This window comes from Isoptericola luteus, from assembly GCF_020297055.1.
Lineage (GTDB): Bacteria > Actinomycetota > Actinomycetes > Actinomycetales > Cellulomonadaceae > Isoptericola > Isoptericola luteus.
Map to the genome: position 1 here is coordinate 1 of NZ_JAIXCQ010000007.1, position 57,079 is coordinate 57,079.

Here is a 57,079-nt window from a genome sequence, read left to right on the forward strand (position 1 = left end):
CGGCCAGCTTGTCCAGGGCGGTGTTCGCGCCCGTGACGTAGGCGGCGTGGTGCTTGTCGTGGTGCAGCTCCATGATCTTGCCGCTGATGTGCGGCTCGAGCGCGGAGTAGTCGTACGGCAGGTCAGGGAGCGTGTAGACAGCCATGCTGCGGGTACCTCCTGGATCAGGCCGCGCGCCGGGTGTGGTGCGCAGCAGTGACGACGGCGGGTCGGGACCAGTCGCTGGCACCGGCCTCAGACGACGATGACCCGCGTACCGCGCCCCTCGAACTGGGGGCGAGGTGCGCGGGTCACCGTCCTAGCCTGCAGGAGACTCAGTGCTCCTGCTCGACGCTTCGGGATCCCGAGACCAGCTCGGGGGAGCCGTGGCTGGGCTCCAGCTCGTCGTGCTCGCCGTGCGAGTGCGCGGCCTCGAGCTCCGACGGGGTCACCGGCTCGACGCGGTCCTCGAAGAAGAACCGGGACAGCCGCTGCCAGCGACGGTCGGCCTTGTAACCCCGGCGGCGCACACCGCGGGCGTCCGTCGCGGGCTCGATCTCCAGCGGGGCGTGAGCCTCGTAGTTGACCCGCAGCCACCGCTCGTGCTCGTCCAGCGGGCGGTGGACCTCGATGTACTCGCCGTTGGCGAACCGCACGATGCGGCCCGTCTCGTGCCCGTGCAGCACCAGCTCGCGGTCCTTGCGCTGCAGGCCGAGGCAGATGCGCTTGGTGATCCAGAACGCGAACCACGGCCCGACGAAGAACAGGATCCGGAACGCCCACGTGATCGCGTTGATCGACATGTCGAAGTGCGTCGCGATGAGGTCGTTCGACCCGGCGAGCGCCAGGATGATGAACGCCGTGAGGAACGCGACGCCCAGCCCGGTCCGCGTCGGCACGTTGCGCGGGCGGTCGAGCACGTGGTGCTCGCGCTTGTCGCCCGTCACCTTGGCCTCGATGAACGGGTACACGAACAGGAACGTGAACAGCAGCCCCGGGATGATCACGGCCGGGACGAGGACGTTCAGCGACAGGGTGTACCCGGCGATGACGATCTCCGTCTGCCCTGGCATCAGTCGCAGCGAGCCCTCGAGGAACAGCATGTACCAGTCGGGCTGGGCGCCCGCACCGACGGGGGAGGGGTCGTACGGCCCGTAGTTCCAGACGTTGTTGATCGCCATCGTGCCGCCCATGAGGGCCAGCACACCGAAGATGATGAAGAAGTTGCCGGCCATCTTGGTGGCGAACACCGGAACCGCCGGGTAGCCGACGACGTTCTTGTCCGTGCGGCCCGAGCCGGGGTATTGCGTGTGCTTGTTGAGCACCATGAGGAACAGGTGCACGCCGATGAGGGCGAGCAGCAGCGCCGGGATGAGCAGGATGTGCACCGTGAACAGGCGCGGGATGATGTGCTCGCCCGGGAACTCGCCGCCGAAGACGAAGTACGAGGTGTACGACCCGATGATCGGGATCGACTTGATCACGCCGTCGGCGATGCGCAGGCCGTTGCCGGAGAGCACGTCGTCGGGGAGCGAGTAGCCGGAGAACCCGGCCAGCAGGCCGAGGATCATCAGCATGGTGCCGACGAGCCAGTTCAGCTCACGAGGCTTGCGGAAGGCGCCGGTGAAGAAGACGCGCATCATGTGCACGACGATGCCGGCCATGAAGACGAGCGCCGACCAGTGGTGGATCTGGCGCATCAGCAGGCCGCCGCGCACCTCGAACGACATGTCGAGGGTCGAGGCGAACGCCACGGACATCAGCTGACCCTGCATGCTCGCGGGGTGCTCGTTCTCGTAGTGCACGAGCGCCATCGAGGGCTCGAAGAACATCGTGAGGAAGACGCCCGAGATGAGCAGCACGACGAACGAGAAGAGGGCGATCTCGCCCAGCATGAAGGACCAGTGGTCCGGGAAGACCTTGCGGACGAGCTGCTTGGTCAGCACGCCGACCTTGGTCCGCTGGTCGAGGTAGTCGGCAGCCTTGCCGACCGGCGTGGTCGGCTCGGCGGCGGTAGGGGTCGTGGTGCTCACTTGAGACGCTCCCAGTAGCTCGGGCCGATGGGCTCGTTGAAGTCGTCCTCCGCCACGAGGTAGCCCTCGTCGTCAACGGTGATCGGCAGCTGCGGCAGCGGGCGCTTGGCCGGGCCGAAGACCACCTTGGCGCCGTCGGCGATGTCGAACGTCGACTGGTGGCACGGGCACAGCAGGTGGTGCGTCTGCTGCTCGTAGAGGGCGACCGGGCAGCCCACGTGGGTGCAGATCTTGGAGTAGGCGACGATGCCGTCGTGCGACGCGCCCTCGCGGTGGTCCCGCTTGAGGTCGCGCGGGTCCAGGCGGACGAGGAGCACGACCGCCTTGGCCTTCTCCGTGATCCAGTGGTGCGACTCGCGCTCCTCGGCGGGGACGTCGGGGATGACGTGCGCGACGGAGCCGATCGTGAGGTCGGCGGCCCTGATCAGGCGACCCGAGGGGTCGTACGCGAGGCGGACGCCCTTGCCCCAGATCGTGTGACGGAACTTGCTGACGTTCCAGTCGCCGCCGACGCTCGACACGAGCGGCACGGCGATCGTCAGGGGGAAGAGGGCCAGGGCGAGGCCGACCGATCCGAGCAGCACGGGACGGCGAGCGATGCCCGCGTCCTCGGCGCCTTCCTTGAACTGGACCGCGACTGCCTCGCGGACCTCGGCGGAGCTGGCGCTGGAGTGCCGTTCCTCGGTGTACTCGCGGTTCGACATGAGCGTCTTGGCCCACTGCACGGCGGCGATGCCGATCCCGAAGAGCGAGATCGCCATGGTGACGCCGAGCGCGATGGTGGACAGGCGCACGCCCTCGGTGGTGCCGTCGGGCCGCACGGCGAAGTACGCCCAGAGGGAGGCGATCGTGCCGAGGGCGGAGATCACGAACAGCAGCGCGATCAGCCGCTCGTTGCGCTTCGCCGACCGGGGGTCGGTGTCGGTCAGGCGGGGCTTGTGCTCGTGGACGCCCGGGTCGGGGAACCGGTCGGCCTGCACGAGCGCGCCGTGCTCGCTGTCGTGCGGCGTCAGGTCGCCGGACGGTCCCTGGGGGTTCTGGTTCGCGCTCACGACGACTTCGCTCCGATCCACACTGCGGCACCGATGATCAGGCCGAGGCCCACGATCCAGGCCCACAGGCCCTCGCTGACGGGGCCGAGGTTGCCGAGGGACAGACCGCCCGCGGAACCGTCACGCTGCTCGGCGACGTACGCGATGATGTGGCGCTTCTCTTTCGGCGTGAGGGTGGCGTCGTTGAACACCGGCATGGACTGCGGGCCGGTGAGCATCGCCTGGTAGATGTTGCGGTCGGACGTCTCGAGCAGCGCCGGGGCGTACTTGCCCTCGGACAGTGCGCCACCGGCACCGACGGCGTTGTGGCACATCGCGCAGTTCGTGCGGAACAGGGCCATGCCCTCGGCGGCGTCGCCCTCGGCGGCGTCGACCTGCTCGTCGGTGGGGATGGCCGGGCCGGGGCCCAGGGAGGCGACGTAGGCGGCGAGCGCGGCGGTCTGCTCCTCGTCCATCTGCGGCGGCTTGGCCGCGGCCTGCGGTCCGCTCATCTGCATCGGCATGCGGCCGGTGGACACCTGGAAGTCCACCGCCGCCGCGCCGACGCCCACGAGGGACGGAGCCTCGGTGGTGCCCTCGGCGTTCGGGCCGTGGCAGGTGGCGCAGTTGGCCTGGAAGAGCTTCTTCCCGGTCTCGATGTCCTCGGTGCTGGCGGTGTCGGCCTGAGCCGGGCTCGGAGCCAGCGCGGCGTAGACACCGCCGGTGACCAGCAGCGCCAGCAACAGCAGCACGACCGGCGCGAACCGGTGGTGCCTGCGGGCGGCGAGTGCCTTCACGAAATGATCCTCGTCTCGCAGATGGAAGGTGCAGGGTCGGTGAGCCGGCATCGGTGCCGGCCGGGGTCAAGGGTCAGCGCAGGATGTAGATGACCATGAACAGCGCGATCCACACCACGTCGACGAAGTGCCAGTAGTACGACGTGACGATGGCCGTGGTGGCCTCGTGGTGGCCGAAGCGCCGCGCGGCGAACGAGCGGCCGAGCAGGAACAGGAAGGCGATGAGGCCACCGACCACGTGGAGGCCGTGGAAGCCGGTGGTCAGGTAGAAGACCGAGCCGTAGGCGGTGGACGAGATCGTCACGCCCTCGTGGACGAGCTCGGCGTACTCGAAGATCTGACCGCCGATGAAGAACGCACCCATGAGGTACGTCAGCGTCATCCACTCGTTCATGCCCCAGCGGTGCACGGCCAGGAGGGAGCCGGTGCGCACCGGCTGGAACCGCTCGGCGGCCCACACGCCCATCTGGCACGTCACGGAGGACAGCACCAGGACGGTCGTGTTGATCGCGGCGAAGGTGAGGTTGAGCTTGCCCGCCTCGGCGGCCCACTCGGCCTCGGGCATCACCGAGCGAACGGTGAAGTACATCGCGAACAGTCCCGCGAAGAACATGAGTTCGCTCGCGAGCCACACGATCGTCCCGACCGACACGGGGTTCGGACGGTTGACGCTCACGTGCTGGTGGGCATGGGGGGCAGCAGCCGTTGCGGTCGACACGTCAGCCATTATGGCCGACATACGCCTGGTTCGAGCCACCGGAGGAGGGGTGAGCCGGGGATCGGATGCACAGGATCTGCGAGATCTCGCCACTTGACGGCCACGATCTGACGGTTCCCTGTGGAGTGCCACGAAAACGCCACGTTCGGCGGCTGACCGAGGTGACGCAGGTGTGCCACGATGCCAGCAAACACGGGCACGAGGGTGTGCCCCACCGGGAAGGGAAGGCTCGATGACGCAGCAGTCGACGGACCCGCGGCAGGGCCCGCGCATCCTCGTGTACAGCGACGACCACACGGTGCGGGAGCAGGTGCGCCTGGCGGTGGGGCCACGCCTGCGCGCGCACGCCCCCGAGATCGGCTGGACGGAGGTCGCGACGGCGGCGACGCTCCTGGCCGCCGCCGACAAGGGTGGGTGGGACCTGCTGGTCCTGGACGGCGAGGCTGACAAGTCCGGTGGCATGGGCCTGTGCCGCCAGCTCAAGAACGAGATCTACCGCTGCCCGCCGGTCCTGGTACTCACCGGCAGGCGGGACGACGGATGGCTAGCATCATGGTCGCTCGCCGATGCCGTGGTCGCGCGGCCGCTCGACCCCTTCGAGCTGCAGCGTGCGGTGGCGGGCTTCCTGACCGCAGCCGCCTGAACCCGCCCGCCGGCCCCGTGCCGGCCGGCCGGCGCCGGGCACCGTACCGAAGGGACCCACCGTGGCCACCATCGACCCGGCCGCCGGCCGCACCGCCGAGCTGACCGCCGAGCTGACCTGGCCCGGCCTCCTCTCCGACCTGGTCGCCGGGCGCGACCTCACCGCCGAGGCGACCGCGTGGGCCATGGACCAGGTCATGGCGGGCGAGGTACCCCCCACGCGGCTCGCGGGCTTCCTGGTGGGCCTGCGGTCCAAGGGCGAGACGGCCGCGGAGCTGACGGGGCTCGCGACCGCGATGCTCGACCACGCCACCCGGATCGAGGTCCCCGGCCCCACGGTCGACATCGTCGGCACGGGCGGGGACCGCCACCACACCGTGAACGTCTCGACGATGGCCGCCGTCGTCCTCGCGGGCGCCGGCCTGCGGGTGGTCAAGCACGGCAACCGCGCCGCGTCGTCGTCGTCCGGCTCGGCCGACGTGCTCGAGGCCCTGGGCGTCCGCCTGGACCAGGCGCCGGAGCAGGTGCAGCGCCTGGCCGCCGAGGTGGGCATCACCTTCTGCTTCGCGGGGCTCTTCCACCCGTCCATGCGGCACGCGGGCGTGGTGCGGCGCGATCTCGGCATCGCGACGGCGTTCAACTTCCTGGGCCCCCTGACGAACCCCGCCCAGCCCGGGGCGACGGCGGTCGGGTGCGCCGACGCGCGGATGGCGCCCCTCATGGCGGGGGTGTTCGCGGCGCGGGGTACCGACGCGCTGGTGTTCCGTGGCGACGACGGTCTCGACGAGCTCGCTGCGACCGGAGCCTCGACGGTGTGGGAGGTGCGCGCGGGTCAGGTGACCGAGCAGCGGCTCGACGCGGCGGCCGACCTCGGTCTCCAGCGGATCTCGGTCGCCGACCTGCGCGGGGCGGACGCCGTGCACAACGCCGGGGTGGCCCGGGCCGTGTTCGACGGCACGGACCGCGGCCCCGTGCGCGAGACGGTGCTCCTCAACGCGGCCGCGGCGATCGTGGCCGACGGGAGCCTGCCCGGCACCGCGACCGGGACCCTCGTCGAACGGCTCGCCGCGGCGACGGAGCACGCCGCGCGCAGCGTGGACGACGGAGCGGCCGCCGCGGCGCTCGAGCGCTGGGTCGCCGCGACCCGGGCGTGACGGGGGAGCCGCTGCTCAGTCGTCGAGACCGAGGGCGAACGCCTGCTCCAGGTCGAGGTTCGAGTACGTGCGGAACGCGATGAGCGTCTCCGTGCGCACGACCCCGGGGACCTTGCTGATCCCGTCGGCGATGGCGTCGGCCAGCTCGGTGTGCTCGCGGACGCGGACCATGGCGACCAGGTCCGCCTTGCCGGTCACGGAGTAGACCTCGCTGACGCCCTTGAGGGCGGTGACCTTGGTGGCGACCTCGGGGATCTGGTCGGCCTCGGTGTCGATGAGCACGATCGCGGTCAGCATGCCGTCATCGTAGCCACGGCGTCGTCCTCCCGGGCACCGGGCGCGACCGCCGCCGCGACCCGGGCCAGGTCGGTGTGGGCGGCGGCGGAGCGCACCGGCCACGACCAGGGGTCGCTGACGTGGACCAGGCGCACGCCGGGCTGCTCGAGCCAGGCCAGGACGAGCGCCGCCTCCTCCGGGTGGCAGGCGGGTGCGGGGGCCACGGGCGGCTCCACCACCTCGGCGGTGGCCCGCAGCGCGTCCACCACGGGCAACGGGTCCTCGTCCGGCCCCGTGACCGCCGTCGCCGCGAGGCGTGCGTGCTTGACGACGACCAGCTCCCAGCCGCCCGCCATCGACCCCGGACCCACGGAGACGGGCCGGGCGGCGACGAGCTCGGCGCACCGGGCCAGCGGCCCCAGCCGCTGTGCCCGCGCCGCGCCCTGCACGAACGACCGCAGCCGCTGGGTGACGTGGCCGGCCTCCTCGTACCGCTCCTGGGCGGCGAGCCGGCCGACCCGCGCCGCGAGGGCGTCGACGACGAGGGCCGGGTCGGCCGTGAGCGCCGTCCGGGCCGCCGCCGCCACGCCGTCGTACGAGGCGTCCGCCGCGCCGACCGCGGTGCAGGGCGCCGAGCAGCGTCCCATGCCCGCCAGCGCGCACGGGCTCCCCGCCACGCGGGCCACGCGGGGCAGGCGCGCCGTGCACTGCCGCAGGGGGAGGGCGTCGTGCAGGGCGTCGACGGCGGCCAGGGCGGCCTGGCGCGACGGGTACGGTCCGATGTGCGGGGTGCCGGGGCGCACGTCCCGCACGACGGACAGGCGGGGATAGGGCTCGTCGGTGAGGCGCACCCAGGACTGCCGCTCGGGGTGCTTCGAACGTCGGTTGTACCGCGGGGCGTGCTCGGCGATGAGGCGCAGCTCGCGCACCTGCGCCTCCAGCGGCGTCGCGCACACGATCGGCGTGACGGCGTGGGCGATGCGCACCATCTCGGTGATGCGGCCGCGCTTCTCCGCCGCGGTGAAGTACGACCGCACCCGCTTGCGCAGGTTCGTCGACGTCCCGACGTACAGGACCTCGTCGCCGGGTCCGCGGAACAGGTAGACGCCGGGCGCCTCGGGCAGCGGGTCGGCCAGCGTGCGCTTGCGGCGGACGTCGGGCGGCACGGGGTCGGCCGCGGTGGCGAGGTCCTCGAGGTGGGTGATGCCCAGGGGGGCGAGCCGGTCGAGCAGGGCGTGCAGGACGTCGACGGTGGCGCGGGCGTCCGCCAGGGCGCGGTGCTCGGGGGTGACCGTGGCGCGGAACAGGGCGGCCAGCGTGGACAGCTTGTGGTTCGGCGCCTCGTCGCGGGTCACGACCCGCCGCGCGAGCGGCACGGTGTCCACGACCCGGAAGCCCGGCCAGTCGTAGCCCAGGCGCTGGCACGCCGCCCGCAGGAAGCCGACGTCGAACGGGGCGTTGTGCGCCACCAGGACGGCGTCGCGGGCGAACTCGAGGAAGCTCGGCAGCACCAGGTCGATCGGCGGTGCGGTGGCCACCATCGCCGTCGTGATGCCCGTGAGGCGGGCGACGAAGGCGGGCACGGGGTGACCCGGGTCGACCAGGGACTGCAGCTCGCCGAGGACCTCGCCGCCGCGGACCTTCACCGCGCCGATCTCGGTGATCCCGCTGTCCGCGGCCCGGCCGCCCGTGGTCTCGAGGTCGACGACGACGAACGTGACGTCGCTCAACGGGGTGCCGAGGTCCTCGAAGGACGGTTGGACGGCGGCGCTCGGCATGGTGGGGACCGTAGCGGCGGCCACCGACACGACGAAGCCCCGCCGGTCGGGCGTGACGAGACCAGGTCTCGCCATGCCCGACCGGCGGGGCTGCGGGGTCAGCTCGCGGAGCGCTCGCGGGTGTCCTCGTAGAGGGCGTCGATCTCCGCCGCGAAGTCCTTGACGAAGACGTGCCGGCGCACGCTCTGCTTCGGCGTGAGGTAGCCGTTCTCCACCGTGAGGTCGCCCGGCAGCACGGCGAACTTGCGGATGGACTCCGCCTTCGACACGGCCTGGTTCGCGCGGGTGACGGCATGGTCGAGCGCGGCGAGGACGTCGGGGTCGGTGGCCGCCTGTGCCGGCGTCATCTCGGGCTTGTCGTGCATCTTCAGCCAGCCCGGGAGGCCCTCGGCGTCCAGCGTGACGAGCGCGCCGATGAAGGGCCGGCTGTCGCCGACGACGACGCACTGGCTGACCAGGGCGTGCGCGCGGATGCGGTCCTCGAGCAGCGCGGGGACGACGTTCTTGCCCCCGGCCGTCACGATGATCTCCTTCTTGCGGCCGGTGATCGTGAGGAACCCATCGTCGTCGAGCGCGCCGAGGTCGCCGGTGCGGAACCAGCCGTCCTCGAAGGCCTCGGCCGTCGCCTCCGGGTTGTTGTGGTACCCGCGGAACACCTGGAGCCCGCGCAGCAGGATCTCGCCGTCGGCGGCGATCTTCACGCCGCAGCCGGGCAGCTGCGGCCCGACCGAGCCGATCTTGGTCGCGTCCGGGCGGTTCACGCTGGTGGGCGCCGTGGTCTCCGTGAGGCCGTAGCCCTCGAGGATGTGCAGGCCCAGGCCGCGGAAGAAGTGCCCGAGCCGTTCGCCCAGCGGACCGCCGCCTGAGACTGCGTATCGCGCCTGGCCGCCGAGCACCGCACGGAGCTTGCCGTAGACCAGGACGTCGGCGACCTTGTGCTGTGCCCGCAGCCAGAGCGAGGGGCCCTTCGGGTCGTCGAGGGCGCGGGAGTACTCGATCGCCGTGGCCGACGCCCAGTGGAAGATCTTCAGCTTGCCGCCGGCCGCGGCCTTCTGCTCCGCGGAGTTGTAGACCTTCTCGAACACCCGCGGCACCGCGAGGATGTAGGTGGGCCGGAACGTGCCCAGCCCCTCCGTGACGGTCTTGAGGTTCGACCAGTGCCCGAGCACCGTCCCGCTGGCGACCGCCAGCAGCTCGATGTAGCGCGCGAACACGTGGGCGAGGGGAAGGAACAGCAGGGTGCGCCCGCCGTCCCGGAAGACCTCGGGCACGGCCGCGACGGCGTTGACCGAGAGCAGGGCGAGGTTGCCGTGCGTGATCTCCGCGCCCTTGGGACGGCCGGTCGTCCCGGACGTGTAGATGATGGTCGCGACGTCCTCGAGGTCGGCGATCGCGCGACGCCGGGCGATCTCCTCGTCGGGGACGTCGGCGCCGGCGGCGACCAGCTCGGCGATCGCGCCGTCGTCGATCGACAGGACGCCCTGGAGCGCGGGGGCGCGGTCGGCGACCTCGGCGACCGTCGCGGCGAGCTCGGCGTCCTCGACGACGAGGAGCTTGACGCTCGCGTCGGTGAGGATCCATTCCACCTGCTCCGCGGAGGAGGTCTCGTAGACGGGCGTGGGCACTGCGCCCGCCGCCCAGGCGGCGAAGTCGAGCAGCGTCCACTCGTAGCGTGTGCGTGCCATGATCCCGACCGGGTCGCCGGGCTGGACGCCACGGGCGACCATGCCCTTGGCGACGGCGACGACCTCGGCGTCGAAGTCGGCTGCGGAGACGGCCTTCCAGCCGTCGCCGTCGGGCCGTTCGGCGAGCGGAGCGGCCGGGTCCTTCGCGACGCGCGTCGCGAGGATGTCGTTGAGGTTCGACGTCGCAGGCAGCTCCACCGCCTGCGGAATGGTGATCTCATCCATGCTGACTCCAGTGGCAGGGCTCTTGGGTGGCGGTCACGATACCGGGTCTCAGGCGTTTTCCGGGACGCCCTGTCAGCAACGGACGCCTTCGCACCCTTGGTCGTCTCCTCGCTAGTCTGGACCCTGCGCTCCTGGAGCGTCTCCTTCCCCGCCGCGACGTCGTGGCGGTCCCGACGTATGAATCGTGAGGTCAACGCATGCACGCCATCGGAGTCGACATCGGCGGCACCAAGATCGCGGTCGGCGTCGTGGACGAGGCGGGGACCGTCCTGGCCAAGATCCGGCGCGACACCGTGGCGGACGACGTCGCCGACATCGACCGCGCCATCGCCGACGCGTGCAGCGAGCTGGCCAAGGAGCACGAGGTCGGAGCCATCGGCCTCGCGGCCGCGGGCTTCGTGAGCCCGGACCGCCGCTCGGTGCTGTTCGCCCCCAACATCGCGTGGCGCGAGTACCCGCTCGCGGAGCGGATCGAGCAGCTCGTCGACCTCGACGTGCCCGTCGTCGTCGAGAACGACGCCAACGCCGCGGGGTGGGCGGAGTTCACCTTCGGTGCCGGCCGGGACGCCACCGACATGCTGATGCTGACGGTCGGCACGGGCCTGGGCGGTGCGGTCGTCGTCGACCGCGAGCTCGTGCGGGGACGCTGGGGCGTCGCCGCGGAGGTGGGGCACATGCGGGTCGTGCCCGGCGGGCACTACTGCGGCTGCGGCCACGAGGGCTGCTGGGAGCAGTACGCCTCGGGCAGCGCCCTGGAACGGGACGCACGGCAGTCGGCGATCGCGCGGCCCGCCCTGGCCGCCCGTCTCCTCGAGCTCGCGGGCGGCGACCCGAGGTCGATCGAGGGCCCGCACGTGACGAAGGCCGCCCAGGAGGGCGACGAGCTCGCGGTGGAGCTGCTCGCGAACCTCGGGCGCTGGATCGGCGAGGGCTCCGCGTCCGTCGCCGCCCTGCTGGACCCGGAGCTCATCGTCATCGGCGGCGGCGTGGGCGCGGCCGGGGAGCTGCTGCTGTCCCCGGTGCGCAAGGGCTACGAGGCGCAGCTGTCCGCGCTCGGGCACCGGCCCGTCGCCCAGATCGAGCTGGCCCAGCACGGGAACGAGGCCGGGATCATCGGCGCGGCGGACCTCGCCCGCTGCTGAGCCCGGGCCGGACGGCCGCGGGTCAGACGACGGCGCCGGTGCCGTCGTCGTCCGGGTCGCGGTGGTGCGGCATCCGCCACAGCAGGGTCGCCACGGCCCCGAGGAAGAGCACCCCGCCGGCAGGACCGATCCAGGACGGGAGGGCCCACGTGGGGACGGCGGCGCGCACCACCACGAGCACGAGCGTGAGCACCGGGATGCCTGCCACGAGCGCCCACGCGAGGGTGAGCAGGGGCTCCCGGGAGAGCAGCGGCTCGGGCTCCGGCGGGGTGAAGTGCGACTCCGCCTCCTCCAGCGCCTCGACCTCGGGGGAGGCGGGCCAGTCCCGCGGCCCCGACCCGGCGCCACGGTCCTCCGGTGATGCCACGGGCAGTGGCTCGGGCAGTGGCTCGGGCAGTGGCTCGGGCGCCGCGGGCCGCGGGCCGGTGGCGGCGCCCGGGCCCTCGAGCTGCGCGACCAGGTCCGCCCAGCGCGCCTCGACTGCGGCGTCGGGAAGCTCGTCCGGCGTGTCGTTCTCGGCGTCCGGGTTCGGTGCGGCCATGGGTTCACTCTATTGTCGGACCCGACGCCTCGCGGACCGCAGGGGTGCACGAGCAGGACGGGCTGCGACGATGGATCACGAGGCGGCCTGCGAGGAGGATCGTTGTTCTACTGGGTGATGAAGAACGTGGTGGTCGGGCCGTGGCTCAAGCTGGCCTTCCGCCCGTGGACGAAGGGCGTGGAGAACGTGCCCTCGTCCGGCCCGGCGATCCTGGCCTCGAACCACCTCGCGGTGATCGACTCGTTCGTGCTCCCGCTCGTGCTCGACCGCCAGGTGCAGTTCCTCGGCAAGTCCGACTACTTCACCGGTACCGGCCTGCGCGGACGGGTCGTCGCCGGGTTCATGCGCGGCGTCGGCACGATCCCCGTGGACCGGTCGGGAGGCAAGGCCAGCGAGGCCGCGCTCAGCACCGGGCTGCGGGTGCTCGACGAGGGCGAGCTCTTCGGGATCTACCCCGAGGGCACGCGCAGCCCCGACGGGCGGCTGTACCGCGGCAAGACGGGCGTCGCGCGGCTCGCGCTCGAGTCCGGCGCCCCGGTGATCCCCGTCGCGATGGTCGGCACGGACGTGGCGCAGCCGCTGGGCAAGGCCGTGCCCAAGCCGATGCCCGTCGGCATGGTCTTCGGCGAGCCGCTGGACTTCAGCCGGTACCACGGCATGGAGAACGACCGCTTCGTGCTGCGCTCGGTGACGGACGAGATCACCTACGCCATCCTGCAGCTGAGCGGGCAGGAGTACGTCGACGTCTACGCCGCGACGATGAAGGCGCGCCTCGCCGCCGAGCAACGGGCCGAGGCCGAGGCGCAGCGCGCGCAGGAGAAGCCGGCCGACGAACAGGCCGACGAGCAGGCCGACGAGCAGGCCAACGAGCAGATCGACGGGCAGGGCTGACCGGCAGGCCGCGCGCGGCGTCAGAAGGTCTCCAGGGCGAGCCAGACGTCCGGCGGGACGTCCGGACGGCCGGGCACCGCACGGCGGGCGACGGACCACCGGTCGCCCGCGACGTCGGTCGCGACGCGCGGCCAGAACGCGGCCGCACCCTCGTTGACGTCCTGGAACGGCACCTCCCACCTGCCGGGCACGTCGGCGAGCACCGCGCCCGCGACGCGCCGTCCGACGCCGTACCGGCGGGCCGCTCGCACCACGAAGAACGCGGACAGCACGCGTACGGGCCCGTCGAGGCCGCGCACCAGCGCGAACGCGACGGGATGCGCACCAGCCACCGCGAGGTAGGTGCATATCCCGGCGGCCGCGACGCCCGGACCGTTCACCTCGACCGGGCCAGGCCCGTCGTGAGGCGTGCCGCCGAGCCCGGGGCGGCCGAGCGCGGCGCGCAGACGCTCGTCGCGGAAGCGACCGTCGGACCCGGGCAGCTCGCCGGTGACCTCGGACAGGTCGTGGCGGAACAGGAGCCAGAGCCGCTCGAGGGTCGCGCGGTCGCCGGGGCCGGCGCGGCGGACGTCGGGGGCGGACAGGTCGGGCCGGGGCTGGGGCCGGGTCGGGTCGGAGCCGGGTCGGGTCGTCGTCATACGCAAGAGCCTCCCGGCGCCGGTCGGCGGGGGAGGCTCGTCCTTCCATTCTCGTACGGACGGGCGGCGCCGGACCGGCACCGGCGGTCCGGTGGACGGCGCCGACCCACCCGCCCGGGTGCTCTTAGGATGAGGGTTGCTGTACGTCCCCCACCGAGAGGTAGCACCTGTCATGTCGGTTCGTCGCGTGGCTCTCCTGACCGCTGGCGGCTTCGCCCCGTGCCTGTCGTCCGCGGTCGGTGGCCTCATCGAGCGCTACACCGAGCTCGACCCGTCGATCGAGATCATCGCCTACCAGTACGGCTACCACGGCCTGCTCACCGGCACGAAGATCGTCGTCGACGACGAGGGCCGCAAGCAGGCCGGCATCCTGCACCGCTTCGGCGGCTCGCCCATCGGCAACTCGCGCGTCAAGCTCACCAACGCGGCCGACTGCGTCAAGCGCGGCCTGGTGAAGGAGGGTGAGAACCCGCTCGAGGTCGCCGCGGAGCAGCTCAAGGCGGACGGCGTCGACGTCCTGCACACCATCGGCGGCGACGACACCAACACCACGGCAGCCGACCTGGCGGCCTACCTGCACGACAACGGCTACGAGCTGACGGTCGTCGGGCTGCCCAAGACGATCGACAACGACGTGGTGCCCATCCGCCAGTCGCTCGGCGCCTGGACGGCGGCCGAGGAGGCCGCCGGGTTCGCGGCGAACGTCATCGGGGAGCACCGCTCGGGCCCGCGCATGCTCATCGTGCACGAGGTCATGGGCCGCCACTGCGGCTGGCTCACCGCGGCGGCCGCGAAGGAGTACCGCAGGTGGCTCGACGCGCAGGAGTGGGCGCCCGCCCTCGGCCTGACGCGCGAGCGCTGGGACGTGCACGCCGTCTTCCTGCCGGAGCTGAAGCTCGACATCGACGCCGAGGCAGCTCGCCTGCGCGCCACGATGGACGAGATCGGCAACGTCAACATCTTCCTGTCCGAGGGCGCGGGCATGCACGAGATCGTGGCGCAGCTCGAGGCCGCCGGCGAGGAGGTCCCGCGCGACCCGTTCGGTCACGTCAAGCTGGACACCATCAACCCGGGCCAGTGGTTCGCGAAGCAGTTCGCCGAGAAGCTGGGCGCCGAGAAGGTCATGGTCCAGAAGTCGGGCTACTACTCGCGCGCCGCGGCCGCGAACGCCGAGGACCTGCGCCTCATCAAGTCGATGACCGACCTCGCCGTCGAGTGCGCCCTGCGGGGCGAGGCCGGCGTGATCGGCCACGACGAGGAGGACGGCGACCGGCTCAAGGCGATCGCGTTCCCGCGCATCGCCGGCGGCAAGGCGTTCGACGTGACCACCGAGTGGTTCGGCGAGATCCTCGAGGCGATCGGCCAGCCGCTCGTCGCCGCTCCGGCCGCGGACCACTGATCCGCGACCTCTCGACCAGGTAGGAGCGCACACCGCATGACCACCGCCGTCGACACCGTCGTGCCCGGGACCGACCCCCAGGGCCTCGACCGGTTCCGGGAGCTCGAGGCACGCCAGCAGCCCCGCTGGCCGGATGCCGGCGAGCTCGAGGCGGTGGCTCGGCGGCTCGCGGGCGCCGCGCCCCTCGTGGCGCCCGCGGAGGCGCAGCTGCTCACGGAACGTCTCGCCGCGGCGGGCCGCGGCGAGGCGTTCCTCCTGCAGGGCGGCGACTGCGCCGAGACGTTCGCCGACGCGAACGCGACGCGGATCCGCAACAAGGTGCGGACCATCCTGCAGATGGCCGTGATCCTCACCCACGGCGCCAGCACGCCCGTGGTCAAGATGGGCCGCCTGGCCGGGCAGTACGCCAAGCCGCGCTCGAGCGACTCCGAGACGCGCGACGGCGTGACGCTGCCCGCCTACCGCGGGGACATGGTCAACGGCCACGCCTTCACGACCCAGTCGCGCGTGCCGGACCCGCGCCGGCTGGAACAGGCGTACCGGGTCTCCGCCGCGACGGCGAACGTGGTGCGCGGCTTCACCCAGGGCGGGTTCGCCGACCTGCGCCAGGTGCACGAGTGGAACCGCGGGTTCATGCGCAACCCCGCGTACGCGCGGTACGAGCGCACGGCGTCCGAGATCGACCGCGCCATCCGGTTCATGGCGGCGTGCGGCGCCGACTTCGACGCGCTGCGGACCGTCGAGTTCTACCTCAGCCACGAGGCGCTGATCCTCGACTACGAGCGCGCGCTCACGCGCGTCGACACCCGGACCGGCCGCGCGTACGACACGTCGGCGCACTTCCTGTGGATCGGGGAGCGCACGCGCCAGCTCGACGGCGCGCACGTGGAGTTCCTCTCCCGCGTCGCGAACCCGATCGGCGTCAAGCTCGGCCCCACGACGTCGCCGGACGACGCGATCGCCCTGGCCGAGCGGCTCAACCCCGACAACGAACCCGGCCGTCTCACCTTCGTCACCCGCATGGGTACCGGCAAGGTCCGTGAGGTGCTGCCCGAGGTGGTCCGGAAGGTCACCGACGCGGGCGTCGTCGTCACCTGGGTCACGGACCCGATGCACGGCAACACGATCAGGTCCGCCAGCGGGTACAAGACGCGCCGCTTCGCCGACGTGCTCGACGAGGTCACGGGGTTCTTCGAGGTGCACCGCAGCCTCGGCACGGTGCCCGGCGGCCTGCACATGGAGCTCACGGGCGACGACGTCACCGAGGTGCTCGGCGGGAGCGAGGAGATCTCCGACGACGGCCTGGCGCTGCGCTACGAGACGCTCGTCGACCCGCGCCTGAACCACCAGCAGTCCCTGGAGACGGCCTTCCAGGTGGCCCAGATGCTCACGGACCGGTGACGGTCACCAGATCGTCACGGTGACGGTGCTGCCCTTCGGGGCCTCGCCCGTCACGTCCTGGAACCGGACCTTGTCCAGGATCCCGCCGAGGTAGACGTTCTCGTCGACCTCGAACCCGGCCTTCTCCAGCGCCTTGCGCGCCTTGGCGGTGCTCATCCCGACGACGTCGGGCACCTCGACCAGCGGCGGGCCCTGCGAGACGGTCAGGGTCAGGGTGTCCGTGCGGTGCGCGGTGGTGCCGTGCTCGGGCTCCTGCTTCATGACGTGGCCCTCGGGGACGTCCTCGGAGTACTCCGGGTCGGCCGTGGTCACCTCGAGCCCGAGGGCCTCGAGGTCGTCGACCGCCTCGCTCTCCTTCTTGCCGACGACCTGCGGCACCTGGACGGGCGCAGGCCCGTCGGAGACGGTGAGGACGACCTCGGTGTCGTGCCGCTGGACGGAGCCCTCCGGCACGGAGACCTCCACGACGGTGCCGGGCTTCGCCTCGTCGTCGTACGCCTTCTCGGCCGGCCCGACCGTCAGCCCGGCCTCCTGGAGCGCCGCTCGCGCGTCGCCGCCCTCGGCGCCCACGAGGTCGCGGGGGACGGCGACCATCTCGACGCCGCGCGAGACGACGACGTCGACCGTTCCGTCCGTGCGCACCGGCTCGCCGGGGGCAGGGTCCGTGGTGACGACGGAGCCCGCGGGGACGTGGTCGTCGTAGGCCTTGCTGCTCGTGGTCCGCAGCCCGGCGGCCTCCAGGGTCGTCACGGCGTCGTCCAGGGGAACGCCGGCGACCCCGGCGGGCACGTCGATCCAGGCGCCCGGACCGTCGGCGAACCACCACCAGGTACCGAGCCCGCCCCCGCCGAGCAGCAGGACCGCCGCCAGGGCCCATGCCACGACATGGCGCCGCCGGCCCGGCCGTGGCCCGGCGGCCGCGTCCCAGGCCTGCGTCGGGTGGTCGACCAGCAGGTCGGTCTCCTGCTGCGCCGGGGCGGAGACCTCCTGGAAGAACGCCGTCGGGATGGCGTCGAAGGGGTCCGGGTCGGAGACGAGCTCGTCCGGGTCGGCACCGGCTCCGGGCTCGTCGCCACGGCCCTCGACCGCGGTGCCCTGGGTCGTGGACGGCTCCGCGCGGCGGTCCAGGACGTCGTCGGGCAGGGACTCGCGCAGCCGCTCCACGAGAGTGAGCGCCGCTCCGGCGTCCGCGGGACGCGCGGTGCGGTCCCGGGCGGTGCAGGACGCCACCAGGGCGTCGAGCCCCGCGGGGAGCCAGTCGACCCGCGCGGACGGCACCGGGTAGTCCTCGTGCACGTGGTGGAACGCCACCTGGATGGGGGGTTCGCCGGCGTGCGGCAGCTCGCCGGTGAGCATCTCGTAGGCGAGGACGCCCACGGCGTAGATGTCCGTGCGGGCGTCGCACTCGCCGCTCGTGATGACCTCCGGGGCGAGGTAGGCCACGGTGCCCAGGATCGTCCCGGTCGCGGTCGAGGTGACCTCCGTGACGGCCCGGGCGAGGCCGAAGTCCGCCACCTTGACGCGGCCGCGGGGACGGTCGTCGGGACCGTGCTCGCCGTCGCCGTCGTGCGTGACCAGGACGTTCTCAGGCTTGATGTCACGGTGCACGAGCTGCTTGCGGTGGGCCGCCGCCAGGGCGGCGAGGACCTGGGCCAGCACGTCGAGGGCGCGGCGCACGGTGAGCGCCCCGTCCTCGTGCAGCTCGCGGCGCAGGTTCGTGCCGGGCACGTACTCCATCACCAGGTAGCTGGTCTCGCCGTCCAGGCCCTGGTCGTAGACGGCGACGACGCCCGGGTGGGTCAGCCGTGCCGCGGCACGCGCCTCGCGGCGGAACCGGGAGACGAACGCCGCGCCGTCCACGCCGTCGGCCAGGTGCGGGTGCATGACCTTGATCGCGACCTCACGGTCCAGGCGCCGGTCCTGGGCGCGGTAGACGGTGGCCATGCCGCCGCGCGCCACGCGCGCGGCGATCTCGTACCGCCCGTCGACCAGGCGGCCGAGGAGCGGATCGGTCGTCGTCATGGCCACGCGACGAGTGTAGGCGCGGCCGCCCCCCGGGGGCCGTAGGCTGGCCCGGTGAGTGATGCCGTGCCCCAGTCCGATTCCCCCGACGCCCAGCATGCCCTCGATGCCCTCGTCGGCGCGTGGATGAACCTTCCCGACGTCGCCGAGGCGCTCGGCATCGACGTCAAGCGGGTCCGCGGCCTCGTGGCCGACCGCCGGATCATCGGTGTCCGGCGCGGTGAGCGCGGTGTGTTCCAGGTCCCGGCGGCGTTCCTCGTCGACGGCGAGGACGGCACCGAGGTGCTGCCGTCGCTGCGCGGCACCCTCATGGTGCTGGGCGACGTGGGCATGTCCGACGCCGAGGTGTTGCGCTGGCTCTTCGAGCCGGAGGAGTCGATCGGCACGGCGCCCGTGGAGGCGCTGCGGTCCGGGCGCACCCACGAGGTGCGACGGGTGGCGCAGGCGCTGGCCTGACGGCGCCTCAGGCCGCCCGGTCGACGGCGGCGTGCGCGAGCCCGACGAGCACCTGACGCGGGTCGTCGTCGAGCTCCGCGGCGACGAGGGTGTCGAACGCGACGGCGGACAGCGTGCCGATGAGCTCCTCGACCCCGTCGAGGGCTCCGCTGGAGCGGATGACGTCGCGCAGCCGCGCGACGGTCGCCTCGTCGAGGTCGGGGTCCCCCAGGTGCGCGGTCAGCAGCTCCCGCCCCTGCTCATCGGCCTCGGCCATGGTGCGCGCGGCCAGCACGGTGCGCTTGCCCTCCCGCAGGTCGTCGCCCGCCGGCTTGCCGGTCACGTCGGGGTCGCCGAAGACGCCGAGGACGTCGTCGCGGAGCTGGAACGCCTCGCCGAGCGGGATACCGGCGGTGGTCATCGTGGCGACCCGCTCGGGGCCGGCGCCCGCGAGGATCGCGCCGAGGGCGAGGGGCCGCTCCACCGAGTAGCGCGACGTCTTCGCGCGGATGACCTCGCGCGCCCGGCGCTCGTCGGCGGCGGGGTCCTGGCCCCACGGCTCCGCCTGCACCAGGACGTCGAGGTACTGGCCGACCACGACCTCCGTCTGCATCGCGTCGAAGAGCTCGCGCGCCGCGCGCGCCGTCCCCGCGGGCAGGTCCGCGACGGCCGCGGCCATCTCACGCTGGCACGCGACGAGGCACAGGTCGCCGAGGAGGATGGCGGCCGACTCGCCGAAGCGCCCGGGGTCACCGGCCCACCCGGCGTCGCGGTGGCGCGCCTCGAACGCACGGTGGGCGGTCGGCAGGCCGCGCCTGGTGTCGGAGGCGTCCATGACGTCGTCGTGCAGCAGCGCGGCGGCCTGGAAGAGCTCGAGCGCGGCACCGGCACGCACCGCCGCGGTGCGCTCCGGCCCGTCGGCGGCGCCGCCGTGGGCGCGGAACGACCAGTAGCAGAACGCGGCACGCAGCCGCTTGCCCCCGCTCAGGAGGGTGCCCACCTGGGCGGCCAGGACCTTGGCCGGCTCCCCGACGGCGCGGACCTCCGTGGTCAGGTCCGCGAGGTGGCGCTCGACCGCCTCGTCCACGTCGTGGCGGAGGTTCTCGAGGTCGACCAGGGCGGGAGCGGTGGGCATGCCGACACCCTATGTCGGACCGCGCGGGGGCCCTTCCTGGCGCGCGGGGCCTCAGTCGGACGGGACGAGGACGGAGCCGCTCACGGTCACCAGCCGCTGGTCCCCGGTGTCCAGCACCCCCAGCAGGACCGTCTCGGTCACGGGCTTCTCGGCCTTCTTGGTGCGCGTGTAGGTGGTCTGCGCGGTGAGCCCCGAGAACGCCGCGGACGGGGACTCGTCGAACCCCTCGTCGAGGAGCTTCCCGGCGAGCTGGTCGATGGCCTCCTGCGTGCTGCGGGACGTCGCGAGGTTGAGGGTGACGTCGGTGAGCCTGCCGTCGGTCGGGGTGGCCGAGCTCGCGAGCACGGTGGCGTCGTCCGGGGCGCCCAGCAGGTCGCGGGGGAAGCCCTCGGCGTAGGTGCCGACGGTCGTGGTCGGGTCGAACGTGGGCAGCGACGCCGGCGCGTCCGGCTCGGCCACCGGGCCCGGGGAGGCACTGCCGGGCTCGCCGCGCACGCCGAGGCCCGAGCCGTCGTCCCGGGACGTGTCCGCGCCGTCGTCGGACGGCGCGCACCCGCCCGCGAGGAGCACCGCGGTGAGCCCGAGAAGAACCCCGGCACGGCGGGCGGCCGGCTGCGGGTCGCGAGCGCGCCGGGCACGACGGGCGCGACGGGCGCCGCGAGCGCGGTCGGACGAGCGGGCGTTCGGCGGGAGCACGGCGCCCACCGTAGCGGTCGGTGCGCAGGGGGCCGAAGCCCGCGTCGTGCCCGCACGACGCCGAGGCCGGCGCGCTCGTCCCGGGTCGCGAGCCCGCCCGCTCCGGCTGCTGAGGCTGTGCCCAGGCGGGCGGCGTGGCAGCGGTGCACAGATGGCCGTGACGGGCTCCCGCGGCACGACCGGTCGGGGTGTGCTCGGGTCATGCACCCGACCGTCGTCGCCCAGTTCCCCGACCCGCACGACCCTGGACCCGGCGCACCGCCGGGCGGGGTGGAGCCCGCCGTCCGGGTACGCACGACCCGAGACCTGGTGGCTGCCGTGCCGGCACTGCTCGGGTACCGCCCGCAGGAGAGCCTGACCGTCGTCTGCGTGACCGGCGCGGGCACCGTCGGGCTCGTGGCGCGGGTCGGGCTCGACGACCTCGCCGCGGAGCGCGCGGCGTCCGCGGGCAGCCACCCGCCGGCGGCCCTCGGGGTACGGGACCGGCTGGTCCCCGCTGTGCGCGGGGTGGGGACGGTGACGCTCGTGGCCGTCGTGCACTCCGCACGCGACCGGCGTGCGGTGCGCAGGGTCGTGGCGCCGGTGCTCGACGGTCTCGACGCGGTGTGCGACGTCGACCCGTGGCACGTCGCGCCGACGGGATACCGCGGGCTGGACTGCGAGGACCCGTCGTGCTGCCCTCCCGACGGGCATCCGACGGCGGGGCTGGAGCACGGTGCGGTCAACGCCGCGCTCGTCGTGGCCGGCCGCACGGTGGCGCCGTCGTGGGAGGAGGCCCATCGCATCGTCCGGGCGCCCGAGGCCCTGCGGTCCAGGGCCGCGCGAGCGGCGTCCCGCGCGGCGCGTGCGGCGGCGGACCGCAGGGAGGACGCGGGAGGAGGTACGGGCACGGACGCCGTGCACGGCCCGCCGGGCAGTCGGGAGTCCCGACGCCGCACCGCCGGGCTCGACCTGTGGCACGACCTCCTCCGGCACGCCGCCGTCGCGCTGCGCGCCGAGCCGGGTGGCACGCCGGAGCTCGGGCCCGCCCGGCTGGGTCGGCTGGCCGCGGCGCTCGCGGACGTCGCCGTGCGGGACGCCGTCCTGCTCTCGCTGATCCCCGGGGCGGACGACGTGGCGCGGCGGACCGCGGCCCGGCGCCCCGCGTCGCCGGTCGGGGTCGCGCGGGACGAGAGCGCGGGTGCGGGCGGCGCGGAGTCCGGCGACGTCGAGGTGGCCACGGCCCGCGCCATCGCGCGCGTGGTGGATCCCCGGGTCGCCGTGGCGCCGGACCCGGGCACGGCCGCCGCGGCGCGGGCCGTGCTGGAGCAGGTGGTCGCCCACGTGCCGCGTCGTTGGCACGCGCCACCGCTCACGCTGCTCGGGGTCCTGGCCTGGTGGCAGGGCGACGGCGGGCTCGCGATGCGCCGGACGAGCGCGGCGATCGAGGCCGACGCGCAGCACCGCCTGGCGGTGCTGCTGCGCGGGGTCCTCGCCGCCGCGGTGCCGCCCGGGTGGGTCCGGGCGAGGGGGGTCGGGTAGCGTGCCGACCATGTCGATCGTCGTGGGACTCCTGAGCACGGCCGAGGGTCAGGCAGCACTCACGCAGGCCGTGACCGAGGCCCGTGAGCGGGCCGTGCCCCTGCGGATCGTGGTCACCCGGCCCGACGCCGACCCGGCCGAGCTGGACGCGGTCCGCGCGCGGATGACCGACGCCGGGGTCGAGCACCATCTGGTCCCCGGCTCGGGGGACCTGGCGGACGACCTCGTGCGCACCGCGGCCGACGCGGGGGCCCAGCTCATCGTGGTCGGGCTGCGCCGTCGGAGCCCCGTGGGCAAGCTCATCCTGGGATCGGGTGCGCAGCGGATCCTGCTCGAGGCGCCGTGCCCCGTGCTGGCCGTCAAGCCGTGACGATCTCGCCGGTGGGGTGACTCGCCGGTGGGGTGACTCGCCGGCGGGGTGACTCGCCGGTCGCCCCGCGCCCCCGGTGTGATGCTGCCGACGGTTCGCTGCGCCCCGCCGTGTCGTCCTGGACCGGCTCGGGCAGCGGGCGTTTCCGCGTGATGGCGGGAATCTTCGTGCGGCCCCGCACGTTCAGCAAGGACCGGAGATCCTCGGACGCAGGGTGAAGAGGCACGCGCCGGAGCGTGCGATGCCACGTCGTCGCGGGTGTCGCCGGTACAATAGGGGTGTCCGCTTGAGCCACGAGGTCCGAGAGTCCAGTTCTCTACCACGGCCATGACGGCGGAGCACCGTACCCTCGAATGCCGAAAGGTCGGTTTGTGGCGTCCACTGCGCAGAACCCCGCTCTTCCCCGTGAGTTCGAGCACCCTGCTCTGCAGGAGCTGCTCGCTCGCGGCACCGCCGCCGGTCGTGTCGACGCCGAGAGCTTCCGTGCTGCCTGCGAGGAGGCGTCGGTCGGCGACCCGAAGCGCTTGAAGGCGGTCCTCCGGTCGTTCGCCGCAGCAGGCGTCGACATCGGCGTGCCCACCGGCACCAAGGTGGCCGCGGCCACCACCAGCCGGAGCACCGCCGCACGGGCCAAGGCGCCCGCGACGAAGACGGCGGCCAAGACCACCACCAAGGCGGCCGGCACGACCGCGGCGAAGACGGCCGCGAAGGCCGCCGACACGTCGTCCGACGCCGAGGCCGCGGCGCCGGACGAGGCGGAGGCCCCGGCCAAGCCGGCCGCCCGCAAGACCACCCGGAAGCCGGCGACCCGGACGACCCGCGCGTCGAAGGCCCGTGCCAAGGACGAGTCGCAGGACTCCGAGGACGTCGACGACGCCGAGGAGGAGACCGCCACCGGCACCGCCAAGGGCGGCAAGGACGGCTCCGGCAAGCCCGAGGACGAGGCGAGCGGCTTCGTCGTCTCCGACACCGACGACGAGGACCAGCCGGCGCAGCAGGTCGTCACGGCGGGCGCCACCGCCGACCCGGTCAAGGACTACCTCAAGCAGATCGGCAAGGTCGCGCTGCTGAACGCCGAGCAGGAGGTCGAGCTCGCCAAGCGCATCGAGGCCGGCCTGTTCGCCGAGGAGCGGCTGTCCAAGGAGTACGCCGACTGGGACAAGACGAAGGCCAACGCCGACGAGCGCCGCATGTACCGCGACCTGCGGTGGATCGCGCACGACGGCAAGCGGGCGAAGAACCACCTGCTCGAGGCCAACCTGCGTCTGGTCGTCTCGCTCGCCAAGCGCTACACGGGCCGCGGCATGCTGTTCCTGGACCTCATCCAGGAGGGCAACCTCGGTCTGATCCGCGCGGTCGAGAAGTTCGACTACACCAAGGGCTACAAGTTCTCCACGTACGCCACCTGGTGGATCCGCCAGGCGATCACGCGCGCCATGGCGGACCAGGCCCGCACCATCCGCATCCCGGTGCACATGGTGGAGGTCATCAACAAGCTCGCACGCGTCCAGCGGCAGATGCTCCAGGACCTGGGCCGCGAGCCCACGCCCGAGGAGCTCGCCAAGGAGCTCGACATGACCCCCGAGAAGGTCGTCGAGGTCCAGAAGTACGGTCGTGAGCCCATCTCGCTGCACACCCCGCTGGGCGAGGACGGCGACTCCGAGTTCGGCGACCTCATCGAGGACTCCGAGGCGGTCGTCCCGGCCGACGCGGTGTCGTTCACGCTCCTGCAGGAGCGGCTGCACCAGGTGCTCGACACCCTCTCGGAGCGGGAGGCCGGCGTCGTGTCGATGCGGTTCGGCCTGCAGGACGGTCAGCCCAAGACGCTCGACGAGATCGGCAAGGTCTACGGCGTGACCCGTGAGCGGATCCGCCAGATCGAGTCCAAGACGATGTCGAAGCTGCGGCACCCGAGCCGCTCGCAGGTGCTGCGCGACTACCTGGACTGACCCGTCCAGCCGAGCTGCTCGGCCGGTGTCACGAGAGCCCCGTACCGCCGTCCGGTACGGGGCTCTCGGCGTCCTCGCCCGTCATCGTCCGCCGCGCGTCATCGACCACCGTGCGGAGGGGTCGAGCACGCCGTGCGGGTCGAGCCTGAGCCGCAGGGCGACCAGCCGTGCGTAGCTCACCGGGCCGTACGCGGTGCGCACCAGCGCCGCGGTGACCGAGTCGCGCGGTCCCGCCTGGTCGAGCATGGCGCCCCCGGTGGCCCAGGGGGCGAGGGCGCCATGCACCTCCTGGAGAGGGGCGCACTGGTCTGTCGGGGCGTCCGGTCCGGCCGGGGCGACCACGTGCACGGCGAACGCGGCATCACGACCGCCGACGGCGTCCGGGACGCCCGCGGCCCTGCCGATCGCCCCGCCGAGCAGCCGGATCTCCGCCGTGCGCACCCCGGAGCCGGGCGCGACCGCCCCGAGGAACGCGTCGACAGCCTCCGGCGGCAGGGCGCGCAGGAGACCACCGCGGTCGACGAGCGGCTCAGGTCCCCGCGGCTCGTCCAGGACGTCGCCGACCCGCGCGAGGCTCAGGTCGCCGACGGTGTCCAGCAGGGGCACCGCCGTCCGGCGCAGCGCGTCGACCCACGGGTGCGGCGCGTCGGGGTCGCCGTGCCGGGCGTAGCGGGCGGCGACCGTCGTGCGGCCGCGCAGGGGCACCGGTAGGCGGTGCGACCGCGGCAGGTCGACCCATGCCACCGAGGTGGACACCTCGTCCGGCAGGTCCGCGGCGAGCTCGCGCCAGCGGTGCAGCACCGCCGGGGCGTCGACGGCGTCGAACCAGAGCGTCCCGGCCCGGAGCGTCCGCGCGGGGAACAGGTCCACGGTCATCGCGGTGACGACGCCGAACGCGCCGCCCCCGCCCCGCAAGGCCCAGAACAGGTCGGGGTGGTGCGTCGGCGTGGCCGTCACCAGGGCGCCCGCCGGGGTGACGACGTCCATCGACCGCACGTGGTCGGCGGCGAGGCCGAGGCTCCGCGCGAGCGGTCCGAGGCCACCGCCGAGGGTGGAGCCCACCACGCCTGCCCGCAGTGCCGGGCCGCCTGCCGCCGCGAGCCCGTAGGGTGCCGCGGCGTCGAGCACGGCGCCCCAGCGGACGCCCGCCCCGACCGTCGCGGTGCGCGCGACCGGGTCGACGGTCACGCGGTCGAGCCGGGAGGTGTCGAGGAGGATGTCGGCGGGTCCGGTCGGCGTGGCACTGCGCCCGGTGCACCGGACACCGACCCCCAGGCCGTGCGCCGCGGCCAGCAGGACCGTCCGGGCGACGTCCTCGGCGCTCGCCGCCCGCACGACGAGCCCGGGCCGGTGCACCAGGGCGGGGTTGTCCCCGCCGAGCGCACGGCCGTAGCCGGGGTCATGTGGCCTGAGGACCTCGCCGGCGAGCACCTGCGCGAGCGCGTCCGCCGCGACGGCCGCCGATGCGGCCACGGGGGCGACCGCCGGGTCGTCGAGCCTCGTCGCTCCAGGACTGCCGGGCATCGATGGGCTCGCTCTCGTCGTCGGGCGTGTCCCGATGAGGGAGGGACGAGGGGCCCGTCTGTGACACGGGGACGGCCCTGCGTGGGGATCTCGCCGGGGTGGTGTGGCAGGGTGGCCCCGTGATCGACACCACGGCCGGGCAGGGCAGCCCGCGACGCCGCGCCGGGCTGCCGGCCGGGCTGCTGGCCGGGGTGGTCGCGCTGCTCGTCGCGGCGTCGGTCCTGGTCGCCCCGCCGGCCGACGCGGGCACGTGGGCGCTGACGGCCTCGGGGGGCGGCACGGTGACGGTGGGCGGCTCCACGACGCTCACGGTCGAGTACGCGAAGCGGGGCCGGCCCGCCATCGCGGCGGGGCTGGTGCTGGAGCGCCGGCAGGGCTCGTCGTGGCTGCGCGTGCGCACGGTGCGCACCGGCGTGACCGGGCGCGCCTCGACGACGGTGCGGCCGTCGTCGTCCACGACGTACCGGTTCGCGGTCGGCCGGGCCGTGAGCGCCGAGCTGCCCGTGCTCGTGGTCCCGGCCGGGTTCGAGGTCTCCGGCTCCGGCTCGGGGCACGGTGTGGGGATGTCCCAGTGGGGCGCCTACCAGCAGGCGCGCCTGGGCCGCACGGCAGAGCAGATCCTCGGCTACTACTACCAGGGGGCGACGGCCGCGACGGCGAACGACCCCCGGACGACGATCGACGTCCAGGTGCTCGGGCCGCCGACGGACAACCGCACCACGACGGTGCTGGCGATCGACTCGGGTGCCTGGCGGCTCCGGGACGCCACGGGGTCTGTGGTGGCCACCGGCGGCCCGCACCAGGAGGTCACCGTCTCGGCCGCGTCGGGCGGTGTGACCGCCCTGGTGACCCAGGACGGACGCACACGCGTCGGGGTCGGGGCGGTCTCCCGGCTGGTCTTCGAGTGGACGGGGACCCGGTACTACGCGCCGGACAGGGAGCCCGCGGTGGCGACGGTCGACGGCGCCCAGGGCACCTACCGGCACGGGCGCCTGGTGGTGACGAGCCGGTCCGCGCGGCCGAACGTCGTCAACCAGGTGGTCCTCAACACCGAGTACCTGTACGGCCTCGACGAGATGCCGTCCGCGTGGGGCACGCAGAGCGGCGGCGGGTCGGCGGCGCTCGAGGCGCAGGCCGTCGTGGCGCGCAGCTACGCGATCGTGGAGAAGCTCCGGGGTCTCGAGGAGGACTGCGCCTGCCACGTGTACGACGACACACGGTCCCAGCACTACACGGGGTGGACGAAGCAGGGTGGCGAGCTCGGGAGCATCTGGGCGGCGGCGGTGGACGCGACGGTGCACGACGACGCCGGCACCGTGACCGTGCTGCGCGGGGCCGACGGCACGATCGCGGAGACGCCGTACTTCGCGTCGTCGGGCACCGCGGGCGCTGCCGGGGGCACGGCATCCAACGACGAGGCGTTCGGCACCGGATCCCTGCCGCACCTGCGGCACGTCGCGGACCCGTACTCGCTGGCCGCGCCCGGCAACCCGGCCGCCGGCTGGAGCGAGCCGCTCTCGCAGGAGCAGGCGCAGGCGGTCTTCGGCCTCGACTCGGTGGCCTCGATCACCGTGACGTCGCGCTGGCCGAGCGGCCAGGTGCGCACGCTCACGGCGACCTCGGCGACCGGTGTGACCGTGGTCCGCTCGCGGACGGCGGACGCCTGGCGGACCTCCCTCGGCGTGCCCGCGTCCTGGGTGGAGGGGTTCACCCCGAGCGGGGGCTGAGGCCGGCGGCTCAATGCGCGCCAGGGCGCGCGCGGCGCGGACGCACGGGAGCCCCGCACCGTGTCCGGTGCGGGGCTCTCGTTGCTGCTCTCGTGGCTGCTCTCGTGACTGACGGGCAGCGGGCCGCCGTCGTCAGTCGGACTCGGGGCGCGCCGAGCCGTGCTCGGCGAACAGGCGGTCGGTCTCGTCCTGGACGTGGGTGGCCACGCCGGTGTAGGCGTCGGCGTGCGCACGTGCGTGGTGCCCGCAGAAGAGGAGCTCCCCGACGGGCAGGACCACGCGCACGTACGCCTGGGCGCCGCAGCGGTCGCAGCGGTCGGCGGCGGTCAGTGTCTGTTCGGTCGTCGTAGCGCTCACAGGACCATCCAACCATCCCGGTGCGCGACACCGTCCTCTACGGCGGCCCGGTTCGCTGCGGGCATAGCGGCGTGGGCCACACGGAACACCTGTTCGGGTCGTCTACCCTCGTTCCCGTGACAGCCACCTCCGAGTCCGGGTACACCGCACGCCACCTGTCCGTCCTCGAGGGTCTCGAGGCGGTCCGCAAGCGTCCCGGCATGTACATCGGGTCCACCGACTCGCGCGGACTCATGCACTGCCTCTGGGAGATCATCGACAACTCCGTCGACGAGGCCCTCGGCGGCCACGCGAGCACCATCCGCGTCGTGCTGCACGCCGACACCTCCGTCACTGTCGAGGACGACGGGCGTGGCGTGCCCGTCGACGTCGAGCCGAAGACGGGGCTCTCGGGCGTCGAGGTGGTCTACACCAAGCTGCACGCGGGCGGGAAGTTCGGCGGCGGCTCGTACACGGCCTCCGGCGGCCTCCACGGCGTCGGGGCCTCCGTCGTCAACGCGCTGTCCGCACGGCTCGACGTCGACGTCGACCGCGGCGGCAAGACGTACCGGATGACGTTCCACCGGGGCGAGCCCGGCACGTTCGACGACCCTCGCGGCGTCGCGTCCCCCGACTCGCCGTTCACGCCGTTCACCGACCACAGCGAGCTCACCGTCGTCGGCAAGGTCAAGCGCGGCGTCACCGGGACGCGGGTGCGCTACTGGGCGGACCGTCAGGTGTTCCCGAAGTCGGCGGTGTTCAGCTACGACGAGCTCGTGACCCGCGCCCGCCAGACGACGTTCCTCGTGCCGGGCCTGGAGATCACGGTGCGCGACGAGCGCGGCCTGCCCGGCACGCCGGGCGAGGCCGGGCCGCACGAGGAGGTCTTCAAGCACACGGGCGGCGCGGTCGACTTCGTCGAGTTCCTCGCCCCCGACAGCCCGGTGACCGCCACCTGGCAGCTGCAGGGCACGGGGACGTTCTCCGAGACGGTGCCCGTGCTCGACTCGCGCGGTCACATGTCGCCGCAGGAGGTGAAGCGCGAGTGCGAGGTCGACATCGCGCTGCGCTGGGGCGGTGGCTACGACACCGAGGTGCGCTCGTTCGTCAACATCATCGCGACGCCCAAGGGCGGGTCGCACCTGTCCGGCTTCGAGCAGGGGCTGCTCAAGACGGTGCGCAAGCAGATCGAGGTCAACGCCCGCCGGCTCAAGGTGTCCACGAAGGACGCGGCCGAGCGCATCGAGAAGGACGACGTCCTCGCGGGCCTCACCGCCGTCGTGACCGTGCGGCTCGCGGAGCCGCAGTTCGAGGGGCAGACGAAGGAGGTGCTGGGCACCGCGCCGGTGCGCGCCATCGTCTCCCGCGTCGTGGAGAAGGAGCTGCAGGCGCTGCTCACCTCCGCCAAGCGGGACGAGAAGGCGCAGTCCGCCCTGCTGCTGGAGAAGGTCGTCGCCGAGATGCGGGCGCGCGTCACGGCCCGCAAGCAGAAGGAGATCTCGCGGCGCAAGAACGCGCTCGAGTCCTCCTCGCTGCCCGCGAAGCTGGCCGACTGCCGCAGCGACGACGTGACGCGCAGCGAGCTGTTCATCGTCGAGGGCGACAGCGCGCTGGGCACCGCGAAGCTCGCGCGGTCCTCCGACTTCCAGGCGCTCCTGCCCATCCGGGGCAAGATCCTCAACGTCCAGAAGGCGTCGATCAGCGACATGCTGCGCAACGCCGAGTGCGCGGCGATCATCCAGGTGATCGGGGCGGGCTCGGGGCGGTCGTTCGAGCTGGAGGCCGCGCGCTACGGCAAGATCGTGCTGATGACGGACGCCGACGTCGACGGCGCACACATCCGCACGCTGCTGCTCACGCTGTTCTACCGGTACATGCGGCCGATGGTGGAGGCCGGGCGCGTCTTCGCGGCCGTGCCCCCGCTGCACCGCGTGGAGGTCATCGGCAACGGCCGGCGCAAGAACGAGTACCTGTACACGTACTCCGAGGCAGAGCTGAGGGCGACGCTGAAGAAGCTCGACCGGGCCGGCCGGCGCTACAAGGAGGACATCCAGCGCTACAAGGGCCTGGGGGAGATGGACGCCGACCAGCTCGCCGAGACCACGATGGACCCGCGCCACCGCACGCTGCGGCGGGTCACGGTCGAGCACCTGGAGGCCGCCGAGCGCGTCTTCGAGCTGCTCATGGGCAGCGACGTCGCACCGCGCAAGGAGTTCATCGTCGCCGGGGCGCAGACCCTGGACCAGTCGCGCATCGACGCCTGACCTGCGCGTCCGCGCGCCGTGGCCGGCGTGCCGACCGCGGTCCGGATCGTGGCCGCGCCCGGTCCGTGGCGGCGGAGCCGGGGTAGCCTCGGGAGCGTGAAGACACGACACACGCACGTCCTGCGCCGGGCGCTCGCGGCGGTTCCGGCGACGCTGCTCGCGGTGGGTCTCGTCGCGGGCTGCGGCGGCGCGGGCGAGGGCGGAGCGTCGCCGAGCGCACCGACGTCCGTGGACCCGTCGCAGCACGTCGCCGAGAACCTCACGGAGTTCTCCTACGAGGGCGAGGACGGCAGGACGGCGCTCGAGCTCCTGCTCGAGCACGACCCCGACGCCGCCGTGCAGGGCGAGGGCGAGAACGCGTTCGTCACCGGGATCGGTGGCCACGAGGCCGACGCCGACTCGGAGTTCTGGGCGCTCTCCGTGGACGGCGAGCAGGCGCAGGTCGGCGCCGGGTCGCTCGAGACGAAGGACGGCCAGGAGATCACGTGGACGCTGGAGGCGTTCGAGTGACCGGGACGTCCGACCGCCTGCTGGCGCCGATGACGGCGCACGACCTGGCGGCCCGCTGGTGGCGGCCCGCCCTCGCCGTCGTGCTCGTCGCGGCCGCCGTCGTGTGGCGGCTGGTGAAGAACGACCTCGGCGCACCGCCGAACCTCGAGCTCTCCACGGCGGCCGCCTTTGCGGCCGCCGGCCTGCTGCGGCACCGGCTCGCGATGTTCGCGCCCCTGGTCGTCGTGGCGCTGAGCGACGTGCTGCTCGGCAACTCGTCGGTGCTGGTGTTCACCTGGACGGCGTGGGCCGCGATCGGCGTCGGCGCGTGGTGGGCGGGCCGCGTGCGCGGCGGCGCCCGGGTCGTGGCCGCCCTCGGCTTCGGCGTGGGCAGCTCGCTGGTCTTCTTCCTGTGGACCAACGCGGGCGTCTGGTGGATCGGCCGCGGCACGTTCTACCCCGCGGGCTTCGACGGGCTGCTGGCGAGCTACGTCGCCGGCCTCCCGTTCCTGCGGCCCATGCTGCTCGGCAACCTCCTCCTGGTCCCGGTGGCAGCGGGCCTGGTCGCGCTGGTCGAGCGTCTCGAGCGCGTCGCCGTCCCCGTCGGCGCGGCGCAGCCCGCCCGGTAGTCTCGGCGGACCCGTCACGACAGAAGGCGACACCGATGCCCGCAGACCGTATCCGCCGGATGGCCTTTGCCACGCTCTACCCGTTGTACGTGCAGAAGGTGGAGAGGAAGGGCCGCAGCAGGGACGACGTCGACCGGGTCGTCTCCTGGCTCACCGGGTACGACCGGGCCGGGCTCGAGAGGACGATCGCCGACGAGGTCGACCTGGAGACGTTCTTCGCCCAGGCTCCTGCCATGAACCCGAGCTCCTCCCTGATCACGGGGGTGATCTGCGGGATCCGCGTCGAGGACATCGACGACCCGCTGATGCAGCAGATCCGCTGGATGGACAAGCTCGTCGACGAGGTCGCGCGGGGCAAGAAGATGTCGTCGATCCTGCGGGGCGGCGAGGCGGCGCCGTCCCGGTGAGCGTGCCCCTCAGGGCGACGGCACCTCGACGGTGAGGTTGGCGCGCTCCGCACCCGGCGGGTCGCCCGGACCCGCCCAGAAGTCGGTGCTGCGCATCCACGGCGGGATGCCCGCGGGCAGGTCGCGGCTCGGGATCCCGGGCAGCTCGCCCGGGGTGAGGTCGCCGCCGTAGGGGACCAGCGGCCGCACGACGTCGGGGGCGGTGACCCGGGCGTGCAGCCGGGACAGCGCCACGTTCCAGTTGTCGAGCAGGTCCCGGCGCGAGATCGGTCCGCCCGGCTTGTCGGCCGTCGGGTGCAGGGCGCGCTGGTGGAACACCGAGACCCCGGCGCCCTCGGGCGAGCCCAGGAACGTCTGCCACGCCTGGGACGCCGGGTTGCCGAACGTCACCACCGCCTCGACGCGCCCCGGCGCGAGCGCCGCCGCGAACCACCGGTGGCGGTACTCGAGGACTCCAGGGTCGTTCAGGTGCCCGAGCGCCATCGACTGGTTGTAGATGCCGTAGAGGAACGCGTTGACCATGAGGTAGCTCGACGTGAACCCGAGCTTCTCGACGAAGCCCTGCACCCGGCGCCCGGCCTGCCCCGACAGGATGCGCCGGGTGAAGGCCTCCGTCTGCGCCGGGTCCTGCCCGACGACGAGCAGCCGGGCGGTGCCGTTGGCGCGCCCCCGGTAGAACACCGGGCCCCACAGGGAACGGAAGCCGTCGGCGCCGCGGTACACCGTGTCGTCGGGGTACCGGCGGCACAGGGTCCGGAACCGGCGGGTGGGGCCCGTGTCGAACGCGTCGGTGATCATGGTGCCTCCTCGTCGGTCGTCCCCATCGACAAGGGAACGAGCGGGTGCGCGACCCGGACGCCGGGCACCGGGTGAAGTCGGTGCGGACGGCCGGTGCGGCGGCGTCGCACGTGCTGACAATGTGGGGGAGGTCCCGGTCGGGGCACCCGCCCGGTCCGGGTCGACCACGGAGGGCACGGCCATGTCGAAGCTGGTCATCACCGGGAAGGTCGCGCCGATGGCGCAGGGCGCGGCCGAGCCCCCCGTGCCCGGCCGGGTCTGGATCGACGGCGGCACGGTCGTCGACGTCACCACCGGACGCCGGCGGGTGGCGGGCTTCTCCGGCGCGGCCGAGGTCGACGTGGGCGACGCCTTCGTGCTGCCGGGGTTCATCGACATGCACAACCACCTCGCCTACAACGCGCTGCCCCTGTGGACCGAGCCGGGCCGCACCGAGCCGTGGTTGCACAACAAGCACTGGCCGGACGCGGACACCTACACCGAGTCGATCACCGAGCCCGCCTGGGTGTACGCCAAGGCCTGCCCCGAGGCGCTGCTCGCCTACGTGCAGGTGCGCGCCATGGCCGGGGGAGCGAGCGCCGCGCAGGGCTGGCCCACCGCCAACCGGGGGTACCGCACCGTGATGCGCAACGTGGACGCCGAGGACGTCGGCACCGGCCGGGACGACCTCGTCTACACCTCGGTGGTCACCAAGTCCGGGGAGGCGCTCACCACCGCCGTGCGGCGGATGGCCGCGGGCTCCGGGTTCATCTACCACTGTGCCGAGGGCCGCCGCGGATCCCGCGTGCTGCGGGACTACACCGACCTCGACCGTGCCGACGGGCTGCTGCGCACCCTCCTGGCCGTCCACGCGTGCGCCGTCGACGCCGAGCAGTGGGCCCGCTGGGACCCGCAGGAGGCGGGCGGCGTCGTCTGGTCCCCGCTGTCCAACCTCCTGCTGTACGCCGAGACCACGCTCGTCGACGACGCCCGTGCCCGCGGGATCACCGTCTGTCTCGGCAGCGACTGGGGCCCGTCGGGGTCGAAGAACCTCCTCGGCGAGATGAAGGTCGCCCGCATCGCCGCCGACCACCTCGGCTACGACCTCAGCGACGCCCAGATCGTCGAGATGGTCACCAGCAACCCCGGCACCCTCCTCGAACGGTGCTGGCAGCGGCCCGTCGGGCGCCTCGTGCCCGGGGCGCTCGCCGACGTGACCGTCGTCCGCGGTCGCGGCCGTGGGGACGCCTGGAAGCGGATCGTCGCCGCCCGGGAGCGGGACGTCGCGCTCGTCGTCGTCGACGGCGCACCCCGCTACGGGGACACCAGCCTCATGAACCAGGCCGCCGCGCCGCCGAGCTTCGCCGCCACCGTCGGCGGCCGACGACGGCGCGTCGCCCTGCCGGACCCGGCCGACCCGGAGCGGGCGTGGACGTGGAAGGACGTGCTCGGCACGCTGCGCGCCGTCCAGCAGGACCCACAGCAGGCGATCTCCAACGCCCAGGCCCGAGCCTCCGCCGGCCCCCGCTTCGCGCCCGACGCCGAGCTCGAGCTCTTCCTCGACATGCCCGACACCCGGCAGACCGGGCGGGCGGGCCCGCCCAAGAACCCCGACCAGGTCACGATCCCCCCGGTGCCCAGCCTGGAGCACGACGCGGCGTACTTCGACCTGCTCGAGGCGGCGCCGATCCCCGGTGGTGTCCTCGCGCCGCTGCGCGCGCGGTTCGGCTCATGACGTCGCCGAGCCGGGCGGCGGTCCGGGCGCGGGCCGGCAGCCGCCTGGACGACGTCGTCCCGTCCCGGGCGGAGGCGGGACCGGTGCCTGTGGTGCTCAGCGTGACGCAGCAGCACGACCTCGTGGACCTCTGGACCGCGCTCCTCGGCGACGTCTACGTGCACGACGCGCAGAAGCGCGCGCTCTACGGCTACGACCCGGTCCGAGGGCTCGCGGCGCTGCGCCGCGAGATCCCGTTCGTCGACTCCGCGGGATTCCTGCGGGCGCTCACCGCGATCGTCAACCGGCTGCGCGACCAGCACACCCAGCTCTTCGTGGGCGCGCCCGGGGCGGACGCCTACGTGGCGACCCTGCCGTTCCTCGTGGAGTCGTACGGCCCCTACCTGTCGCCCACGTTCGTCGTGACCAAGACGACCGACGAGGTGCCCGACCCGGCGTTCCGCGCGGGGGTGCGGCTCACCACCTGGAACGCCGTGCCCTTCGCCCGGGCGGTCGACCTGTTCGCGGAGACCCTGACGGGCGGGCGCCCGGACGCCCGCCGCGCCAGGGCGCTGGAGACGCTCACCCAGCGGCCGCTCGCGTACCTGCCCCCGCCGGACGAGCTGTGGGTCGACGTCGGCTACCGGTTGCCCGACGACCCGGCGACGGACGGTGACCGCACCGCCCGGTTCGAGTGGCGGGCGATCCGGCCGGGCGTCGCCGCGACGGCCGACGACCGTGTCGGCTCGCGGACGCACCGGGCGATCGACGTCGTCGGGGAGGCGACCCGGTGCGCGCGCAAGCTGTTGTTCGCCACCGGGCTGTGGGAGAGCGGGCGCCTCGACGTCCAGCCGCGGGCCAAGGGCACGGGCTGGCTGCGCACCGGCTTCGCGGACGCGGTCGCCGCCCGGCCCGTGACGACGTCGCACGGCACGTTCGGGTACCTGCGGATCTGGACCTTCGACGTCCGGCACCCCGGCAGGTTCGTGGAGGAGGTCGCCCGGCTGCTGCGTGCGCTGCCGGCCGACGGGCTCGTCGTCGACCTCCGGTCGAACCCGGGCGGCGTCATCGACGCGGCCGAGCGGCTGTTCCAGCTCTTCACGGACCGGCGGGTCGAGCCGGTGCGGTTCGCCTGCCGCGCCACGGCCGCGATGGCCGACATCGCGGAGGCGGACGGCAACGGCGCGGACCTCGCCGACTGGGCCGGGTCCCTGCGCGCGGCGCTCGACCTCGGCGAGCCGTTCTCGCAGCACCTGCCCGTCGCCGACCCCGACCTCTGCAACGGCGTCGAGCGGGCGTACGACGGCCCCGTCGTGGCCGTGGTGGACGCCACCACCTACTCGTGCGGCGACCTCTTCGCCGCCGGCGTCGTGGACCACGGCATCGGGCGGGTCGTCGCCGTGGGCGTGGCGACCGGCGGGGGTGGTGCGAACGTCTGGACGGGCGACGACGTCCAGTACGCCTACCACGCGGCCCACCGCACGCTCCCGCCCCTGCCGCCCGGGATCGGGTTCGCCCTCGCGGTGCGCCGGATGGTCCGGTCCGGGACCGGCGCGGGCCTGGCGATCGAGGACGTCGGGGTGGTCGGGGACGAGCGGTACGAGATGACCGAGCGCGACGTCGTCGACGGCAACCACGACCTGCTCGAGTACTGCACCGGGCTGCTCGCCGACGCGTAAGGCCCTGCCGCCACGTCGCGAGAGGTGGGCAGCGGTGACCGTTAGCCTGGGCGCGTGCACCCGGCGCGGCGGCGGCGCGGCGGCGGCGCGGCGGCGGCGGACGACAGGAGGCGGGCCAGGGATGGACGATCAGCGCAGGAGCGCCGGCGGCGCGACGCACGCCGCGCCGACGGGTGCACGGTCGGTGTACTTCGTGTCGGACGGCACCGGGATCACCGCAGAGACGCTGGGCAATGCGCTGCTCGCCAACTTCCCGACCCAGGTGTTCCGCCGCCACACCGTCCCGTTCGTCGACACGGTCGAGGGCGCTCGTACGCTCGTCGCCGAGATCGACCGGGCCGCCGCGAACGGCCCCGGGCCGGTCGTGTTCACCACGGTCAAGGCCCCGCCGGTGCGCGAGGAGCTCACCCGCGCGCGGGCCGCGCTGATCGACCTGCTCGGAGGGCACCTCGTGGAGCTCGAGGGCGCCCTGGGCACGACCGCGAGCGAACAGCTCGGCCGGTACCACGGGGTGGGGGACCTGGAGCAGTACTTCGCGCGCATGCGTGCGGTCGAGTACGCCATCGAGCACGACGACGGGCAGAGCCACCGCGCGCTCGAGCTCGCCGACGTCGTGATCATCGCGCCGTCGCGCTGCGGCAAGACGCCCACCACGATGTACCTGGCGCTGCAGTACGGGCTGCTGGTCGCGAACTACCCCCTGACCGAGGACGACTTCCCGACCGACGGGCTGCCGCGCGCCGTGGCGCCCTACGCCGAGCGCTGCTTCGGCCTGACGACCACGCCGCTGCGCCTGAGCCAGGTGCGGCACGAGCGCCGCCCGAGCTCGGAGTACGCGAGCCTCGCCCAGTGCCGTCTCGAGCTGCGCCGGGCGGAAGACCTCTACCGGCGCACCCGTGTGCCGTTCCTGAACTCCTCGACGAAGAGCGTCGAGGAGATGTCCGCGGTCATCCTGCAGTCCATGAAGCTGCGCGACTGACCGAGCACCCCACGAGAGGGACGACGATGTCCAACATCCTCTGGTTCGACGAGATCGGCATGGACGACCTGGCCCAGGTGGGCGGCAAGAACGCCTCCCTGGGCGAGATGGTCTCCCGGCTCGGCGCCGCGGGCGTCCGCGTGCCGGGCGGGTTCGCGACGACGGCCGACGCGTACCGGCGCTTCCTCGCGCACGACGGCCTCGCCGAGCGCATCCGTGCCGCCGTCGAGCCGCTGGACACCGACGACGTCGCCGGGCTCGCGCGCGTGGGCGCGACCGTGCGCGGCTGGGTCGAGGCGCAGCCGTTCCCCGCCGACGTCGAGTCCGACGTCCGCGCCGCGTACGCGAAGCTGGTCGGCGACGGTGCCGACGGTGCCGACGGTGCCGACGGCGAGCAGGTGACGTGGGCGGTGCGCTCGAGCGCCACGGCCGAGGACCTGCCCGACGCGTCGTTCGCCGGGCAGCAGGAGACGTTCCTGAACATCGGCGGCATCGACAACGTCCTGCACGCGATGCGGTCCGTCTTCGCCTCCCTGTACAACGACCGTGCGATCGCCTACCGGGCGCACCACGGGTTCGACCAGCACGACGTCGCGCTGTCGGCCGGGGTGCAGCGGATGGTCCGCTCCGACGTGGGGGCGTCCGGAGTCATGTTCACGGTGGACACCGAGTCGGGGTTCGACCAGGCGGTCTTCGTCACCAGCTCCTACGGGCTCGGCGAGGCGGTCGTGCAGGGGGCGGTCAACCCGGACGAGTTCTACGTCTACAAGCCCGCGCTGCGTGCCGGGCGGTCCGCGATACTCAAGCGCTCGGTGGGAGAGAAGGCCGTCGCGATGCGCTATGCGGACGGCCGGCACGTGGGCGGCAGCACGGTGTTCGCGGACGTCGACCCGGCCGATCGCGGTCGGTTCTCGATCACCGACGACGAGGTCACCGAGCTCGGCCGGATCGCTCTCGTCATCGAGGAGCACTACGGGCGGCCCATGGACATCGAGTGGGGCAAGGACGGCGTCGACGGGCAGCTGTACGTGCTGCAGGCCCGCCCCGAGACGGTGGTCTCGCGGGCGTCGGCCAACGTCGTGCGCCGGTTCACGCTCCGCGAGCAGGGCCCCGTGCTGCTGGAGGGCCGGGCGATCGGGCAGAAGATCGGCGCGGGCCGGGTGCGGGTGCTGTCCTCGCCCGAGCAGATGCACGACTTCGCCCCCGGCGACGTGCTGGTGGCGAGCATGACGGACCCGGACTGGGAGCCGATCATGAAGCGGGCCGCCGCCATCGTGACCGACCGCGGCGGGCGCACCTGCCACGCCGCGATCATCGCGCGAGAGCTCGGCATCCCCGCCGTCGTGGGGACGGGCTCGGCGACGCGGGCCCTGGCCGACGGGCAGGAGGTCACCGTCTCGTGCGCGGACGGCGACGAGGGACGGGTGCACGAGGGCCTGCTGGCGTTCGACGAGGACGAGACCCGGCTCGACGACATGCCGGAGCCGCCGGTGAAGATCATGCTGAACGTCGGCACGCCGGACCAGGCGTTCTCCTTCTCGAGGCTGCCGCACCACGGGGTCGGGCTGGCCCGGCTCGAGTTCATCATCAACCGGCAGATCGGCATCCACCCACGCGCCCTGCTGGAGGTGGACGAGCTGCCCGACGCGCTGCGGGGGGAGGTCCGCAGCAGGGTCGGCGCCTACCCGTCGGCGCGCGAGTACTTCGTGCAGCGGGTCGCCGAGGGCGTCTCGACGATCGCCGCCGCGTTCGCGCCGGAGCCCGTCATCGTGCGGCTCAGCGACTTCAAGTCCAACGAGTACGCCAACCTCCTCGGCGGGTCGCTGTACGAGCCCGACGAGGAGAACCCGATGATCGGCTACCGCGGCGCGTCGCGGTACCTCTCGCCCGACTTCCGCGCGTGCTTCGACATGGAGTGCGAGGCGCTGCGCCGCGTGCGCGACGACATGGGGCTGACGAACGTCCGCCTCATGGTCCCGTTCGTGCGCACCGTCGCCGAGGCCGAGGGGGTCGTCGAGCTCCTCGCCGAGAACGGGCTCCGCCGCGGTGAGAACGGCCTGCAGCTCGTCATGATGTGCGAGGTCCCGTCGAACGCCCTGCTCGCCGACGAGTTCCTGGCGCACTTCGACGGGTTCTCCATCGGGTCGAACGACATGACCCAGCTGACCCTCGGCCTGGACCGGGACTCCGCGCTCGTCGCGCACACCTTCGACGAGCGCGACCCCGCGGTGCGCGAGCTGCTCGGACTCGCGATCGACGCCTGCCGACGCCAGGGCAAGTACATCGGCATCTGCGGCCAAGGGCCGTCCGACCACGCCGACTTCGCCGAGTGGCTCGTCGAGCGGGGGATCGAGTCCGTCTCCCTCAACCCGGACACCGTCGTGAGCACGTGGCTGGCACTCGCCGCGAGGGCGCAGCCGGCACGGTGAGCTGAGCGGCGCACGGCCCGCCGCGATCGTCCCCGACGGCCGCGGCGGGCCCTTGCCTGGCCGGGGCCCCGGAGCATGAGCAATCCCACACCGGGCGGACACGGGTTGCCGTCATGCCGTTGGTAACGTTGCCGACGGTGCGTCGGCAAGTAGTGCCGACCTGAGAGGAGAACTATGTTCCTGGCCTGGCGCGAGCTGTGGTTCGCGCGCGCACGATTCGGCCTGATGGGAGGTGTCGTCGCTCTCATCGCCGTTCTCGTCGTGATGCTGTCCGGCCTGTCGTCCGGCCTGGTCAACGACGGCGTCTCCGGTCTGAAGAAGCTGCCCGTGAGCGCCTTCGCGTTCGGCGAGGACACGGCGATCGACTCCGCGTTCTCCCGCAGCACGGTGGACCGCGACCAGCTCGCGCAGTGGGCCGACCAGGACGGCGTCGCCGAGGCGGCGCTGTTCGGGAACCAGCTCGTCAACGGCGAGGGCCCCCACGACGAGCCCGTCGACCTGGCCCTCTTCGGCGTCGAGGCAGGTTCGTTCGTGGCGCCGTCGGCCGAGGACGTCATCGAGGGCACCGCGCTGAGCGGCGAGAACGGCATCGTCGTCAGCGAGACCGTGACCGACCTCGGCCTCGGCCTGGGTGACACGGTCACGATCGACCGGCTCGGTACCGAGCTCACCGTCGTCGGGATCCTCGACGGACAGCACACGTTCGGCCACGTCGACGTGGCCTACGTGCCGATGGGCACATGGCAGGAGATCCACGCCGGCATCCCCGAGGGCGCCGAGGCGCGACCGGAGATCTACGACGGGGCCACCGCGATCGCCCTCGCCTCCGCGTCCGGCGAGGACATCGACCGCGCCGCCGGGGACGCGGCCGCCGCCACCACGACGGTGAGCCTCGAGGAGTCGTTCGACGGCTCGCCCGGCTACGCCGCCGAGACCCTCACGCTCGAGCTGATCCAGGTCTTCCTGTACGCGATCTCCGCGCTCGTCGTCGGCGCCTTCTTCATGGTGTGGACGATCCAGCGCAAGCACGAGATCGCCGTCGCCCGCGCCATGGGCGCCTCCACCGGCTACCTCGTCCGGGACGCCCTCGGGCAGGCTGCCGTCGTGCTCGTCGTCTCCACCGTCGCGGGGATGGGAGTGGGGGTCGGGTTCGGCGCGCTCCTGAGCTCGTCGCCCATGCCGTTCGCGCTCGAGGCGGCCCCGCTGGCCGCCGCCGCGGTGCTCCTGATCGGGCTCGGGCTCGTCGGGGCCGCCGCGTCCGTCGGCCGCATCGCCCGTGTCGACCCCCTGACCGCACTCGGAGGACAGCGATGACGAACACCGCAGAACAGCTCGCGGGCCGCGCCTCGCGCACCACGGAGGGCCTCGCGCTCGAGCACGTCTCCCTGACGCTGGGCGACGGCGACTCGACCGTCACGGCGCTCGACGACGTCGACCTCACCGTGCCGAGGGGTGAGCTCCTCGCCGTCGTCGGCCCGTCCGGCTCTGGCAAGTCCAGCCTGCTCGCCGTCGCCGGAGCGCTCATCGCGCCGACGTCCGGAGCCGTGCACCTGGACGGCGTGGACGTGCTCGCCCTCAAGGGCGGCCGCCAGGCGGCGCTGCGACGCGAGCGCATCGGCTTCGTGTTCCAGTCCGGCAACCTGCTTCCCGCGCTGACGGCCATGGACCAGCTCCGGTTCGCCCTGCACGTCGCCGGCGTCCGCGGCACCCCGGGCCGGGACCCGCGAGACCTCCTGGAACAGGTCGGGATGGGCCACAAGGCCGGCCGTCGTCCGCACGAGCTCTCGGGCGGGGAGCGGCAGCGGGTGGGCATCGCCCGTGCGCTGGTCACCACACCCGGGCTGCTCCTCGTCGACGAGCCGACCGCCGCGCTGGACCGGGCGCGCAGCCACGAGGTCGTCGAGCTGCTCGCCGCGGAGACGCACGAGCACGGGGTCGCGACCGTCATGGTCACCCACGACCACGACGTCCTGGAGCACTGCGACCGGGTCGTCGAGATGGAAGATGGAAGACTGAGCGCTTGACCAGACGCTCTCGGGCCCCGTACGCGAGGCCCGAGAGCACGTCGAGAGGAACGTCGTGCCGCGGATCAGTGCCCCCACCGTCGCCGAGCACCGGGCGGCTCAACAGCGTGCGCTGCTCGACGCCGCCCGGGCCATCCTCGCCGAGACGGGCCGCCCCCCGACGTTCGCGGCGCTCGCCGAGCGGGCGGGGCTCGCGCGGCCCAGCGTCTACCAGTACTTCCGCTCCGCCGAGGACCTGCTGCGGGCCATGGTCGAGGACATCTTTCCCCGCTGGTCGGCGACGGTCGCGCAGGCGATGGACGAGGCCCCGGACGACGCCGCCCGCGTGCTCGCCTACATCCGGGCCAACCTCGAGCTCGTCGCCGAGGGCGAGCACGCGCTCGCGACGGCGCTCGCGAGCATCGGCCCGGCGAGCGCGGTCGCCGAGGGCTCCCGGGTCATGCACGACGAGCTGCTCCAGCCCCTCGCCGACACCCTGCGCGTGCTCGGCGTCCGCGACGTGACGCGCACCTCCGAGCTCGTCAACGCCGTCGTGAACTCCGGGTCGCGCATGATCGAGTCCGGCGCACCCCTGGAGCAGGTCTGGGCGAGCGTCGAGGAGCTGGTCACGCCCTTCGTCGAGTCGCTGGTGCTGCGGTCCGTCGGGCGGGTCGACGAGCCGCTGGGCGCGTAGCGGCCCCTCGAGACCGGCGGGCCCGGTCTTCCTCTGAACGGTGCGGCGCCCCCGCGTGTTCGCGAAAATACCCCTGGGGGTATACCGTCGGGCCATGGCAACGCGAGAGATCACGACGGACATCCCGGGGTCGCCGCAGCTCGAGCAGGTGATCACCGGCGTGCCGGGCCCGGACATGGACGACGTGCGGGCGAAGGTCGCCGAGGCCCGCACCGAGGGCGGTGTCCTGTGATGAGGATCGTCGTCGTCGGCGGCGTCGCCGGGGGAATGAGCTGCGCCGCGCGTGCCCGCCGCCTGGACGAGCGGGCCGAGATCATCGTGCTCGAGCGCGGCGAGCACGTGTCGTACGCGAACTGCGGGTTGCCGTACTTCGTCGGCGGGGAGATCCGCGACGAGGCCGCGCTGCTGGTGCAGACGCCCGAACGGCTGAAAGCCGCGCTGAACCTCGACGTCCGAACCGGGAACGACGTCGTCGGACTGGACGCCCAGGCGCGCGAGCTGACCGTGCGCACCGCGGCGGGGGATCGGTCGCTGTCCTACGACGCGCTGGTGCTCTCGCCCGGCGCGCGCGCGTTCCGGCCGCCGGTCCCCGGCCTGGACTCGCCGCGGGTGCAGACGTTGCGCACCGTTCCCGACGCCGTCGCCCTGCACGACGAGGTCGCAGGGGGAGCGCGGCGTGCGGTGGTGCTCGGCGCCGGGTTCATCGGCGTCGAGGTCGCCGAGGCGCTCGCCCAGCAGGGCGTCGAGACCACGATGGTGGAGCCGGCCGGCCAGGTGCTCCCTCCGCTCGACGCGGAACAGGCGTGGCCGGTGACGCAGGAGCTGCGCCGTCTCGGCGTCGCCGTGCGCACCGGGGTCGCCGCCGAGGAGGTCCTGCCGGGCCGCGACGCCGACACGGTCGTGCTCTCCGACGGCACCCGGCTGACGGCCGACCTCATCGTCCTGTCGGCGGGCGTGCGGCCCGACACCGAGGTCTTCGAGCGGGCCGGCGTGGCCTGCGAGCGGGGCGCCATCGTCGTCGACGAGCACGGCGCCACGTCGCTGCCCGGCGTGTGGGCCGTCGGCGACGCCACCGTCAGCACGGACCCGGTCACCGGCGTCCGCCGGCCGGTCGCCCTGGCCGGGCCCGCCAACCGCGCCGGGCGCCTGGTCGCCGACCACATCCTGCGGCGGGGCACCGCGCGCCCCGTCCCGCAGCCCCTGGGCACCGCGATCGTGCGCGTCGGAGAGCTGACGGCGGCGATGACCGGGGCGAACCGGGCCGCGCTCGACGCCGCCGACGTCGCGTACCGGACGTTGCACCTGCACCCGAACCAGCACGCCGGGTACTTCCCGGGCGCCGCGCAGATCCGGCTGAGCGTGCACGTCCGCACGCCCGACGGGCTGCTGCTGGGGGCGCAGGCGGTCGGTGCCGACGGCGTCGACAAGCGCATCGACGTGCTCGCCACCGCCATCCGTGCCCAGATGTCCGTGACCGACCTGATCGACCTCGACCTGGCCTACTCGCCCCCGTACGGGCAGGCCAAGGACGCGATCAACCTGGCTGGCATGGTGGGCGCGAACGTGCTCGACGGCACCCTGGCGCTGTGGGACGCCCGCGACCTCGACGCCGTCCGGTACGAGTCACTGGTCCTCGACGTGCGCAGCGCCGCCGAGGTCGCCACGGGCATGATCCCCGGCGCCCTGCACGTGCCCCACACCGAGCTGCGCGGACGCCTCGACGAGGTCCGCGAGGCCGCGGCTGGCCGTCCCGTGCGGGTGACGTGCGCCTCGGGGGTCCGGTCCGCCATCGCCCACCGGGTCCTGGTCCAGGAGGGGTTCGACTCGGCGTCGCTGTCCGGCGGGATGCTCACCCTGCGTGCCGTGCTGGGGGAGCGTGCCGAGGAGCTGCTCACCGCACGCCAGGTGCAGCCTGCCTGAGCTGGGTGTGCGGGCGACCTGCCGGTCCGACGCCGGCGAACGCGTGACGGGCGCCTGTCCCTCCGCCCTGCTGACTGCTCGGGACCGCCGGTCCCCGAAGAGCCCCCACCACGGGTACCCGATGCCCGGGACGTCGTCGACATCGCCCCCAGCGGGGCGGGAAGGAAGCAGCGCACATGACCCCCACCCCTGAGACACCAGGATCAGTCGTGACCGGCACCTCTGACGAGGCCGAGCGCCGTGCGGCGGCACAGCGCCGGGTCGCGAACCGGCTCCGCCGCGCCCGCGGCCAGCTGGACGCCGTCATCACCGCGGTCGAGTCCGGCACGTCGTGCCGCGACGTGGTCACGCAGCTCGCCGCCGTCAGTCACGCGCTCCACCGCGCCGGGTTCGTCGTGGTCGCCAACGCGATGGAGGACTGCGTCACCGAGCCCGACAAGACCAAGAACCCCCAGGGCATGACCACCGACGAGCTCGAGAAGCTCTTCCTCACCCTCGCCTGATCCAGCACCACCCGGGCCGCGGAGCACCGTGGTCCCCCGGGGCCCGGCGACGACTCGCCCGAGGTCCACGAGTTCGAAGGAGACCACCATGTGCCGAGCCGTGAGCTGCAAGACGTGCGGGAAGACGACCTGGGCCGGGTGCGGCCAGCACGTCGACGACGTGATGCGCGGCATCCCGGCCGCCCAGCGCTGCAAGGGGCACGCTGACGAGCCGCCGGCCACCGGCACCAGGTTCTTCGCCCGCCTCTTCGGGCGGTAGCCCAGCGTCGCCGGGGTCGCAGAGTGAGTCACGGCACGACGTGCCCGATCTCGGGGGACGCGGTGGACCCCTAGGGTTCGCGAGAGGTCCCGTGCGCGGCTCGCGGGCGACGCTCCCCGCGAGCACGGCCGTATGGCCCGGCGACGACGGCCAGGATCCCTGCGAGCACCAGGCCGGGGCCCACGATCCAGACCGGGCGGGAGAGCCACCACGCCGCCGTCGCCTCGTCTGCCGGGGTGAACCCGGCCAGCCCGTACAGCCACAGGAAGGCCACCAGCGCCGTCATGTGCCAGACGAACACCGGCATGGCCACCGCGTTCGCGGCGACCACCGCGCGCCACGGCCGGCGTCGGCGGAGCCAGGACTGCAGCCGGGGCCGGCCGAGAAGCACCAGCCCGAGCTGGAACATCGCGAGCGCTGCGACGGCTGCGGTGGTCGGGAACATGTTGCCCACCGGGTCGCCCTGGACCGCCACCATCGAACGCGGGTAGGGGCCGAGGGTCGTCAGCAGGGTCAGGGCGACGAAGCCTCCTGCCGCCACGGCGGCGGCTCGACGTCGTCCGCCTGCCAGCAGGGTGCCGTCCCTCCAGAAGTAGCCGAGCTGGTGACAGAACAGCCACACCGCGGTCGAGCCGATCACCCACACGACCGGGTTGCCGAGCCCGGCGCCGAGGCGCAGCGCGTCCGCCGCGAGCGCGACGCCGGCCAGGACCGTGGGTACCAGCCAGCCCCACCTCGCGTGCAGGCGAGCGGTGATCGGCACGGCGGCGACCACGGCGGCGTAGACCCCGAGGAACCACAGAGGGACGAAGACCACCATCCCCCAGTGCAGGACGCTGGGTCGGCCGGTGGCCTGCATCGCCACGTCGACCATCGCCCACAGTGCCAGGAACGGCAGGACCGGCAGCAGGAGGCGGCGCATCCGCCGGCCGACGCACCGCGCGGGACCGCCGCCGTCGCGGACGGTCGCCTGGAAGCCCGCCAGGTTGGCGTAGCCGCCGACGAGGAAGAACACCGGCATCACCTGCAGCACCCAGGTCACCGCCCATCCACCGGGCACCGCGTGGATGGGGTTGGGCATCGTCAGCGCACCGTCCGCGGTCCAGTGGGTGACCGAGAGCGTCCAGTGCCACACGACGACGACGCAGATGCTCACGGCGCGGACGAGGTCGACGACCCGGTCGCGGGATGTCGGCGTGGCGTCGACGATGGCATCGAGCCGCCCGGCCGTGGTCCCGCGCCCCGGCGTGCTCACGAGAGGTGCGCTCATCGAGCCGTCGCCGTGGGGGACGCGCCGTAGAGACGGCCGATCTCGGCGGCGAAGCCCTCGACGACCGTCGCGCGGCGGACGCTCTGCTTCGGTGTGAGGTAGCCGTTCTCGACGGTCAGGTCGCCGGGCAGGAAGGCGAACCTGCGGATCGACTCGGCCGCGGACACGGCCTTGTTGGCTCGCTCGACCGCCTGGTCGATGGCGGCGCGCACGTCCGGGTCGGTCAGTGCCTGCTCGGGCGTGAGCTCCGGCTTGCCGTGCATGGACAGCCAGCCCGCCAGGCCCTCGGGGTCGAGAGTGATCAGCGCGGCGACGAAGGGCCGGTCGTCACCCACCACGACGCACTGGCTGACCAGTGCGTGGGCTCGGACGCGGTCCTCGAGCGCCGCCGGGGCCACGTTCTTGCCGCCCGCGGTGACGATGATCTCCTTCTTGCGCCCGGTGATCGTCAGGAACCCGCCCGCGTCCAGCGCACCCAGGTCGCCCGTGCGGAACCACTCGCCGTCGAATGCCTCGGCCGTGGCCTCGGGGTCGTGGTGGTACCCGCGGAAGATGTGGTCACCGCGCAGCAGGATCTCACCGTCGGCGGCGATCCTGATCGCGCAGCCCGGCATCGGCAGGCCGACGGACCCGATCCGCGTGCTCCCGGGGAGGTTCACGCTGGTCGGGGCCGTGGACTCGGTCAGTCCGTAGCCCTCGAGGACCGTCAGGCCCAGGCCGCGGTAGAAGTGACCGAGGCGCTCGCCCAGCGGCCCTCCGCCCGAGACGGCGTACCGGGCACGTCCGCCGAGCACCGCACGCAGCCTGCCGAGCACGAGCCGGTCCGCGATCTTGTGCTGCAGTCGCAGCCCGAGGCTCGGCCCCCGGTCGGTGTCCAGCGCACGCGACCAGGCGATCGCGGTGCGGGTGGCCCAGTGGAAGATCCGCAGCGTGCCGCCCTGGGCGGCCTTCTGCTCCGCGGAGTTGTAGACCTTCTCGAACACCCGCGGAACGGCGAGCAGGAACGTGGGCCGGAACTCGCCCATGTCCTCGGTCAAGGTCCGCACGTCCGGGGCGTGGCCCAGGACCACGCCGCCCGCCACGGCGACGACCTCGACGAACCGGGCGAAGACGTGGGCCAGGGGCAGGAACAGCAGCGTGCGGCCGCCGTCGAACACCTCCGGTACGTGCCGGACGGTGTTGACGGCGAGGGCGGCGAAGTTGCCGTGGGTCAGCTCGACGCCCTTGGGACGGCCGGTGGTGCCCGACGTGTAGACGATCGTCGCGAGGTCGCTGAGGGTCGCCAGCGCGCGGCGTCGCTCGATCTGAGCGTCGGGCACGTCGGCGCCGTCGGCCGTCAACGTGTCGATCGCGCCGTCGTCGAGCACGAGCACCGTGCGCAGCGACGGCGTGGACCCGCGCACCTGCTCGACCGTCGCGGTGTGCTCGGCCGTCTCGACGACGAGCAGGTCGACCTCGGCGTCCGTCAGGATCCATTCGACCTGCTCGGGGCTGGACGTCTCGTAGATCGGTACGGAGACCGCGCCGGCTGCCCAGATCGCGAAGTCCAGGACGGTCCACTCGTACCGGGTCCGTGACATGATCCCCACGTGGTCGCCGGGCGCGACGCCGCGTGCGACGAGGCCCTTCCCCACGGCGACGACGTCGGCGTCGAACTCGCCGACGGTCACGGCCCGCCAGGGCCCGGCCGCAGCTCCTCGGCGCTCGGCGAGCACGTCGTCCACGCCGGTCGAAAGTCGGTTCGCGAGAAGGTCGTTGAGGTTGGACGTGGCCGGCAGCTCGACGAGCGTGGGCGCCGCGGTCTCGTCGACGTCGGCTCGCACGGTGAGGTGACCGGTGACGTCCGCACCGCGCGGAGCCGTGGTCGTGAAGTCGTAGGTGGCGGTCGTCATGGTGCAGGTCCTCTCGGTGGTGGCCGGTCGCCCGGTGCTCGTTCTCGGCCTTGACGACACCACCGTGCCTGCGGCGCGCGCACCCGTCGGACCGTTGCGCGAGGTTTCGCCCCGGCCTTCACCCCCGGACCGGTGCCTGTCGCCGCCGCGACCCGCGTCAGTCGCGCCGCTGCTCCGGATCCTGGGAAGACGGGCCGGCAGCCTCCCACGGTGCGTCGGCCACGAGCAGGCCGGAGCTCACCGAGTGGGGCGTGCTGGTCGTGGACAAGTCCACGCGCCCGGCGTCCGACCGTGGCTTCGGCTTCGCCTGGGGCCCGGAGGGCGGGTTGCAGGAGCGGTTCACCCTGACTGACGAGGACCAGCCGTTCACCACGGAACCGCTCGCTCCTGGCGCCTACACGGTGTCGGAGTCCGGCGCGGACGGCTGGCAGCTGGAGTTCCTGGCCTGCACCGGCTCGAGCGGCGACCCCGTGCTCGAGGACGCGACGGCAACCGTCGACGTGCGCGCGGGCGACACGGTGCTGTGCAGGTTCATCAACGTCCGCGCCGACGCCCCGGGCTTGCCGCCGGACCCGGATCCGGACCCGGAGCCAGGGCCGGGACCTGGCGGCGGCGCGCTGCCTGTCACCGGGCTCGATGCCTGCATCGCGGCCCTCGCGGCGGCCCTCCTGGTGGCCGGCGTGGTGATGCTGCGGGCCAGGCCTCGACTGGGCCGGAGGGGCACCACCGGGCGGGCAGGCTGAGCGGCCCGCACCTCTGATGCCGGTCATGCACTGGAGCGACACACCGGTCGGCAGGATCCGTGGCCTTCCGGCTACCCGCAGGTCACGGCTACCCAGGCGGCACCCGCCAGGGCACCTGAACGTCACACGGAGAAGTACTTCGCCTCCGGGTGGTGGAACGTGAACGCGTCGGTGGACTGCTCGGGGTGCAGCTGCAGCTCCTCGGAGAGCGTGACGCCCACGCGCTCGGGGCGCAGCAGCTCGACCACCTTGTGCCGGTCCTCCATCTCGGGGCAGGCGGGGTAGCCGAGGGAGAACCGGGCGCCGCGGTACTTGAGCTTGAACAGGCCCTCGACGTCGTCCGGCTCCTCGTCCGCGAACCCGAGCTCGGCGCGCACGCGGGAGTGCCAGAACTCTGCCAGCGCCTCGGTGAGCTGGACGGACAGGCCGTGCAGCTCCATGTACTCGCGGTACTTGTTCGCCTCGAACAGCTTCGCGGTGTGCCCGGAGACGGCGTCGCCGACGGTCGCGAGCTGTACGGGCAGCACGTCGAACCGGCCGGTCTCCTCGACGAACGAGCGCGGCCGCACGAAGTCGGCCAGGCACAGGTGCCGGTCGCGGCGCTGGCGGGGAAAGGTGAAGCGCAGCCGCTCGGTGCCCGGCTCGCCGCCGGAGCCGCCGTCGGGCGCGGTGACGCCGGCGAGCCCGGGGCCGTGGTGGGCGACCACGACGTCGTCCCCCTCGGACCAGACGGGGAAGTAGCCGTAGACGACGGTGGGGTCCATGATCTGGTCGGTGCGGATCTGCTCGAGCCACATCGCCAGGCGCGGCAGGCCCTCGGACCTGCGGAGCTCCTCGTACGAGGCGCCGTCGTCGCCGCGCCCGGGCTTGAGCCCCCACTGGCCCAGGAACACGGCCCGCTCGTCGAGGAACGCCGCGTAGTCGGCGAGCTGGATCCCCTTGACGACGCGCGTGCCCCAGAACGGCGGGGTGGGCACCGGGTTGTCGGCGGCGACGTCGGACCGCGCGGGCAGGTCCTCGGGCGCCGTCTCGGTCACGGTGACGACGCCGTGCCGGCGCTTGCGCAGCGGCGGCAGCCCCACGGAGTCCGGGTCGGCGCCGCGCGCGATCGCGACGAGCGGCTCCATGAGCCGCAGGCCCTCGAACGCGTCCTTGGCGTAGCGGACGGTGCCGGGGAACGCGCCGGCGAGGTCGTCCTCGACGTAGGTGCGGGTCAGTGCCGCGCCGCCGAGCAGCACCGGCCAGCGCCCGTCCAGGCCGCGCGAGGCGAGCTCGGCGAGGTTGTCCTTCATCACGACCGTCGACTTCACCAGCAGCCCCGACATGCCGATGACGTCGGCGTCGTGCTGCTCGGCGGCCTCGATCATCGCCGACACCGGCTGCTTGATGCCGATGTTGACGACCGTGTAGCCGTTGTTGGTGAGGATGATGTCGACGAGGTTCTTGCCGATGTCGTGCACGTCGCCGCGCACGGTCGCCAGCACGACCGTCCCCTTCGAGCGCTCCTCGGCCCCCTCCGCCTTCTCCATGTGCGGCTCGAGCAGCGCGACGGCGGCCTTCATCACCTCGGCCGACTGCAGCACGAACGGCAGCTGCATCTGTCCGGAGCCGAACAGCTCGCCCACCACCTTCATGCCGCCGAGCAGGTGGGTGTTGACGATGTCGAGGGCCTTGGTGCCGGAGGCCAGCGCCTCGTCGACGTCCTCCTCGAGCCCCTTGCGCGCGCCGTCGATGATGCGTCGCTCGAGCCGTTCGCCCACCGGCAGCGCGGCGAGCTCGGCCGCGCGCTGGTCGCGCAGCGCCGTCGCGTCCACGCCGGAGAAGAGCTCCAGCAGGTGCGACAGCGGGTCGTGCACCAGGTTGCCCTCGTCGTCGTACCGGCGCCGGTCCCACACGAGGTCCTCGGCGGCGTCCCACTGCTCGTCGGGGATGGCGTTGCGCGGCAGGATCTTCGCGGCGTGCACGATGGCGGAGTCCAGGCCGGCCTGCGTCGCCTCGTGCAGGAACACCGAGTTGAGCACGGTGCGCGCGGCCGGGTTGAGCCCGAACGAGACGTTGGAGACGCCGAGCGTGGTGTGCACGCCGGGGAAGCGGCGGGTGATCTCCCGGATGGCCTCGATCGTCTCGATCGCGTCGCGGCGCGTCTCCTCCTGGCCCGTGGCGATGGGGAACGTCAGGGCGTCCACGATGATGTCGTCGACCCGCATGCCCCAGTCGTCCGTGAGCTGGGTGATGAGGCGGGTGGCGATGGCGACCTTGTGCTCGGTCGTGCGGGCCTGGCCCTCCTCGTCGATGGTCAGGGCGACGACGGCGGCCCCGTGCTCCCGCACGAGCGGCATGACGCGGGCGTAGCGCGAGCCCGGCCCGTCGCCGTCCTCGAAGTTCACCGAGTTGACGACGGCGCGCCCGCCGAGCAGCTCGAGCCCCGCCTGGACGACCTCGGGCTCCGTGGAGTCGATGACCAGCGGCAGCGTGGAGGCGGACGCCAGGCGGGACACCACCTCGCGCACGTCCGCGACGCCGTCGCGGCCCACGTAGTCGACGCAGACGTCGAGCAGGTGCGCGCCGTCGCGTGTCTGGGCGCGGGCGATGTCGACGACGTCGTCCCAGCGACCTTCGAGCATGGCCTCGCGGAACGCCTTGGATCCGTTGGCGTTCGTGCGCTCGCCGATGGCGAGGTACGACGTGTCCTGCGTGAGGTCGGTGTGGGAGTACAGCGACGCGACGCCGTTCTCCCGCACCGGGTGGCGGTCGGGCAGCTCGCGCCCGCGCACGGCCTCGACGACGCGCGCCAGGTGCTCCGGGGTGGTGCCGCAGCAGCCGCCCACCAGGCCGAGGCCGAACTCCTGGACGAACTGCGTGTGCGCCGCGGCCAGCTCGGCGGGCGTCAGGGGGTAGACGGCGCCGTGGGGGCCCAGCTCCGGCAGGCCGGCGTTCGGCATGCAGGTCACGGGGATCTCGGCGTGCTGGGACAGGTGGCGCAGGTGCTCGCTCATCTGGTCCGGCCCGGTGGCGCAGTTCAGGCCGATGGCGTCGACGCCGATGGCCTGCAGCGCGGTGAGGGCGGCGCCGATCTCCGAGCCCATGAGCATGGTGCCCGTGGTCTCGACGGTCACCGAGACGATCACGGGGACGGAGCGGCCCACCTCGGCGATCGCGTCGTGACAGCCGGTGACCGCGGACTTCGCCTGGAGCAGGTCCTGGCTGGTCTCGACCAGCAGCGCGTCGACGCCGCCCTCCAGGAGGCCCGCCGCCTGCTCGGCGAACGTGGTGCGCAGGTGCGCGTACGTGGTGTGCCCGAGGCTGGGGAGCTTGGTGCCCGGCCCCATCGAGCCCAGCACCCAGCGCGGGTGGTCCGCCGTGGCGAAGGCGTCGGCGCGACCGCGCGCGAGCGCGGCGCCCGCCCGGGCCAGCTCGCGGATGCGGTCGTCGATGCCGTAGTCCGACAGGTTGGACCAGTTGGCGCCGAACGTGTTCGTCTCGATCGCGTCGACGCCGACCTCGAGGTACGCGTCGTGGACGCTGCCGATGATGTCGGGGCGCGAGACGTTGAGGACCTCGTTGCAGCCCTCGTGGCCCTCGTAGTCGTCGAGGGTCGGGTCCGCCGCCTGGATCATCGTGCCCATGGCGCCGTCGGCCACGACCACGCGCGTGCGCAGCGCCTCGCGCAGGGCGGCAGAGCGGGCGTCGGCGTCGCGGAGGGAGAGGTGGGGCGTCGTGGTCACGCTTCGCAGCGTAATCGCGGCGCCGGAAAATCTGGTGCGGTGTACGAGAGGTGAGACCTACCGTGAGGACGTGACCACCACCGAACCCCTGCCCACCGCCGCCGGGCCCGCCGTGGCCCTCGCGCCGATCGCCGTGCGCGCGGCCGCGCCCGCCGACCTGCCCGCGCTCACGGCGGGAGGGCTGGCGTGGCGCCCGGTCACCACCGACGACGCGGCGGCGCTCCTGGAGCTGCGCAACACCATCGCGGCGGCGGACGGCGAGCCCTACCGGATGTCGCCGGGAGAGCTGGCCGACGAGCTCGCCGCCCCCTTCCGGGACCTCGGCGCCAACTGGCGGATCGGGCTCGACGCCGCGGGCACGCCACGGGCCTGGGGGATGGTCGACTCGATGCCTGGCGACACCACCGTCGTGCGGGCGTTCCTGTTCGGCGGCGTGCACCCGGCGAGCCGCGGCCAGGGCATCGGCCGCGAGCTCCTCGCGTGGCTGGTCGCCCGCGGTCGGCAGGTGCTGGCCGCGAGCGGCAAGGAGGTCCCCGGCCGGCTCGGTGTCTTCGTCGAGGACACGGCACCGCGGGCCGCGATCCGGCTCTACGAGCACGCTGGCCTCACGCCGCGGCGGTACTACTCCGACCTCGCCCGCGACGTCCGGGACCTGGCGGCGCACCCGTTGCCCGAGGTCGAGCTCGACGGCGGCCTGCGCCTCGTCCCGATCGCGGACGAGTACGACGAGGCGACGCGGCTCGCGCACAACGACGCCTTCCGCGACCACTGGGGCAGCCAGCCCATGACGCGCGAGCAGTGGCTGGCCGGGCGGACCGAGTTCGCGCCCGAGTGGTCGTTCGTCGTCGTCGACCCGGCCCCCGACGTCGAGGCGCTGCTGGCCGACGAGGGCACCGACCCTGACACCGCGGCGTCGCTGCGCGCGGGGGAGCCGTTCGTCGTCGGCTATCACGTCGCCGCCCGGTACACCGCGGACTTCGCGGTGCGCGGGTACTCCTTCGGGTACACGGACATCCTCGGCGTACGGCGCGCCTACCGCGGCCGCAAGATCGCCGTCGCGCTGCTGGCCGCCGGGATGCGGGCGTTCGCCGCGGACGGGATGGAGTACGCGAGCCTGGACGTGGACACGCAGAACCCGAGCGGGGCGCACGGCCTGTACGCGAGCCTGGGATACGTCAAGAAGCACGGGGCGCACCTGCGCACCATCGAGCTGTGAGCGCCGGCGCGCGTCCGCGGGCAGCCGGCCCGCGCGGCCGCGCCGGGACGACGGACGGGGCGCGCGCCGGGCGTTAGGCTGCGCGGCGTGACCGACGCCGTTCATCCTCGCGGGAGAGCCGCCACCGACCTGTCCTCGTCCGAGCCCTCGGCCGGTGCCCCGCCCGGTGATCACCGCCTGCTGCCGACACCGTGGTCACGGGCCGCGGCCGTCGCGCTGGCCCTGGTCACCGTCCTGCACCTCATGGGACAGCTGGTTGACGGCCCGACCCTGGAACGCACGACCCAGTGGTTCCTCATGCCGCTGCTCGCCGCGGTGCTGTGGAGCGCCACCCGCGCCCCGCGCCCAAGGCTCGTGCGGCTCGTGCTCCTGGCGCTCGGCTTCTCCTGGGTGGGGGACACCCTCCCGGACCTGTTCGACGGCGACGCGGCGTTCCTGGCGATGGTCGGCGGGTTCCTCGTGGCGCAGGTGGTCTACGCCGTGGCGTTCTGGCCGCACCGGGGCGCCTCGCTCCTGCGGACGCCGTGGGTGGCCGTGTACGCCGTGGCGGCGGTCGTGCTCGTCGGGGCGTGCGCCCCGGGCGCGCCGACGGTGCTGCTGGCCGCCGTCGTCGTCTACGCGGTCTGCCTGGTGACGACGGCGGTCCTGGCCACGGGCGTGCACCGGCTGGCGGGCATCGGCGGCGTCGTCTTCCTCGTGTCGGACTCGCTGATCGGCCTGGGAGCCTTCGCCGAGTGGTACGCGCTGCCGCTGTCCGGGTTCTGGGTGATGCTCACCTACGTCGTCGGGCAGGCGCTCCTGGTGGCCGGCGTGCTCTCGCGCGGCGCGGCCGAGCCGGCGGGCGCCGCTCAGGAGCCGAGGCGCACCAGCCACGGCGCCGGGTCGTCCAGCGGCACGAAGCCGAGCCGCTCGTAGACGACGCGGCCCTCGTCCGAGGCCTTGAGCAGGACGCGCCGCAGACCGAGCGGCTCGACGTCCGCCAGCGCCCCGGTGACCACGGTGGTGCCCAGCCCGCGGCCGCGGTGCGCCGGGTCGACGATCACGTCGGCGAGCCAGGCGAACGTGGCGCCGTCGGTGACGATCCGCGCGTAGGCGACCTGCTCGCCCGTGGAGCGCCGGTAGATGCCGTAGTTCCGCGAGCCCGCGACTGCGGCGGCGTGGACCTCGAGCGGCCGCCCGGCCGCCCAGTACGCGTGCTCGGCCAGGAGCGCGTGCACGCGCTGCACGTCGACCCGGGAGGTGTCGGCGGAGAACTCGTAGTCGGGGTCGGACGTCGGAGCGGCGGGCATGACGACATCCCACCACGGTCGTGTCGGAGGTCACCTCTACGGTCGAGGGATGGACATCATCCTGGTACCTGGATTCTGGTTGGACGCGTCCGCGTGGGACGACGTCGTCCCCGTGCTGGAGGCCGCCGGGCACACGGCCCGGCCCCTCACGCTGCCCGGGCTGGAGTCGGCCGACGCCGACCGGTCCGACATCCACCTGGCGGACCATGTCGCCGCGGTGGTCGCCGCGATCGACGCCGTCCCCGGGGACGGTCCTGTCGTGCTCGCGGGGCACTCCGCCGGCGGCGGCCTCGTCTACGCGGCGTCGGGAGAGCGGCCCGAGCGGGTCGCGCACGTCGTCTACGTGGACTCCGGGCCGTTCGCCGACGGGCAGGCGGTGAACGGCGATCTGCCGGCGGACGTCGTCGACCACGTCCTGCCGCCCCGTGCGGAGCTCGACGAGGAGTCCGTGCAGGGCTTCACCGACGAGCTGTGGGAGGCGTTCCGGGCCCGGGCGGTCCCGCAGCCCGGCGCCACCGTGCGTGAGCCGCACCGCCTCGGCGACGACGACCGGCGCCGCGACATCCCCTCGACGGTGATCGCCTCCGAGATGCCCGGGGCGTTCCTGCGCAGCCTGATGGCCGAGGGGCACCCGTTCGTGGCAGAGCTCGCGCGGCACCGCAGCTACGAGATCGTCGACCTGCCCACCGGTCACTGGCCGATGTTCACCCGCCCTGCCGACCTGGGGGCGGCCATCGTGGCGGCGCTCGAGCGCTGAGGCCCGGCGGCGTGGCGTCACAGGACCGCGACGCCACGCCCGGCGGTCGCCCGGTCGCGGGTCAGCCGATCGCGGCGACCGGTGCCTCCAGGGGCACGCCGGACCCGTCGCGGCGCTCGCTGGTCGGTGGCAGCTCGGCGGGCTGGCCCCCGGTGCCGACGGCGCGCGCCGGCCCCTCGCCGACCCAGGCCAGGACGAGCCCGTCCTCGCCCTTGAGGAACCGGTGAGCGCGGACACCACCCGTGCCTCGACCCTTGCCAGGGTAGAGCTCGTAGGGCGTGACCTTGGCCGACCCGCCACCGGTGCCCGGAAGGGCGCCGGAAGCGCCCGCGACGGTCACCACGGTGTGCAGGTCCCGCGTGCCCGCGCGCACCACGCCGAAGAACGCGACCTGCTGCCCGGGGGCCAGGCGGATGCCCGCCATGCCTGCCGCGCTCCTGCCCTGCGGCCGGACGGCCGACGCCTCGAAGTGCAGCAGGCTCGCGTCCGAGGCGACGAAGACGAGCTCGTCGTCGTCGGCCGCCGGTGCGGCGCCGACCACCCGGTCGCCGTCCTTGAGGGAGATCACGTCCCACTCGTCCCGCGACGGCGCGTCGCCGGGTGCGACCCGCTTGACCACGCCGCCCGCGGTCCCGAGCGCCACCGGCGGGGCGTCGTCGCCGAGCGACACGACGGCGAGCGGCTCCTCGCCCGGCGCCAGGGCCACGAGCTCGCTCAGGGGGATGCCGCCCGACAGCGACGGCGCGCCGTCCACCGGGGGCAGCGACGGGAGCTCCAGCACCGAGACGCGCAGCAGCCGCCCGGTCGACGTCACCACGCCGACGTCGCCGCGCGTGGTGGCGGGGGCGTCTCCCCGCAGGGCGTCGTGCGCGTGCCGGCGCCCGTGACGGTCCAGCGGTGCGTCGGCGGCCTCGCCCGAGGTGCGGGCGAGCAGACCGGTCGCGGACAGCAGCACGCGCGTGGGGGAGTCGGCGATCTCCAGGCTGATCGCGGGGGCCTTGCTGCGCCCGTTCGTGGCGGCCGGCGCGGTCGCACCCCCCGCGGCGTCGAGCAGCACGGTGCGCCGCGGCGTGCCGTACGTCGCGGCGACGTCGGCCATCTCGCCGCTGACGACGCCGCGCAGGCGGGCGTCGTCGGACAGGATCTCGGTGAGCTCGGCGATCTCGCGCTCGAGCTCGCCCTGCTCCTTCTCCAGCTCGATGCGCGAGAACTTGGTCAGGCGCCGCAGCTGCAGGTCGAGGATGTAGGTGGACTGCGGCTCCGACAGGTCGAAGACGCTCATCAGGCGCTCACGTGCGGTGCCGGCGTCGTCCGAGGTGCGGATCACCTGGATCACCTCGTCGATGTCGACGATGGCCAGGAGCAGGCCCTGGACCAGGTGCAGGCGCTCCTGCCG

At 73.5% G+C, this 57,079-nt stretch carries 50 protein-coding genes and 1 pseudogene (1 of these 51 cut by a window edge); 30 read left to right on the plus strand and 21 right to left on the minus strand.

What is annotated here, in order from left to right; translation table 11 throughout:
• The 5 genes and pseudogenes from LEP48_RS10885 to ctaE form a co-directional block, all read right to left on the minus strand.
• Positions 1–145, minus strand: a pseudogene (locus LEP48_RS10885) (superoxide dismutase); the annotation flags it as partial.
• A gap of 169 nt (positions 146–314) precedes the next feature.
• A complete protein-coding gene (qcrB, locus tag LEP48_RS10890; protein WP_225565625.1) occupies positions 315–2,012 on the minus strand; it encodes a cytochrome bc1 complex cytochrome b subunit in 1,698 nt (565 codons plus the stop codon).
• Complete coding sequence (qcrA, locus tag LEP48_RS10895; protein ID WP_225565816.1) at positions 2,009–3,025, minus strand: cytochrome bc1 complex Rieske iron-sulfur subunit; 1,017 nt, start codon at positions 3,023–3,025, stop codon at positions 2,009–2,011. Before qcrA ends, qcrB begins: the two co-directional genes overlap by 4 nt.
• Positions 3,026–3,060: 35 nt before the next feature.
• The gene (gene qcrC / locus LEP48_RS10900; RefSeq protein WP_225565626.1) at positions 3,061–3,840 is read right to left on the minus strand and encodes a cytochrome bc1 complex diheme cytochrome c subunit; all 780 of its coding nucleotides are present in this window, start codon (positions 3,838–3,840) and stop codon (positions 3,061–3,063) included.
• Positions 3,841–3,913: 73 nt separating this feature from the next.
• Positions 3,914–4,567, minus strand: a complete 654-nt coding sequence (ctaE, locus tag LEP48_RS10905; protein WP_225565627.1) for an aa3-type cytochrome oxidase subunit III — start codon at positions 4,565–4,567, stop codon at positions 3,914–3,916.
• Between the two features lie 223 nt (positions 4,568–4,790).
• Between ctaE and LEP48_RS10910 the strand changes: the two genes are divergently transcribed.
• Both LEP48_RS10910 and trpD read left to right on the plus strand, forming a co-directional pair.
• Entirely contained in the window at positions 4,791–5,201 is a 411-nt protein-coding gene (locus tag LEP48_RS10910) for a PleD family two-component system response regulator (RefSeq protein WP_225565628.1), read from the plus strand.
• A gap of 70 nt (positions 5,202–5,271) precedes the next feature.
• A complete protein-coding gene (gene trpD / locus LEP48_RS10915; protein WP_422723837.1) occupies positions 5,272–6,354 on the plus strand; it encodes an anthranilate phosphoribosyltransferase in 1,083 nt (360 codons plus the stop codon).
• A gap of 15 nt (positions 6,355–6,369) precedes the next feature.
• On the opposite strand, the gene LEP48_RS10920 is transcribed toward trpD, so the two are convergent.
• The 3 genes from LEP48_RS10920 to LEP48_RS10930 all read right to left on the minus strand — a co-directional run bounded on the left by LEP48_RS10920 (position 6,370) and on the right by LEP48_RS10930 (position 10,318).
• Complete coding sequence (locus LEP48_RS10920) at positions 6,370–6,651, minus strand: Lrp/AsnC family transcriptional regulator (protein WP_225565630.1); 282 nt, start codon at positions 6,649–6,651, stop codon at positions 6,370–6,372.
• Complete coding sequence (locus LEP48_RS10925) at positions 6,645–8,408, minus strand: DEDD exonuclease domain-containing protein (protein ID WP_225565631.1); 1,764 nt, start codon at positions 8,406–8,408, stop codon at positions 6,645–6,647. The genes LEP48_RS10920 and LEP48_RS10925 overlap by 7 nt, the downstream gene beginning before the upstream one ends.
• A 98-nt stretch (positions 8,409–8,506) precedes the next feature.
• Positions 8,507–10,318 (minus strand): AMP-dependent synthetase/ligase, encoded by a 1,812-nt coding sequence (locus tag LEP48_RS10930; RefSeq protein WP_225565632.1) that lies wholly within the window; start codon positions 10,316–10,318, stop codon positions 8,507–8,509.
• Between the two features lie 197 nt (positions 10,319–10,515).
• On the opposite strand from LEP48_RS10930, the gene LEP48_RS10935 reads away from it, so the two are divergent.
• Positions 10,516–11,460 (plus strand): ROK family glucokinase, encoded by a 945-nt coding sequence (locus tag LEP48_RS10935; RefSeq protein WP_225565633.1) that lies wholly within the window; start codon positions 10,516–10,518, stop codon positions 11,458–11,460.
• Between the two features lie 22 nt (positions 11,461–11,482).
• Here LEP48_RS10935 and LEP48_RS10940 read toward each other — a convergent pair whose 3' ends face one another.
• Positions 11,483–12,001 (minus strand): hypothetical protein, encoded by a 519-nt coding sequence (locus tag LEP48_RS10940; protein ID WP_225565634.1) that lies wholly within the window; start codon positions 11,999–12,001, stop codon positions 11,483–11,485.
• Positions 12,002–12,103: 102 nt separating this feature from the next.
• On the opposite strand from LEP48_RS10940, the gene LEP48_RS10945 reads away from it, so the two are divergent.
• On the plus strand, positions 12,104–12,892 hold the full coding sequence (locus LEP48_RS10945) for a lysophospholipid acyltransferase family protein (protein WP_225565635.1): 789 nt from the start codon (positions 12,104–12,106) through the stop codon (positions 12,890–12,892).
• A 20-nt stretch (positions 12,893–12,912) separates the two neighbouring features.
• Here LEP48_RS10945 and LEP48_RS10950 read toward each other — a convergent pair whose 3' ends face one another.
• Entirely contained in the window at positions 12,913–13,530 is a 618-nt protein-coding gene (locus LEP48_RS10950) for a GNAT family N-acetyltransferase (RefSeq protein WP_225565636.1), read from the minus strand.
• 172 nt (positions 13,531–13,702) lie between these two features.
• Here LEP48_RS10950 and LEP48_RS10955 point away from each other — a divergent pair, with 172 nt between their 5' ends.
• Both LEP48_RS10955 and LEP48_RS10960 read left to right on the plus strand, forming a co-directional pair.
• Complete coding sequence (locus tag LEP48_RS10955; protein WP_225565637.1) at positions 13,703–14,929, plus strand: pyrophosphate--fructose-6-phosphate 1-phosphotransferase; 1,227 nt, start codon at positions 13,703–13,705, stop codon at positions 14,927–14,929.
• A 36-nt stretch (positions 14,930–14,965) separates the two neighbouring features.
• A complete protein-coding gene (locus LEP48_RS10960) occupies positions 14,966–16,330 on the plus strand; it encodes a class II 3-deoxy-7-phosphoheptulonate synthase (protein ID WP_225565638.1) in 1,365 nt (454 codons plus the stop codon).
• A gap of 3 nt (positions 16,331–16,333) precedes the next feature.
• Here LEP48_RS10960 and pknB read toward each other — a convergent pair whose 3' ends face one another.
• The gene (pknB, locus tag LEP48_RS10965; RefSeq protein WP_225565817.1) at positions 16,334–18,352 is read right to left on the minus strand and encodes a Stk1 family PASTA domain-containing Ser/Thr kinase; all 2,019 of its coding nucleotides are present in this window, start codon (positions 18,350–18,352) and stop codon (positions 16,334–16,336) included.
• A gap of 54 nt (positions 18,353–18,406) precedes the next feature.
• Between pknB and LEP48_RS10970 the strand changes: the two genes are divergently transcribed.
• Positions 18,407–18,808 carry an Rv2175c family DNA-binding protein gene (locus LEP48_RS10970; RefSeq protein WP_225565639.1) on the plus strand — a complete coding sequence of 134 codons (402 nt, stop codon included), beginning with the start codon at positions 18,407–18,409 and terminating at the stop codon, positions 18,806–18,808.
• A gap of 7 nt (positions 18,809–18,815) precedes the next feature.
• Here the strand turns inward: LEP48_RS10970 and LEP48_RS10975 are convergent, their stop codons facing one another.
• Together LEP48_RS10975 and LEP48_RS10980 are read right to left on the minus strand one after the other, a co-directional pair.
• Entirely contained in the window at positions 18,816–19,922 is a 1,107-nt protein-coding gene (locus tag LEP48_RS10975) for a polyprenyl synthetase family protein (protein WP_225565640.1), read from the minus strand.
• 51 nt (positions 19,923–19,973) lie between these two features.
• Entirely contained in the window at positions 19,974–20,618 is a 645-nt protein-coding gene (locus LEP48_RS10980; protein WP_225565641.1) for a hypothetical protein, read from the minus strand.
• Positions 20,619–20,819: 201 nt separating this feature from the next.
• Between LEP48_RS10980 and LEP48_RS10985 the strand changes: the two genes are divergently transcribed.
• From LEP48_RS10985 to LEP48_RS10995, 3 genes are all read left to right on the plus strand, one after another.
• Positions 20,820–22,139: a DUF4192 family protein gene (locus LEP48_RS10985; RefSeq protein WP_225565642.1), complete on the plus strand. Its 1,320-nt coding sequence runs from the start codon at positions 20,820–20,822 to the stop codon at positions 22,137–22,139.
• A gap of 10 nt (positions 22,140–22,149) precedes the next feature.
• Positions 22,150–22,509, plus strand: a complete 360-nt coding sequence (locus LEP48_RS10990; RefSeq protein WP_225565643.1) for a universal stress protein — start codon at positions 22,150–22,152, stop codon at positions 22,507–22,509.
• A gap of 371 nt (positions 22,510–22,880) precedes the next feature.
• Positions 22,881–24,458 carry an RNA polymerase sigma factor gene (locus tag LEP48_RS10995; RefSeq protein WP_225565644.1) on the plus strand — a complete coding sequence of 526 codons (1,578 nt, stop codon included), beginning with the start codon at positions 22,881–22,883 and terminating at the stop codon, positions 24,456–24,458.
• Positions 24,459–24,539: 81 nt separating this feature from the next.
• Here the strand turns inward: LEP48_RS10995 and LEP48_RS11000 are convergent, their stop codons facing one another.
• Positions 24,540–25,982 carry an FAD-binding oxidoreductase gene (locus tag LEP48_RS11000; protein WP_225565645.1) on the minus strand — a complete coding sequence of 481 codons (1,443 nt, stop codon included), beginning with the start codon at positions 25,980–25,982 and terminating at the stop codon, positions 24,540–24,542.
• Between the two features lie 119 nt (positions 25,983–26,101).
• Here LEP48_RS11000 and LEP48_RS11005 point away from each other — a divergent pair, with 119 nt between their 5' ends.
• Positions 26,102–27,709: a SpoIID/LytB domain-containing protein gene (locus LEP48_RS11005; RefSeq protein ID WP_225565646.1), complete on the plus strand. Its 1,608-nt coding sequence runs from the start codon at positions 26,102–26,104 to the stop codon at positions 27,707–27,709.
• A 132-nt stretch (positions 27,710–27,841) separates the two neighbouring features.
• On the opposite strand, the gene LEP48_RS11010 is transcribed toward LEP48_RS11005, so the two are convergent.
• Positions 27,842–28,066, minus strand: a complete 225-nt coding sequence (locus LEP48_RS11010) for a DUF7455 domain-containing protein (RefSeq protein WP_225565647.1) — start codon at positions 28,064–28,066, stop codon at positions 27,842–27,844.
• A 116-nt stretch (positions 28,067–28,182) separates the two neighbouring features.
• Between LEP48_RS11010 and LEP48_RS11015 the strand changes: the two genes are divergently transcribed.
• The 4 genes from LEP48_RS11015 to LEP48_RS11030 all read left to right on the plus strand — a co-directional run bounded on the left by LEP48_RS11015 (position 28,183) and on the right by LEP48_RS11030 (position 31,834).
• Entirely contained in the window at positions 28,183–30,309 is a 2,127-nt protein-coding gene (locus LEP48_RS11015) for a DNA gyrase/topoisomerase IV subunit B (RefSeq protein ID WP_225565648.1), read from the plus strand.
• A 96-nt stretch (positions 30,310–30,405) separates the two neighbouring features.
• A complete protein-coding gene (locus tag LEP48_RS11020) occupies positions 30,406–30,819 on the plus strand; it encodes a DUF4430 domain-containing protein (RefSeq protein WP_225565649.1) in 414 nt (137 codons plus the stop codon).
• Positions 30,816–31,427, plus strand: a complete 612-nt coding sequence (locus LEP48_RS11025) for a DUF6580 family putative transport protein (RefSeq protein ID WP_225565650.1) — start codon at positions 30,816–30,818, stop codon at positions 31,425–31,427. Before LEP48_RS11020 ends, LEP48_RS11025 begins: the two co-directional genes overlap by 4 nt.
• A gap of 35 nt (positions 31,428–31,462) precedes the next feature.
• Complete coding sequence (locus LEP48_RS11030) at positions 31,463–31,834, plus strand: DUF2200 domain-containing protein (protein ID WP_225565651.1); 372 nt, start codon at positions 31,463–31,465, stop codon at positions 31,832–31,834.
• A 9-nt stretch (positions 31,835–31,843) separates the two neighbouring features.
• Here LEP48_RS11030 and LEP48_RS11035 read toward each other — a convergent pair whose 3' ends face one another.
• Positions 31,844–32,632 carry a uracil-DNA glycosylase family protein gene (locus LEP48_RS11035; RefSeq protein WP_225565652.1) on the minus strand — a complete coding sequence of 263 codons (789 nt, stop codon included), beginning with the start codon at positions 32,630–32,632 and terminating at the stop codon, positions 31,844–31,846.
• 181 nt (positions 32,633–32,813) lie between these two features.
• Here LEP48_RS11035 and LEP48_RS11040 point away from each other — a divergent pair, with 181 nt between their 5' ends.
• From LEP48_RS11040 to LEP48_RS11090, 11 genes are all read left to right on the plus strand, one after another.
• Positions 32,814–34,346 (plus strand): amidohydrolase family protein, encoded by a 1,533-nt coding sequence (locus tag LEP48_RS11040; protein ID WP_225565653.1) that lies wholly within the window; start codon positions 32,814–32,816, stop codon positions 34,344–34,346.
• Complete coding sequence (locus tag LEP48_RS11045; protein WP_225565654.1) at positions 34,343–36,004, plus strand: S41 family peptidase; 1,662 nt, start codon at positions 34,343–34,345, stop codon at positions 36,002–36,004. Before LEP48_RS11040 ends, LEP48_RS11045 begins: the two co-directional genes overlap by 4 nt.
• Positions 36,005–36,125: 121 nt before the next feature.
• Entirely contained in the window at positions 36,126–36,983 is an 858-nt protein-coding gene (locus LEP48_RS11050) for a pyruvate, water dikinase regulatory protein (protein WP_225565655.1), read from the plus strand.
• A 26-nt stretch (positions 36,984–37,009) separates the two neighbouring features.
• A complete protein-coding gene (ppsA, locus tag LEP48_RS11055; RefSeq protein ID WP_225565656.1) occupies positions 37,010–39,412 on the plus strand; it encodes a phosphoenolpyruvate synthase in 2,403 nt (800 codons plus the stop codon).
• Between the two features lie 174 nt (positions 39,413–39,586).
• Positions 39,587–40,726 carry an ABC transporter permease gene (locus LEP48_RS11060; RefSeq protein WP_225565657.1) on the plus strand — a complete coding sequence of 380 codons (1,140 nt, stop codon included), beginning with the start codon at positions 39,587–39,589 and terminating at the stop codon, positions 40,724–40,726.
• Positions 40,723–41,436 carry an ABC transporter ATP-binding protein gene (locus LEP48_RS11065; RefSeq protein ID WP_225565658.1) on the plus strand — a complete coding sequence of 238 codons (714 nt, stop codon included), beginning with the start codon at positions 40,723–40,725 and terminating at the stop codon, positions 41,434–41,436. Before LEP48_RS11060 ends, LEP48_RS11065 begins: the two co-directional genes overlap by 4 nt.
• A 55-nt stretch (positions 41,437–41,491) precedes the next feature.
• Positions 41,492–42,109, plus strand: coding sequence for a TetR/AcrR family transcriptional regulator (locus tag LEP48_RS11070; protein WP_225565659.1), 618 nt, complete (start codon positions 41,492–41,494; stop codon positions 42,107–42,109).
• Positions 42,110–42,203: 94 nt separating this feature from the next.
• The gene (locus tag LEP48_RS11075; protein WP_225565660.1) at positions 42,204–42,341 is read left to right on the plus strand and encodes a hypothetical protein; all 138 of its coding nucleotides are present in this window, start codon (positions 42,204–42,206) and stop codon (positions 42,339–42,341) included.
• A complete protein-coding gene (locus tag LEP48_RS11080) occupies positions 42,341–44,029 on the plus strand; it encodes an FAD-dependent oxidoreductase (protein WP_225565661.1) in 1,689 nt (562 codons plus the stop codon). Before LEP48_RS11075 ends, LEP48_RS11080 begins: the two co-directional genes overlap by 1 nt.
• 176 nt (positions 44,030–44,205) lie before the next feature.
• Positions 44,206–44,532 carry a metal-sensitive transcriptional regulator gene (locus LEP48_RS11085; RefSeq protein ID WP_225565662.1) on the plus strand — a complete coding sequence of 109 codons (327 nt, stop codon included), beginning with the start codon at positions 44,206–44,208 and terminating at the stop codon, positions 44,530–44,532.
• 88 nt (positions 44,533–44,620) lie between these two features.
• Positions 44,621–44,791, plus strand: coding sequence for a hypothetical protein (locus LEP48_RS11090; RefSeq protein WP_225565663.1), 171 nt, complete (start codon positions 44,621–44,623; stop codon positions 44,789–44,791).
• A gap of 70 nt (positions 44,792–44,861) precedes the next feature.
• Here the strand turns inward: LEP48_RS11090 and LEP48_RS11095 are convergent, their stop codons facing one another.
• Together LEP48_RS11095 and LEP48_RS11100 are read right to left on the minus strand one after the other, a co-directional pair.
• Positions 44,862–46,061, minus strand: coding sequence for an acyltransferase family protein (locus tag LEP48_RS11095; RefSeq protein WP_225565664.1), 1,200 nt, complete (start codon positions 46,059–46,061; stop codon positions 44,862–44,864).
• On the minus strand, positions 46,058–47,953 hold the full coding sequence (locus tag LEP48_RS11100; protein ID WP_225565665.1) for an AMP-dependent synthetase/ligase: 1,896 nt from the start codon (positions 47,951–47,953) through the stop codon (positions 46,058–46,060). The genes LEP48_RS11095 and LEP48_RS11100 overlap by 4 nt, the downstream gene beginning before the upstream one ends.
• A gap of 251 nt (positions 47,954–48,204) precedes the next feature.
• Here LEP48_RS11100 and LEP48_RS11105 point away from each other — a divergent pair, with 251 nt between their 5' ends.
• Entirely contained in the window at positions 48,205–48,696 is a 492-nt protein-coding gene (locus LEP48_RS11105; RefSeq protein WP_225565666.1) for a prealbumin-like fold domain-containing protein, read from the plus strand.
• 122 nt (positions 48,697–48,818) lie between these two features.
• Here the strand turns inward: LEP48_RS11105 and metH are convergent, their stop codons facing one another.
• Entirely contained in the window at positions 48,819–52,430 is a 3,612-nt protein-coding gene (metH, locus tag LEP48_RS11110) for a methionine synthase (protein WP_255641246.1), read from the minus strand.
• A 61-nt stretch (positions 52,431–52,491) separates the two neighbouring features.
• Between metH and LEP48_RS11115 the strand changes: the two genes are divergently transcribed.
• Both LEP48_RS11115 and LEP48_RS11120 read left to right on the plus strand, forming a co-directional pair.
• Positions 52,492–53,637 carry a GNAT family N-acetyltransferase gene (locus tag LEP48_RS11115; protein WP_225565668.1) on the plus strand — a complete coding sequence of 382 codons (1,146 nt, stop codon included), beginning with the start codon at positions 52,492–52,494 and terminating at the stop codon, positions 53,635–53,637.
• An 87-nt stretch (positions 53,638–53,724) separates the two neighbouring features.
• On the plus strand, positions 53,725–54,552 hold the full coding sequence (locus tag LEP48_RS11120) for a lysoplasmalogenase family protein (protein ID WP_225565669.1): 828 nt from the start codon (positions 53,725–53,727) through the stop codon (positions 54,550–54,552).
• Here LEP48_RS11120 and LEP48_RS11125 read toward each other — a convergent pair.
• Positions 54,486–54,926: a GNAT family N-acetyltransferase gene (locus tag LEP48_RS11125; protein ID WP_225565670.1), complete on the minus strand. Its 441-nt coding sequence runs from the start codon at positions 54,924–54,926 to the stop codon at positions 54,486–54,488. The genes LEP48_RS11120 and LEP48_RS11125 overlap by 67 nt on opposite strands.
• 49 nt (positions 54,927–54,975) lie before the next feature.
• Between LEP48_RS11125 and LEP48_RS11130 the strand changes: the two genes are divergently transcribed.
• Complete coding sequence (locus LEP48_RS11130) at positions 54,976–55,683, plus strand: alpha/beta fold hydrolase (RefSeq protein ID WP_225565671.1); 708 nt, start codon at positions 54,976–54,978, stop codon at positions 55,681–55,683.
• A 61-nt stretch (positions 55,684–55,744) separates the two neighbouring features.
• On the opposite strand, the gene LEP48_RS11135 is transcribed toward LEP48_RS11130, so the two are convergent.
• Positions 55,745–57,079 carry the 3' portion of a DNA gyrase/topoisomerase IV subunit A gene (locus LEP48_RS11135; protein ID WP_225565672.1) on the minus strand. 1,143 nt of this gene lie beyond the right edge of the window, so the window shows 1,335 of its 2,478 coding nt (coding positions 1,144–2,478); the start codon falls outside the window, past its right edge; it ends in the stop codon at positions 55,745–55,747.

Coding starts and splice junctions, on each gene's coding strand:
- ctaE (WP_225565627.1), bottom strand. CDS start 4,567: ATGGCTGACGTGTCGACCGCAACGGCTGCTGCCCCCCATGCCCACCAG.
- LEP48_RS10910 (WP_225565628.1), top strand. CDS start 4,791: ATGACGCAGCAGTCGACGGACCCGCGGCAGGGCCCGCGCATCCTCGTG.
- LEP48_RS10920 (WP_225565630.1), bottom strand. CDS start 6,651: ATGCTGACCGCGATCGTGCTCATCGACACCGAGGCCGACCAGATCCCC.
- LEP48_RS10925 (WP_225565631.1), bottom strand. CDS start 8,408: ATGCCGAGCGCCGCCGTCCAACCGTCCTTCGAGGACCTCGGCACCCCG.
- LEP48_RS10930 (WP_225565632.1), bottom strand. CDS start 10,318: ATGGATGAGATCACCATTCCGCAGGCGGTGGAGCTGCCTGCGACGTCG.
- LEP48_RS10935 (WP_225565633.1), top strand. CDS start 10,516: ATGCACGCCATCGGAGTCGACATCGGCGGCACCAAGATCGCGGTCGGC.
- LEP48_RS10940 (WP_225565634.1), bottom strand. CDS start 12,001: ATGGCCGCACCGAACCCGGACGCCGAGAACGACACGCCGGACGAGCTT.
- LEP48_RS10950 (WP_225565636.1), bottom strand. CDS start 13,530: ATGACGACGACCCGACCCGGCTCCGACCCGACCCGGCCCCAGCCCCGG.
- LEP48_RS10955 (WP_225565637.1), top strand. CDS start 13,703: ATGTCGGTTCGTCGCGTGGCTCTCCTGACCGCTGGCGGCTTCGCCCCG.
- LEP48_RS10960 (WP_225565638.1), top strand. CDS start 14,966: ATGACCACCGCCGTCGACACCGTCGTGCCCGGGACCGACCCCCAGGGC.
- pknB (WP_225565817.1), bottom strand. CDS start 18,352: ATGACGACGACCGATCCGCTCCTCGGCCGCCTGGTCGACGGGCGGTAC.
- LEP48_RS10975 (WP_225565640.1), bottom strand. CDS start 19,922: ATGCCCACCGCTCCCGCCCTGGTCGACCTCGAGAACCTCCGCCACGAC.
- LEP48_RS10985 (WP_225565642.1), top strand. CDS start 20,820: ATGCACCCGACCGTCGTCGCCCAGTTCCCCGACCCGCACGACCCTGGA.
- LEP48_RS10990 (WP_225565643.1), top strand. CDS start 22,150: ATGTCGATCGTCGTGGGACTCCTGAGCACGGCCGAGGGTCAGGCAGCA.
- LEP48_RS11000 (WP_225565645.1), bottom strand. CDS start 25,982: ATGCCCGGCAGTCCTGGAGCGACGAGGCTCGACGACCCGGCGGTCGCC.
- LEP48_RS11030 (WP_225565651.1), top strand. CDS start 31,463: ATGCCCGCAGACCGTATCCGCCGGATGGCCTTTGCCACGCTCTACCCG.
- LEP48_RS11035 (WP_225565652.1), bottom strand. CDS start 32,632: ATGATCACCGACGCGTTCGACACGGGCCCCACCCGCCGGTTCCGGACC.
- LEP48_RS11040 (WP_225565653.1), top strand. CDS start 32,814: ATGTCGAAGCTGGTCATCACCGGGAAGGTCGCGCCGATGGCGCAGGGC.
- LEP48_RS11045 (WP_225565654.1), top strand. CDS start 34,343: ATGACGTCGCCGAGCCGGGCGGCGGTCCGGGCGCGGGCCGGCAGCCGC.
- LEP48_RS11050 (WP_225565655.1), top strand. CDS start 36,126: ATGGACGATCAGCGCAGGAGCGCCGGCGGCGCGACGCACGCCGCGCCG.
- ppsA (WP_225565656.1), top strand. CDS start 37,010: ATGTCCAACATCCTCTGGTTCGACGAGATCGGCATGGACGACCTGGCC.
- LEP48_RS11060 (WP_225565657.1), top strand. CDS start 39,587: ATGTTCCTGGCCTGGCGCGAGCTGTGGTTCGCGCGCGCACGATTCGGC.
- LEP48_RS11065 (WP_225565658.1), top strand. CDS start 40,723: ATGACGAACACCGCAGAACAGCTCGCGGGCCGCGCCTCGCGCACCACG.
- LEP48_RS11075 (WP_225565660.1), top strand. CDS start 42,204: ATGGCAACGCGAGAGATCACGACGGACATCCCGGGGTCGCCGCAGCTC.
- LEP48_RS11080 (WP_225565661.1), top strand. CDS start 42,341: ATGAGGATCGTCGTCGTCGGCGGCGTCGCCGGGGGAATGAGCTGCGCC.
- LEP48_RS11085 (WP_225565662.1), top strand. CDS start 44,206: ATGACCCCCACCCCTGAGACACCAGGATCAGTCGTGACCGGCACCTCT.
- LEP48_RS11090 (WP_225565663.1), top strand. CDS start 44,621: ATGTGCCGAGCCGTGAGCTGCAAGACGTGCGGGAAGACGACCTGGGCC.
- LEP48_RS11095 (WP_225565664.1), bottom strand. CDS start 46,061: ATGAGCGCACCTCTCGTGAGCACGCCGGGGCGCGGGACCACGGCCGGG.
- LEP48_RS11100 (WP_225565665.1), bottom strand. CDS start 47,953: ATGACGACCGCCACCTACGACTTCACGACCACGGCTCCGCGCGGTGCG.
- LEP48_RS11125 (WP_225565670.1), bottom strand. CDS start 54,926: ATGCCCGCCGCTCCGACGTCCGACCCCGACTACGAGTTCTCCGCCGAC.
- LEP48_RS11130 (WP_225565671.1), top strand. CDS start 54,976: ATGGACATCATCCTGGTACCTGGATTCTGGTTGGACGCGTCCGCGTGG.